Here is a 57,671-nt window from a genome sequence, read left to right on the forward strand (position 1 = left end):
TGTTACAATGCGTACTGTTGAAGAGTTGGATGAATTCGCAAAATCTGTTCCATCGATGGCGTATGATGTCCATTCATTCCAAACGCTTGGCGCATTACATGAGTTGATCCACGGTATTAACGCAGACGAACCATCTAAAGAACAAGTTCGAAAAGTTCTTCATTCAATTGTAATGGCAAAAGAAGATATAATTCAGTCTGGAGATAGAACGTTAGCAAATCGAATTCAATCAAAAGTAGCGGTTGAAAATGGTCGTAAAGCATCGATTGCTGTACGTGGAAAAATCACGCAACAATGGAACTAACTGTACATGATTTAGTGTATTTAAAGTCCAAGGATCAAATCGAGTACTTCGGTGATTATCCTGATTGGATGAATGAGGATGAAATGGCTAAAGGCGTTGCTGTTGTGAGACGGATGAAAGTAGAGGACGGGAAAGTTGCGATAGGCTTTCGTGGGAATAATCGGTCGAAACGATTTGCAGCGATTACAACGATATCGAACATTAAACGTGTAATTCGGCCGTTTGATGTTCTGGCGAATCCATATCCTGAGACGCATGTCCAATCACTAACTTATATTGAAAAGGTATTGGACGGTTTTAAATGGGGGATTGGCGGAAGTGTTGGTTTTTCAATGGCAACGGGAATTAACGTCTGCCATGAAAACAGTGATATTGATATTATTTTGTACTGTGAAAAGTTACAGGAGCTGGATCAGTTGAAACCTATTCTTTCACAGCTGAAAAAAAGTGCCCACCGTGTTGATGTCCAAGTGGAGATTTTAGGCATTGGGGCAGTTGTTTTAGCCGATTATTTAGAACACTCTTCATTTATAGTAAGAACGAGTACTGGTCCAATCCTGTTTGAAAAAGAATCATTACTTTATAAAGGGTAGCGACAGTCTCAAGCATTTTTCCCCATTGAATAACAAACGGTTATTCAATGGGGAATTTTGATTTCGGAAAATTTTTAATTAAAAAACACCTTCACTATTTAAATGAAAGTGTTTGTAAACATTGCTGCTATAGGCTGTTATGTAAGAAGCCACATTGCCGTAGTTATTATAGAAAGTTTTAAACCACCACTCCTCAAATGTGGGGGTGGTGGGTCACTAATATAATGCAATTAACAGCATAAATAATTAGCATACTTTTCATTAAATAGGAAAAATTAAAGGTTTTATCTTTTTGAATTTGCATCCGTCAAAGGATCAATATTAATATTGTATTTTATTTTAATGTCCATCTCCTCAAACATTTCGATCCATTTTTTTTCTTCCATTGGTTTTGAGAATGGTCTTTTTGTTTGTACGCCAAGCTGTAATGGATCCACTTTCAATTCTTGCATCTTTTTAAATAGTTCATGAGTTTGTTGTTCAAGATGAGTTTCGATATCTTTTTTCATATTTTCTAACTCCTTTGGGTCAAATAATTGCTTCTCTCCCCGGTATTCCTCAATCCTAGTGTCTATATTCACGGTATAGGTCATTGTAGAATAGCTGCTATCCATATCTACTATTATTTTAGATCTAACATGACCCAGTACAACTTCTAATTCTGAAATCGGTAAAACGCTTAAGTAGTGATCGTTGTTTATTAGCTGGAAGATGCGATCATCTAAAGATGAAATCGTTTCAACTAGCTTGTCATCTTGAAACAAGGCTGTACCTTCATAGTTGACCCCATCCTCTTGTATTTTGAATACAGGCAAGAAAGGATCTGAATAAGGAGTATAGAGTAAATGCTTAAATTGATGAAGATTAATGACAGTTAATTCTCCTTGGTTTTTTTCATCATAGTGCTTCAGCATTCGATAAAAAGAGTAATCAAAGTTTTCATCTTTGTCCAATTGACTTTCTAAGTATTTTTCGAAATTTCCTTTTACGATAACTAAATAGATTCTCAAAGGAATATCCGGATCAGTCAATATTACATTTATAATGGACATAATCCCCTCTTTTGCAAGTTCATCACTAATTAACAGCATCCGCATTTGTCCGGATTTAACTTCCTGGTAGAAGTTTAAGTTGTACTTCTGTACTCCCTCCTTTAGTAAGCTGACTTCTTGCGACATAACATTCTTATTTTTTTTACTTAGAGAAGGCAAAATTGTACTGACTTTTAATTTCCCATTATCCCCCTTACTAATTGACAAAAAAGTAATGGGAGAAATCTCTTCAATAAGGTTATTTTCGGTAAAAGGGGCACAGCCAGCTAACCAAAATGTCATAAAAAGGAGTATCAATCTTTTACATATCTTTTTATATAGACACATGTTTTTTAACACCCCTTTTTTTTCATTACTAAAACAATAACAAGTGGAACAAGAAAATAGCTTATGCTTCCAACAATAATTTGAAGATTAAGTAAAAAGTTCTGCTTCTCCCACGGTTTCCAAAATAATTCATTCAAAAGAACCATTCCGATAAAAATAAGGAATACACTGAAGAATAAACCTTTTCCACTGGACGGCTTGCTCATTTTACCAAAAGCTATTTTAGATGCTCCATAAAACAATAGTAGAAATAGGGAAACCGCAAAAACTAAGTTAAATAATTCAAAGGAAAGCATGATCATATCAATTCGTTCAAACACTGGGTTTTGAAAATAACGGGCCATATTAATAATTGGATATTGACTTTTACTTAAATAATTAGAACCGAAATAAAGTAGGGATGCTATAAATAGGAATACATACTCTACAACGGTGAGCGCGTTACCGTATGACAAATAGCGAAAGGTTTTATTGTTTGTTTTAAGCCATGGTCCCAAAAATACCAGAAATTCCGGACCAGAATAGGAAGACAAAATTAAAAAAAAAGCCTTCCAATTTTCTACTTTCCACTCCATTGGAATAAGTGGATACAAATCACTAAGTTGAGCTATTGGAGGAAAGAAGAAAAAAACGAAAAATATAATCATCCAAAATGTACTGAAAAAAGAAATTAACACAAAACGAATGGTATGTTCAATGCCCTTAGCTGCGACATAAAAACAGAACAACAATATAAAAAAGACAAGAAAATTTGTATCTGTTGATGGAAGCATAAATGTTTGAACAATTTCGCTGAATCCTAAGGTTATGACGGAAAGTTTAAGCAGAATAAAGAACAATCCGATGAAAGAGAGAAACCGTACCAGTTTTTTTCCAAACAATTGGACAAATCCATCATATCCATTGCTAGATAATCGGGATGAAAGCCACTTAGATAAAAGAAGAAGGTTTAGTTGGGATAATATCCCGACAGCTATAAGCACCCAAATCATATATGGATGGATCAAGATATTTGGCATAATAAGAAAAAAGTATAGCATTTGGAGGCGATTTACCAACAACATGGCATAGAGCCCATTATAGGTTACATTCTTTTTAAATAATTGGTGGGTTTCCATCAAGTCACCTCCTAGTTTTATATCTCTTCAGTTTTAGAGGTTTAAGATGCTCTGGACGTTCCAACATTTTGACTAAGGGTCCTCGAATGAATAAGTCAATCCAATCCTTTCTAAAGAAAGGGGAAACTGGTGAAAAATAGGGTTGCTTGATTGAAGACAAGCTATTAAGATGGGCTAAAATAGCAATAATTCCTAGTGCAATCCCCATTAACCCAAATAAAGAAGAAAAAACAAGAAGCATCAATTGCATTAATGAATTTGCTTTTGTCATAAGGTAATTGGGAATAAGAAAGGCAGCTATCGTCGAGATCCCAACCATGACAATTAATACGTTGCTAGCGAATCCAGCCTCAACAGCCGCTTGACCAACTACAATACCACCAATAACCCCAAGTGTTTGACCTGTTTTTGTAGGCATCCTTAAACTTGCTTCTCTTATGATTTCAATAAAAATTAACATGATAAATGCTTCCCAAAAAGGAGTGAAAGGAAGCTTGCTCCTTGAGTCGACCAAGACCAGAAGGGTTTGTAAAGGAATCATTTGATAGTGATGAGTTGTCAATGCCACATAGAAAGGAATCAATGTGATTGACAGAACAAAACTGACATATCGGATGATGCGCAAAAAACTGGCAACTACCCATCGATTAATATAGTCCTCGGGTGATTGGAACAAATGGAAAAAAGTAATGGGTGCAACAAGAGCAAATGGTGTATTATCTACCAGAAGGGTGATTTTTCCTAATCCTAGAGAATAAGCAACTACATCAGGCCGGTCAGTTTGCTGAAACTGAGGAAAAATACTGTGTTGATGTTCCTCCATGAATGCCGCAACTTGAGAAGAGTCAAAGAAGAGATCAAAATTAATTTCAGAAATCTTCTCTTTGACTGTTGAAACAAAATCTGGATTAGTCAGCCCCTCTATGTACATTAAAACAACACTTGTCTCACTCATAGAACCGACTGTAAACTTCTCTGCTTTCAGTTCATGTATGGGAAGTCGTCTTCGAATAAGCGTAATATTTTGTTCTACTTGTTCACTAAAGCTGTCCTTTGCTCCGAACAGGATGGTTTCTGTTTCGGAAGTTTCAATGGCACGTCCAAGAGGATTTTTTAATGGCACAGCTAACCAAAGGTTTTGCGAAGAATCAAATAACAAAATCGACCCTGAAAACAACTGTTTTTTTGCCTCTATAAAAATAGGAATGTGAATAATTGAGGAATTCACAATGCAATCTTGAATAGACGGTTTGGAACAATTAGTTAAAGGTTTTATAATGCTTTCATTTAATTTTTCTTGATCAATGAGAGTTCGTATGTAAACAAGATAAATTTTTCGAATATCGGAAATGTCAATTTCCACAAATTCTGCATCATCCATTTGAACGAGGCTTTTTTTCAGAGCTTCTATCGATAATTCTGATTCAGTTATTGATTGAGTAACAAGCTTACTTTCAATTTGTTTTTTTTTCCAAAACATGTACATCCCACCCCTCTAATCTCTAGTCGTACTTAAATATTCCTTATCTATACACATTATTAGCTTTTTAATTTTAAAATATACATAACTCGTAGAGGAGTAACAACCCAAGAGGAACAAAGACAATCCATAATAGATAGGCCATCTTTTTTAACACCAACGCATATTTCTGCACAAAAAAGCACCTCTGACTTAATTCGTCAGAAGTGCTATAAATGTTGCTATCATAGGCTGTTATGTAAGCAGCCACATTGCCGTAGTTATTATAGAAAGTTTTAAACCACCACTCCTCAAAGTGGGTGTTCGCAAATGCTATCCTGTCTATCCTGGAGTCAAAAGAGTCCAGGCACGCCATTCCAACATCGATGTAAAACTCCCTGTATAAGTATAAAGGTTAAAACTTAATATTCGTACGTACAACGTAGCCTTATTGATATCTTATAGTAAGTTAAATCGGAATGCAATAAAGTATGTTTTTTAAAAAAAGTCAAATGATTTGAATGGATTTATTAAAGATTTTCAGAAATAAAAAGATGGATTTATTTCCAAAATAAAAAAGCCTTCCTTATTAATCGGAAGCCTTCTGTTATTATTCAGTATGCTGTTGTAAAATGTTTTCCGTTAAAAGTGCTATATCGATGACCGTCTTTTCCGTCACAACATCAGATAAAATTTCGTTGCGGAAATAGTCTACAGATACTGGAAGATCAATCAACAGTAACTTGCTTAGTGCTGTTTCATACATATGAACAAACTCTTTGTCTGTATTCCCGCGCTTCAGTTCTGCAAATGACTCGTAAAACTGATCCAGCTTGTCTGCAAACTCAAGCAGTCGTCCTTCAATTGTCTCGTCTTTGCCTTCTTTCATACGCTCAAAAAATACATCCTGTAAATCATGTGGAATTTCTTCCCGGATAAATTTCTCCATCATTTTCTCTTCGACATGTGAAAGCATTTGCTTTAGTTCGACACTTGCATGTTTGACAGGCGTTTTAATATCTCCAATAAATACTTCTGCAAAGTCATGATTAATCGTTTTTTCGTATAGTGATTTCCAATCTATTTGACTGCCTGCACGTTCCTCCAATGTTGCAAAGAACATGGCGTATTGGGAAACTTTCCACGAGTGTGCTGCCACATTATGTTCTTCGAATTTAAAGCGACCCGGGCAACGGATGATGCGCTCCAAATCATTTAAACTTGTAAAAAATGTATGGATACCTATAATAATCACTCCTTTTCCTTTATAGCAACAGTGTACTATTAGTTATACCCCAAAAATGTTTTTTTAAAAGTGTTTAACCAAAATTTAACGCAGCGTTTACATAAGCATTATCATTTCTAATAAGATGAAAAAACTTCTAAAAAACTTGGTTCAATTGTCTAATAAAAGTTGGATTATCTAATATAGTATGTAGAATTCCTAAAATGTCTCCTAGCATTTCGAATATGTGATTCCGAAGTGCTAATAACAGGTTCCTAATTTCTAATAAGCAAAAAAATGTTCTAATATCCTCGTCTGACGCCAGGCCTAACTAAATTTTAAAAACAGAAAGGACGCTCACCATATGCGTGAGCGTCCTCTCTTTTTTAATACTAAACCTGGACGTCAATCGTTTGTCCTTTATAAGGGTGGGGTGCTGGAGTTGCTTGCGGTTGGGGCATTGCTTCGATCATTTGAACAGCAGTTGCCGCGCCGGTATTCATTGCCTTGTCTAAAATACTCATCTGCACAGTTTGCTGCAGTGATGCTAGCTGAGCTGACATAATGGCATTTAATTCCATAGTAATCCCTCCTTTTCAATTATATCGTCAAAATAGAAAGAATTATTAAAGGAACAAGGGGATTTGTAATAAGTCTGAAAATGGATTCCCAATTATTTTTCGCTCTTTTCCTGTCCCTCCGCAAAAAAATGGTAAATCTATGTATAAATCGCTTCAAATTTAGTAATAATTATCCAAAAGCTCTGCAATGTGCTTGTAATGCAGGGTTCATATCCGCGTCATCGTGTTGCAATGTAGTTGCTGTAAGGTTATAGGAGAGTAAAAAACAACTAAAATTTATTTGAAAAATATGGAGGGACAGAAATTTGACAAAGAAAAAATTAATGGCAGTTCTATTAGCAGGAGTATTCGCTACAGGGGGGCTATTTGCATCTCAAGCTTCTGCAGATACTTATACGATCCAACCTGAAGATACACTTTATAAAATTAGTAAACAATTTCAAACGTCAGTTGATGAGATAAAGGAATTGAATAATTTAACGAGTAATACAATTTTTGTAGGAGATACATTAAAAATTGGCGGTCATGATGAGAAAGTATATACGATTGCACCAGGGGATACATTATTCCATATTGCATTGGCCCATGATGCTACAGTTGACCAGCTGCAGAAATGGAACAATATCAATTCAGACTTAATTTACCCGGGTGACTCTATCACAGTATCCGGACCTCAACAGGAATACGCCAAGAGTGAAGTGAAAAGCGCTACAGGCGGTACAGAGGCAAAAACAACAACAAGTGCAGCTCCTGATACAGGAAGAACGTTGACTGTTGAAGCGACAGCATATACAGCCTATTGTGAAGGATGTTCAGGAACAACTGCAAATGGTACGGATTTACGTGCCAATCCAAATTTAAAAGTAATTGCAGTAGACCCGCGTGTCATTCCGTTAGGGACAAAAGTTTGGGTTGAAGGATATGGGGAAGCTGTTGCAGCTGACACAGGCGGAGCAATTAAAGGCAATAAAATTGATGTATTTATTCCAGACCTAGGTAACGCCTATGAATGGGGTCGCCGTACAGTACAAGTTAAAATTTTAGACTAATAAGAAAAGAAGCCACTCAATTTTGGGTGGCTTTTTGTATATTCAGCCCTCTTTATTGAAATACTAGCTGCAAGGAGGGGATAGTGTGCGAGTAATTTGCTTATTCGTATTTGTACTATTATTAAGCGGATGCAGTTTATTTCAAAAGGAAACAGTTCCGGTAAGTGCACCGGAAACATTATCTGCAAAGGCGCAGATGTATGATACAAAAAACAATCTAGTTGGTGAAGTTTTATTTAAAGAATCGTCTAAAGGAGTCGAACTGACTGCTGTATTAAATAGTTTACCGCCGGGTGATCATGGAATCCATCTGCATGAAGTAGGGAAGTGTGAACCACCTAGCTTTGAATCGGCAGGAGCTCATTTCAACCCTATGAAAAAGCAGCATGGCGTGAATAACCCAGAAGGTCCGCATTTAGGGGATTTACCGAATATTACTGCTGATGAAGCTGGTAAAGTTGAGTTGAATTTTGTGACAGCTGATTTTACACTTGAAAAAGGAAAAGAAAATTCGCTGTTTGATGCAGATGGCACCGCAGTTGTCATTCATGAAAAAGCGGATGATTACAAAACAGATCCGTCAGGAAATTCAGGTGCGCGTATTGTTTGTGGAGTAGTCGAATAATAACAAATGTAAAACACGAAAAATACCATTTTCTCCAAAAGAGAGAAAGGGTATTTTTTTTGCCTTAAGCGATAAATTGGAAAGAGAGGTGTAAATCAGGTGAAAAATATCATATATTAGAAAAATAATTTTATTCATTTTTTATGCATAACATTACATGAATTGATAGAGAAAATTAATTTTGGGATAGAGAATAGTTAGTGAAAAACATCATTCTATAGCACTTTTATGCTTATAATAGAATATTACTGAATACTGAATAATTAGATTTTTAAGATATTAATTGACTTTTGAATATTTGTGTATGTAAAATAAATTCTATAATAAGGTAAAAAGGGGGATAATTTCATGTTCAAATCTAAAAATATGCTTTTCTTATTAGTACTAAGTGCATTCATTTTAGTCCTGGCTGCATGTGGTGGGGATGATGATGCTGAAACATCAACTTCAACTGGTACTGAAACATCTACAGGTACTGACAAAACGGATTCTGGCTCTGAAAAGGCAGATTTCGGAGATGTTAGGTTTTTAAGTATCTTAACAGGTGGTACGCAAGGGACTTACTATCCATTAGGAGGAACTTTTGCGGATTTAATTACAACGGATACAGGGGTAAAAACAACTGCTGAGGTATCACAAGCTTCTGCAGCAAACATGACAGCTTTAGCTGCAGGTGACGGTGAAGTTGCGTTCGTTCAAACAGATATCGCTTACTATGCAACTCAAGGAACTTTAATGTTCGAAGGGCAAAAAATTGACTCTGTAGTTGCATTAGGCGCTTTATATCCGGAAACAGTTCAATTAGTAACATTAGCTGATTCAGGCATTAAAACATTTGCAGATTTAAAAGGTAAAAAAGTTTCTGTAGGTGCACCAGGTTCTGGTACTTATGCAAACGCTGAGCAATTATTGGAAATCCACGGATTATCAATTAAAGATGATATTCAAGCACAAAACTTAGACTTCGGTGAATCTACTGACGGTATTCAATCAGGTCAAATTGATGCAGCATTTATTACAGCTGGTTACCCAACTGGTGCTGTTGAAGCTTTAAATGCAACAAATGGGGTGCACATCATTCCAGTTGAAGCAGACAAAGCGGCAGAGTTAATCGAGAAGTACCCGTACTATGCTGTGGATAATATTCCTGCTGGCACATACGGTTTAGAAGCAGAAGTTCCTGCTGTTTCTGTAGGTGCAATGTTAGCAGTAAATAAAGACCTGCCAGAAGATTTAGTGTATGCAATGACAAAAGCAATCTATGATAATACAGATAAAATTGGTCACGCTAAAGGCGAATTTATTAAAGCTGAAACAGGCTTAGACGGAATCGGTATTGACGTACACCCAGGTGCACAAAGATACTTTGATGAAGTGAAGTAATTAGGAAAATCAAAGGGCCTCTGTCGCAAAAATAGCTTCAGAGGCCTTTGTTGTATTTTTTATTTAAGCGAGTGATCATTCAAATGAAAAAATGGATTTTTATCATCCTGGTTTTTCTTAGTGTTATTGTTTGGTTTATTCCTTTTGAACGGAGCATAACTTTTACAGAGACAAGAGTTCAGAAGCCTGTTCAACATTTTTTGCCGTTGAAGGATGAAAATGAGTTTCAGATGATTTTTACTCATTCCATACATTTAACGGATGTAACAGAGAGTTATAAAGTGCTGCCTACAAATGAACTTCAGCTGCTTGCAATGGAGTATACGGATGTGGCAATAGGGATGCCAGGGCATGCTGAAGAAGGGCAGACACTACAATATGAAGATGGGGTCTATACACTTCAGTACAATGATGCAAAATTAGAAAATTTTACGTTACATATCGGGAATGTCGACTATAAATTAAATCTTCAGCATAGAGGGAAAATCATTCCTTTAAAAAAGCATTTAGTACGAGGGAAATCCTATATGGTAACGATTCAAAAATTGTCTTTATATGACAAATTGAAAGGAGTCGAATTAGATGACTGAGAAGAAAGTGGCGGTAGATACAGAAGCTTTACACGAATCACTTACTTTGGAACAGCAGCAAGAATTACTTGAAAAATATGATTTGGAATCAAATCAGCGTAACCCGCAAAATTTCATGAAGCATTTCATCTATTTTGGTTTACTTGCATTTACACTTTTCCAAGTTTACACAGCAATTTTCGGACAGTTTCCTGCACAAATTCAGCGTACGGTTCACATTGGATTTGCTTTGACGTTTGTGTTTTTACTCTTCCCAGCAAGCCGTAAGCTATCAAAACGGACAATTCCGTTTTATGACTATATTTTAGCTGTTATTGCTATTATTGTAGGGAGTTATTGGGTAATCAATTATGACCGGCTCGTTCAAAGTTTAGGTCAACTACAAACAATGGATTTCTATATCGGAATACTGGCAGTAATTATCGTATTGGAAGGTGCCCGTAGAGCGGTCGGTTTACCAATCACTATTATTGCCGGGCTGTTTTTACTTTACGCATTTTATGGTCAGTATATGCCGGACTTTATGGCACACCGAGGTCAAAGTTTGGATAGTATTGTGAACTTAATGTTCTTCTCGACAGACGGGATTTTAGGGACACCATTAGCAGTATCTTCTACATTTATTTTTGCGTTCCTATTATTCGGCGCGTTCCTTGTAAAAACAGGGGTAGGGGAATACTTTAATGACTTAGCGATTGCGATTGCCGGAAAATTAACAGGTGGTCCTGCAAAAGTTGCAATTTTCTCATCTGCACTGCAAGGTACAATTTCAGGAAGTTCTGTAGCAAACGTAGTAACTTCAGGTTCATATACGATTCCGATGATGAAACGTCTCGGCTACAACAAAAACTTTGCTGGTGCTGTAGAGGCATCGGCATCTACAGGTGGACAGTTAATGCCGCCAATCATGGGTGCTGCTGCGTTCTTAATGGTTGAGTTTATCGGTCGTGGTGTCACATATTGGGATATTGCCAAGGCTGCGGCTATTCCGGCAGTTCTATACTTTACAGGTATTTGGATCATGACACACTTTGAAGCAAAGCGTTTAGGATTACGTGGCTTAAAAGATGAAGAAATGCCAGATCGTTCTAAAGTATTCAAGAAAATTTATCTACTTATTCCGATTGTACTGATTATCATTCTAATGATGTCAGGTGTACCGGTAATTCACGCGGCGCTTTACGGAATTATTTCTTGTATAGTTGTCGGGTTCATTAATCCTGACGTGAAATTCGGCTTTAAAGAAATTATCGATGGAATGGTTGAGGGTGCACGCTCGGCATTAGCAGTTGCTGCTGCAACAGCTTGTGCGGGTATTATTGTAGGTGTTGTTGTAAAGACAGGATTAGGGCTGTCTCTTGCAAACAGCTTAGTAAAATTAGCAGGAGGCAGTATTATCCTTACGTTATTCTTTGTAATGATTGCTTCGTTAATTTTAGGTATGGGTGCACCGACAACGGCAAACTATGTTATTACATCAACGATTGCTGCACCAGCAATCATTGCCTTACTAGCGCCGGACGTAGCGGCAAGTGCAGCTCCACTGATTGTAGTTTTATCAGCGCACTTCTTCGTGTTCTATTTCGGTATTATTGCGGATATTACACCGCCTGTTGCGCTCGCCGCCTTTGCAGCATCCGGTATTTCTGGAGGAGATCCGATTCGTACTGGTGTGAACTCCGCGAAGCTTGCCATCGCGGCATTCATTATTCCGTACATGATTGTCTTCTCACCGGCACTGCTTATGATTGATGTAACGATCTGGCAAATTTTATGGGTAGTGTTCACTGCGATTATGGGTATGATTGCAATAGGTGTCGGAATTATTGGCTACTGGTACCGCCCTGTAAGCTGGATTGAACGTATTATTTTATTGGGTGCAGGTTTAGCAATGATTTACCCTGAATCACTGTCGGATACAATTGGACTTATTGTATTTGGAGTTATGTTCGTGATTCAATATATTACTAGAAATAAAGGAAACGGTTCCAAAGTGGCCATTTCATAAAAGTGAGGCGTCTGAAATTTATTTCAGGCGCTTTTCTATTTATCTCGAAAATAGATAGATTTAATACTTTTTATGCATTAAGTGCATTTATTTGTTGATTTTCTTGAAAAACCATTATATTATTTAAATTAATTAAAAATTCAAATAATTTAAAGGGGAGAAAATGATATGTCAACACTTTTAAAGTCGACGTTTGAAACTTACTTATTTGACGAAGAGGTGGAGTTTGAGTTAGCCGAGCAGCAAGAGGTTTCGGAAAGTGAAGAACGCACTCAATATCCGCAAGGGTTTTTCTCAAGCCTATAAAGGAGTTTTTAAAATGAATTTAAAAATATTACGGCGTCTATTCAACGAAACTGATTGGATAGATGTCGTTTTTTTAGGCACTAATAATGTAGTATGCAAAAATTGTACTGTATAATAGAAGTACTAAATAATATTCGAGGTGCGTTTCATGTTAGCGGTTAATTCTACAGAACAAATGATTTTTGATTGGTTTCAATATTTCCATGCAAACCCTGAAGTAAGCTGGAAAGAGATAAATACAACAGCAAAATTAGCAGAAATCTTAGATGATATGGGCGTCAGCTATAAAATGTTTGATGATGTGACTGGTCTTGTCGCGGAAATCGGAAAAGGCGAAGAAACAATTGCGGTTCGTGCGGATATCGATGCACTATGGCAAGAAGTGGATGGGGTTATGCAGGCAAATCACTCTTGTGGACATGATGCAAACATATCAATTGTTTTAGGTGCGCTTTATGCATTAAAAAATGAACCTTTGAAAAAGAAAATCCGCTTTATTTTCCAGCCGGCTGAGGAAACAGGTGGCGGCGCATTGGCGATGATTGACCGAGGTGTAATGGAAAATGTTACCCATTTATTCGGTGTTCATTTACGTCCTATGGAAGAGCTGCCATTAGGGAAAGTATCACCTGCAATCTATCATGGTGCTGCAGCATTCTTAACTGGGACAATTACTGGTATTGATGCACATGGTGCTCGTCCGCACCAAGGGAAAAATGCAATTGATGTCGTTGTAGCGATTCAGCAAATGCTGAAAAATATCCATGTCGATCCATTTGAAGTATACTCAGCGAAGTTAACGAAAATTGTAGCAGATGGCGGAAGCGTCAATATTATTCCGGGAAATGCGACTTTCTCAATCGATGTACGTGCACAGAAAAATGAAGTATTGGCGCAAGTACAGCGTGATGTTGATAAAGGCTTGAAACAAATTGCAGCGATGTTCGATATTGGGGTTGGATGGGATTGGATGGACGTTACACCAGGCGCGGAAGTATCATCGGAAGCTGCCGCAATTGCAGAACGCTCGATTGTTGAAGCACTTGGAGAGAAAAGTCTAGCACCGGCAGTAGTAACACCAGGAAGCGATGATTTCCACTTCTATACGATTAAAAATACAGAGTTGAAGGCGACGATGATCGGCGTTGGCGCAGATCTTGGTCCGGGACTCCATCATCCGAAAATGACCTTTGATGCAAAGGCATTGCTCGATGGCGCCAAAGTGATCGCAACAACATTGAAAAACAGTGCAATGAAATAAGATGATAAGGCGATGCTATGAAGTTTGTAGCATCGTTTTTTTTCGTCGAGTGGTTGCAGCGATAATAGAAGGCCGGATATTAGAAACACGTGACCCCAAGCAAATCCTGCAAAATAAAAAAGTGCCGCGGTTAAACGGCATTTAAAACAAAACATTATTTCATCGGGCAAAATCCGCAAGCCATTAAGCCGGGGATGTCTTTTGAAAAACAGCAGCTTTTGCGAACAGGCTGATTGATGAGAGCAGAAGGGCTTTTTCCGCCTGTATAATTTAAAAACAGTGATTTGTCCGAGAAGTAACGCCAAACATTTTTATCTTCGAGCATGTCCAGGTCCTCGAAAGCACGGTCAGCCAATGCCGGATTTTCGAGTAATGTATGGAAGTGCCAAAGCATGTATCCGAAAATATTTTCCCATAAAGTCAGCGGCGAAATGGACGTTGTTTTCCGTAGCTGGCCAATAACAACAGATGTCTTGTATAAAATATCCGTCATCACTCGCTCACGCTCATCATCCTCCACATAACGGAAATCATTTGGGTTTATATACATCCCGAGTGTATGAATGCCGAACTCCTGAACAATAGCGAAACGCAAATCTTCTGGCTTGCCGTCCCAAACTTCATCATACGTCGTCAGCATATAAAACTGCATTGCGACAAACATGCCGTAGCGACGTCCGAAGTGGGAGATGGCCGCAGCTTCCGTTGCAGCATTCGTGATGCCCATCATCAAATTGCGGAAATCCGTCAAATAGAAGTCTTTATGTAGATTCGCCAATGTAAATAATGGACGGTCAGGTTCTTCGGTAAAAATACTATAGGAATTTAATTGTCTTACTTGATCATAAGAAAGTGCAGGCATACGTATCACCTTTTCTAAAAAAATATTTACATTTACTATACCATTTCTCTTCACAAACGCGGTAAAAAACGCTAAAATGAATAAAACATATAAGAAAGGTTGGTTTTTAATGACGAAACCGATTTCTGTACCAAGACCATTAGTTCGTGTAAATCAGTGGGTTATATTTTTATCAGTCGTTATCACATGGGTGACAGGACAGTACTGGATTTTAGCGATACCGTTAATTGCAAATTTACTTGGGATTTTCACCGGGTTTAATCCAATTATGCGTTTTGCGAAAATATTTTTAACGAAAGACATCAAAACGTATATTCCTGAAGATATCGGACAGCAAAAATTCAATTCAGCGATTGCAAGCATTTGTCTGGCAGGTGGAATAGTAGGTTTTGCATTTGATTGGCCGGTCGTTGCATACAGCTTTACGATTATGGTGGCGGTTGCATCATTTGTAGCAATTTTAGGCTTTTGTATCGGCTGCTTTATGGTCTTCCAATACAAACAGTACCAATATCGACGTTCATTAAAAAATACTTAAAAAGATTTTTGGAAACGGGTTGACAATGATACTGATAATCATTATCATTATAACTGTAGCAAGAGCTTATTTGTAATACAGTACAAATAAGTCTGAGCTAACAACTTTTCTCCAGGAGTTTGTTAGCTCAGCCATAGCGTTCTAAACCCCCTCATTTAGAATGTAAGTTTGACTGTGTGTCAGACACTGAGTTTTTCACCCTTTATATTTTTCTTCCTTTGTTGGGAGACCCATTGCCCGTGTCGCTTACAGATACGGGTATTTTTGTGTATAAAAAATTTCTAAAACTTTTTTGAAACTTATTTTGAATTTCTCCGTCTGTACGTTGCTTAAATAAAAAATGTAGGCGGAGGAAATGATGAAAAAGTTAATTGCTGTAGGGTTTATCGCTGTATGCGTATTATTCCTGACAATTGAATATAGAGGTTCAAGTGAAAAGATTGAACGTGCAGTTGCAAATGAAAAGGATATAACAGCTATAGATAAAGGAACCCAAATAGAACAAACTACGCATCTATTTGAAAAAGTCATAGTACTGAATGAAGAACAGCCGATTTATATAAAAGGAAGTGCCCTCACGGAAATTGGAATTGTACATTCGAATACTTCTTTTGCCATCGTAGGAGAAGATGAACTTTATTACGAACTGCGATTCGGGAAAATTTCGGCTTTTATTAAAAAGGGAAGTGCCACTGTAGAAAAACGTCCCCTTAAGACGTTAGTTAATACAGAAATAACGAACTCAATTAAAACGACAGAACAAATAAATGTATATGAAGAAAAAAATCTTAAGAGCAGTGTGTTGCTGCAGCTTTCACAGGGTTTTCGTTACCCGATCGTGGGGGAGCTTGACGGTTGGTTTGTCATAAAAGTAGGAGAACGTGCCGGTTATATACATAAAACATCAGTTGAAATAGATGAAGGAATTCCAGTTTTAGTGTATCATCATATTTTGCCGAAAGAAGAAATGGTGACAAATGCGAGTACGGTTTCTGTACAATCATTTGAACAGCAAATGGCCTTTTTAGCTGAAGAGCAATTTACAACAATTTCGACAACGCAGCTTTATGATTATTTGGAAGGTCGCCAAATTTTACCGGTTAATTCAATCCTCATTACATTTGACGATGGTTTATTATCGACAAAGGTCTATGCTTACCCAATTTTAAAGGAACATGGATTTTCTGCGGTACAGCATATTATATCTTCTCGTACAGAGCGCTTTGAAGGTGAACAAGTTTTTGACGCCAAAGGACCCCTTCAATTTTTCACGGCCGAAGAGATGCAGCAAATGACGGACGTGTTTCAATACGAAGCGCATACACATAACTTGCATCAGTTCAGCAAAGGGGCAGGAATCGCATTAGAGTTGTCATCCGCTGACATTGCGAAGGATTTGCAGCAAAATGTAAATATGCTGACGAATGCGACTTCTTTAGCGTATCCATTTGGTCATTACGATGAAGATATGATCGCAGCGATGAAGGAAGTAGGGCTGTTAATCGGTTTTACTACAAATGAAGGCTATGCTAATATGCAGCAGTCAAATTATGAGGTCAATCGTTTCGGCATAACGGAAAATAAAACATTTGAACAGTTCACGTCCTTTGTAAAGGGGGTGGACTGGTCTTAAGGATATAAGAAGGTGTTAATCGTTACATGAGAGAATTTGATGCAATTGTTGATGAGCACACGCGTTATCTAGTACGCATTGCTTATTTGTACGTTAAAAATTGGGCTACCGCCGAGGACATCGTACAGGAAGTGTTTGTAACATACTTTCAAAAGAGCGACCAGTTTCGCAATGAGTCGTCATTGAAAACGTATTTAACAAAAATGACAGCCAATCGTGCAAAAGATTATTTACGCTCATGGAAGCATAAAAAGGATGTCGTTTTTGAAACGATCTTTGCTCAAACAAAAGGTACGGACGAAGAAGTTATACAAAAAGAGCATCTTGCATCACTTGAACAGAAGTTATTCCAGCTACCACTGAAATATCGTGAACCGCTCATTTTATTTTATTATGACGAACAGTCCATTGCCGATATTGCACTGTATTTACAGCTGAATGAAAATACGGTGAAAACACGTTTGCGTCGAGCAAAGCAACAATTGAAAGAGTTTTTTAGCGAAGAGGGATTGGAGGAATGATGCATGGATCCATTTAAAAAACAACTGGATGAAATGATGGGTGATACACGCTTGCAGGAAAGTCGTATTAAGCAGCGTGTGAAATCCGAATTGACTCCGCCCCCCCGAAAACAGAAACGTTCATGGCATGTTCAATTAGTAACGGCAGCAGTTGCAGCAGTTGCGGTATTCCTATTTATGACAGCCGTTCCTTTTACGTATAATTCGGGAAATGAAGGGCGGGGTGCCCCTTATGATCCGCTTGATGATTTAGCGGAAATTGCTACTCTTCAAAAACAGAAGCAATTATCAACAATCGATTATGATTCCTTTGCACAGCTACCAGTGCTGGAACAATTATCGGATTTACAATATGTAGACAAAGAATCCTTTACACTTGCAGGGAAAAAGGGACTTTACCATACAGTGATAGAACGTCAGGAAAATTTATTTGATGAAGCCGTATATGAAGCGGGCGATGTAGTACGAACGATGACTAATACGAGCAGTCATTTACCAATATACGAAAACGCCTATTATGAAGTAGTTGCAGTACCAGGAGACCGTGTCGTTTTGCAGGACGGCAAGCTAACGGTAAATGGGAAGCCTGTAAGATCGGAATTAAAGGAATTGTATGAGGAAAACGGCAATACGATTGCAGGAGGCTACGATCAGTTATTGAATGCGCGTGAATACTTTTTGGTGAATCATTTCCCGGCAGAGGGTACAATGCAGGCAGGTACAATTACCGCTGTGCATAAAATTTACGGGGAAGTCGTAGCATTGGCAGAGGAAAGTACAACAACATCAATTTATTTTGAGTTAGAAAATGACTATACACCAGAACAATACTTTGATCTTTATTTGTATGATCAAATTTTTGGAGATGGGTCAATTAGTGAAAGATTATCGGCAAGTGATATTCCATTTACACATTCGAACCGTTTAGGCGAGCTGTTTTTGGAAGCATCCTACCGAAATGTTACGTATTTATCCGATACAGAAGTGGAAATACGCTACCAGTATAACCGCGAAGCTGTAGGGGAATATGTGTTTATAATGTATAAAGATCCGACTGGCATTTGGCAGTGGGGGATGTAGCAAAAAGGGTAGTGACGCAATGTCGCTACCCTTTTTCACTTGCTGCCTGTAATCTTTTGTTCATAAGTACTGTGTGATAGCTATGTAGCAGCATGCCGATAATGATAACCGCCAATCCGATTAAAGCAATCGGCTGCGGAAGCGGTACACTTAGTAAAATCATTTCACCGACCATCGCAAAAAGCACTTCTGTCGATTGTGTTGCTTCAACGGCCGCCAGCTTTCCTTGATCATGGCGCACACGGTCTGTTGCGATAAAGAAAAGTATTGTCGCAATAACACCTGAAGAAACAGCAACGAGCAGCGACTGATATACTTGGCTCGCAGAGGGCAGGCCGACAGTAAACAATGCATAGATTGCGAGTATGATCCATGCAGGCAAGGAAGCGATTGTCATGCCTAGAACACGTTGAAACGGATCGACTCTTCCCTTGCATAACTCCATCATTTTCCGATTGCCGAGCGGGTAGGCAAATGCCGCGATAATTACTGGCAGAATACCGAGAAGCAGGCTTTTCATAGAAACTGACTGTGCCTGCGGGATTTGAATAAGCAAAATCCCGAATAAAATAATGCCCGAGATGCCAAGTGAAATAAGCGGGATTTTTGCCCTGACGTCTTTTCCGGCGACAGTCGTAATAAATAGCGGAGCCAATAAAACACCTGCTACAATCGTAAACTGCCATGTACCCGATACGAGCCAGCCTGGACCGAATGCCGCGGCAAATGTAAGCGGCGCATAAAATAATACGAACCCGACAAAACTCCAAATGAGCCATGCACCGGGATGATCTTTCATTTCATTCGATAAAATACGAAAACCGCCTTTTCCCCGAATAGCGACAATGGAAATGAGAAAGGGAAGCATAAAGAAGTAGCGGAGTGAAGAACTCCATAGCCAGCTTCCGCCTTCCAATTCCATTGAGTGGTTCAATACAAATGTAACCGCAAAAAATAAGGCCGCTAAAATGCCAATCAGTATTTCCCTCATCACACACCTCACTTTATTGTATTGAATTTTCTGTCTATTAAGTATACAAAAAAATGGAGCGAAAGTAATCGCCCCATTTAAAGTTTCTATTAACGTTGTTCGAATAACTGAACAATTTCAATAATGACTTCCGTCGCTTTTTCCATCGTTTCAGCTGATACAAATTCATATTTACCGTGCATATTTTCGCCGCCCGCAAAAATATTCGGTGTCGGCAAGCCCATATATGAAAGTTGAGAACCGTCAGTCCCGCCGCGAATTGGCTCGACAATCGGGGTAATGTTAAACTTGGCAAACGCTTCTTTTACGATATCGACGATTTCCATAACAGGCTCGATTTTTTCACCCATATTGTAATATTGATCCTCGATCGCTATAGTTAATGCTTCTTCACCGTATTTTGCCTGTAACTCTTTGCCGACCTTTGCCATATACGCTTTTTTCTCTTCGAATTTAGCGCGGTCATGGTCACGGATAATGTATGACATTGTTGTTTCTTCAATGCCACCGTTGAAATGCATTAAGTGGATAAAGCCTTCATAGCCGTCCGTTTTTTCAGGAACCGCTTCTTTAGGCATTTCATTTTGGAATTCAATCGCCATTGTAATCGAGTTCACCATTTTATTTTTTGCTGAACCCGGGTGGATGTTCGTGCCGCGTGTCGTTACTTTTACGCCAGCTGCATTAAAGCTTTCAAATTGTAACTCACCAAGGGGACCGCCATCCATTGTGTAAGCATAATCCGCACCGAATTTCTCGACATCAAACTTGTGCGGACCGCGCCCGATTTCTTCGTCCGGTGTAAATGCTACACGGATTTTTCCGTGCTTGATTTCTGGATTGTTAACTAAGTATTCCATTGCCGTCATAATTTCAGCGATGCCGGCTTTATCATCCGCACCAAGCAATGTATTGCCGTCTGTCGTAATTAACGTTTGGCCAACATAGTTTTTTAAGTTCGGGAAGTAGTCCGGTGCCATGACTAAACCATTTTTTAATGTAATCGCTTCACCATCATAGTTATCGATGCGCTGAGGCTGTACATTTGTTCCTGTGTAGTCCGATGTCGTATCAACATGGGCCAAAAAGCCAAGTGTCGGTACGTCTTTGTCTGTATTTGATTCAAGTGTTGCAAATAGGTAGCCGTTTTCGTCCAGCGTAATATCTGTTAAACCGATTGCTGCCAATTCATCTTTTAATACATGTAATAAATCGAATTGCTTCATTGTTGAAGGGGTAGTGTCAGAATTGAAATCTGATTGTGTATCAATTTTTGCATAGCGTACTAAACGTTCAATTACTTTCTCTTTCATACGAAAAAGACCTCCTAATACTTATTGCTTTTATTCTACACTTTTTATTTCGGTTTTTGAACTAATTATCTTCATTCAGCGGCTACTTAAGTACCCGCTGAATGAAGATAAGCCTCTGGCAGATATCATAGATTTTTTAAATGATATTTTTTTAATCTGGACGCGATTGTAATCGATCATAATCAATTATGCTGAGCATGAGGAAAAACTGTGCGCCGTAATACGTGAACATGATCAAGATATGGGAAGCGGGAACATCAAACATAAACCGGTTAATAGCTAATACTGAGTCCGACATGATAAAGAGGATGGCGCCGATGACAGCAAACTTACTTCCTGTTCGGAATGATGTCCATCCCATTGTTAAAATAACTAAAATATAAGCGGTCACTGCAATGGCAAGTACAGTGTCTCCTTTTTGTAGCAGGCTTCCCGCAATCCAGAACATCATAACCGCACCGTATAAAGCTAAAGTAATTTTTACATACAGTGGTGTGTTCTGCTGATTTGTTGAACGGAATGCAAAAATATAGAAAATATGACCGATCAGGAAAAAGCTCAGTCCAACGATGAACCATTGCAATGTATAATCGCCAACCGCACAGAAAATTAAACCGATGGAGATAAGCCAATAATATGGAGATTTCACATGTACTTTTGTTAAAAGTGCAAGCGCTATAAGCAAAATCATTGGCAAAAGTTTAAAGACCATTTTTAGTGAACTATCAATCGTTTCAAAAAAGAATACATAGTACAAGCCAAGCCCGAAGAACAGTAAAATCAAAACTTTCCGTGCCATCCATTAACCCCCTGAGTAAAATATTTATATATAATTACTAAACAACCAAACTATGATTTCATAAAAATACAATATATGCTCTATTATGCCAGAAATTATGCGATTTTACTTGTTTATGAATCTTTTTGAAAGGTTATTCGTACATAGTAAGTAAGAGAGGGTGATTGTTATGGGACAATTATTGCTAATAACGGCTATTGGATCACTTTTGATCACATTATTATTAATGCCGTTATCAAAAAAAGTTCGCAATAAGGAGCTTTCATCAAAAACATTTACGAGCTTATTCATTACAACATTTATAGTAAGTTTTATTTCAGTATTTTTAACAGTATATATTTCTAAAATCGATCTAAGCTGGACGATTTTTTTATACGTAATACCTGTTGTAGCGATTATTGGCGCCATATTTGCAGTCGGTAAGGAGCAAAAAATTAAATCTGCGATCGTGCTTGTCAGCATTATTGGGATCGGCTATTTAGTAAGTGCACCATTTTTAAATGCAGATGAAAAATTCAAGTCTTCAGAAATGAAGGAAAAGACGGAAATTTCGGCGTTTGATGAGACGAAAACACCGGCAAGTGTACCGCCGAAATTTGTTAAAAACAAAATGAAAAAAGCGTTTGGACAGGTGCCAAACACGAGCTATTATGAATTAGGAAATCTGCAAATTCAAAAAGTAAATGATCAGTATGTTTACATTGCACCTGTAGAGTTTTCAGGATTCTTTAAGTGGTTTAACGGAAAAACAACTCCAGGATATTTCACGATGAGTGCTACTGACTCAAGCGATAATCCAAAGTTTGTGAAGGCAGAAATGAGCTATGTTCCATCTGCTTATTTAAATAAAAACCTGGAGCGTCATATTCGTCTTCAAAATCCATCATTAATTTTCTATGGAGATCCGCAGCTGGAAATTGATGAAGATGGAAAACCATATTACATCCGTTCTTACGGGGAATTCATTTCTGCTCGTAACGGCTTTGATGTAAAAGGGATTGTGCTTGTTGATGCGGAGACGGGTGCAACAGAGAAAATTGCGATTGCAGATGTACCGGCATTTATTGACGGTGCTGTCTCACCGGAAGCAGTAAGTTTGCAAAACAGTTATTTCGGTAACTATGTACACGGCTTCTGGAATAGTCTTGTCGGTAAAAAGGATGTTAAGTTACCGAGTGATGAAGGTACGGAAGCAAATGTAAGTCCGATCTTTATGGAAGACGGGGAAATGTATTATTTCACTGATTTTACAAGTCCAAAAGAGGGCGTTGACTCGATGCTTGGTTATGCATTAACACATGCACGTACTGGTGAAGCAACGTACTATACTGGAAATCTGGAAGAGTCTTATATGGATTCCCAAGGGGCTCTTGAAATTATCGAGAAAAAATTCATCGAAAAAGAATGGGAGGGCGAAATGCCGATCCTTTATAACTTCTACGGTGAAGCGAGCTGGCTGTCAGCTGTACTTGATGCGAACGGATTCCTGCAAAATTACTTTATCGTGTCAGCAGCAAATCCTGAAATTTCGGCATATGGTACAACACCAAATGAAGCGTTAAGACTTTATAAAACAGCGTTAAGCCGTGGCGGCAGTACGGTAGATGGTACTTCGAATGCCGAAGAGGCCAAAGCGACGGTAAAAGTCGTGCGTGTTTATAAAGAGCGTGTAGGTGATTTCACAATTGTATCCTTCCTGGCGAACACAGGTGAAAACTTCATCGTTTCTACGGAAGTTGCACCGTTTGCAATATACTTGCAAGAAGGTGACCAGGCGACGATAACGTACGCGAAAACAGGAGAAGATTTCCAGCCTGTAAAAGCATTGCAAATTGAAGGGTTGAAATAAAACAAAAGGAGTATGCCATTTTGCGGCATACTCCTTTTTATTAGCTTACTTCCAAGTAAAGCCTTGTGAAGCAAGGAAGTCTTTAATATGCGGACGGTTTTGTTCAACTAAGTAATCAGCCATTTGTTTCGTCCATGTTGCAGTCTTCTGATTCGAAGATCGGCTGCTGTAATAGTCTTCCATAATTCCATCGTACTCATCTAGCAGCGTCTCGTACTTATCAACGTCATAACCATTTTCATGCAATACCGCAGCTACCGGTAAACGCGGTTTTGTTTCATTGCGTTTTGTCGGTGTACCGATTGTCATCGCAAATAACGGGAAAACGTATTCCGGTAAATTGAACAGCGCGCTGATTTCCTTAGGATTTGTACGGGCACCACCGATATAGCAAATGCCGTAACCCATTGATTCAGCTGCAATAACGAAGTTTTGAGCAAATAATGCAACATCTGCTACTCCTACAAGCACGTTTTCAGCCGTGTCAGCAGAAATATCAACCCCATGTTTTTGACCGGCTACTTGCAAACGTTTGAAATCTACGCAAAACAAGAAAGAGGCGCCCGCTGTTTTGAACTGGAATTCATTTTTAGACAGTTCACCAAGCTTCGTTTTCTTTTCTTCATCCGTTACCCAAATGACACTGTAGGCCTGTACAAAATGCGAACTTGCCGCCATTTGTGCTGTTTCGATTAAATCGATGACAGTTTCTTTAGAAATTTCCTCACCTGTATATTTACGAACAGATGTATGACTGCGTAATAATTCTTTTGTATTCACGTGAACATCTCCTTTTTATGTAATAAAAAACTTAAATATATAACCTTCAAGCTTATTTTAGTCAATATTTTACTTGAAGTCGATTATTAACGTCTGTTCAATTCATAGAGAAGGAATTTTTGCATATCGTTAAATACAGATAAGAGTAATCTGAATAGAAATCTGAAAATTTTAATTTTTTGTGTTGACATATCGGATTAGTATGTTTTATACTGAGACTCAACGATGGAACACAAATCACATAACTCTTATCAAGAGCGGCGGAGGGAATAGGCCCTGAGATGCCCGGCAACCAGTAAGTGATGAACTGACTAAGGTGCTAATTCCTACAAAATGGACAATCATTTTGAAAGATAAGAGGAGGCAAACTTGCTCATGCGCAACCCTCTTCTTAACTGAAGAGGGTTTTTTTCATTTAAAAAATCCTCCTCAAAAAACACCGATTTCACCATCGATTAAATTTTTGGGGGTAATAAAATGACAAATTTAAGACCAGAAACTTTATTATTACACGGGGGACAAAAGCCAGACCCGGTAACAGGTGCAATTGCAGTTCCCGTTTACCGCACAACAGCCTATGCATTTAATGACACAGCTCATGCGCAACGTCTATTTGCATTACAGGAAACAGGCAATATTTATTCTCGTATTATGAACCCGACAGTCGGGGCATTTGAAGAACGGGTTGCTTTATTAGAAGGGGGTACAGCTGCAGTAGGGCTTTCATCTGGCGCAGCAGCAGTAGCATTTTCGATTTTAAACGTTGCCGGTGCAGGGGATGAAATTGTTGCGGCAGGTTCACTTTACGGCGGGACTTACAATTTATTCGCCACTACATTGCCTCGCTACGGCATTACAGTAAAATTTGTGGATGAATCAGATCCTGCAAACTTCCAGGCGGCAATTACGGATAAAACGAAAGCAATCTTCGCTGAAATTATCGGAAATCCAAGCTTGAAAGTACTGGATATTGAAGCGGTAGCAAACATCGCTCATGACAATGGTCTTCCTTTATTAATCGACAGCACATTTGCTTCCCCATACGGAAGTAATCCGATTGAATTCGGTGCGGATGTTGTTATCCATTCTGCAACAAAATGGATTGGTGGTCATGGAACGACAATCGGCGGGATTGTCGTTGATGCAGGGAAGTTCGACTGGACACAAGGAAGACATCCAGGATTTACAGAACCGGATACTTCTTACCATGGTCTACGCTACGGGATTGACACAGCAGGCGCTGCATTTGCGACAAAGCTTCGTGTTCAACTATTGCGTGATTTTGGTCCAACATTATCTGCTGACGCAGCATTTAACTTCCTGCAAGGACTTGAAACGCTTCATTTGCGTATTGTCCGTCACAATGAAAATACACAAAAAGTTGCCGAGTATTTAAGAGACCACCCATTTGTGGAATACGTAAATTACAACGGCTTTGAAGATTTTGAGACACATGATTTGGCGAAAAAGTACTTGAAAAACGGCTTTGGATCTATCATTACGTTCGGCATTAAAGGTGGACGCGAAGCCGGTCGCCAAGTAATCGATAACGTAGAATTGTTTTCACACGTAGCAAACGTTGGGGATGCCCGTTCATTGATTATCCACCCTGCGAGCACAACGCACCAACAGTTATCTGCTGAAGAACTAAAAACTGCCGGCGTATCGGAAGAGCTCATTCGCTTATCGATCGGGTTAGAAGCAGCAGAAGATATTATCGCAGATTTAGAACAGGCATTAGCGAAAGTTGCGGCTGAAGTAGGCGCAGAAACAAACGCATAAACCTTTAAAAAAGGCTTAGCTTTTCCCATTCGAGAAGCTAAGCAATTTTTAGAAAATTAATCCCTACTATTTTTATAAGTTTTATTGACAAATTTAATACCAAGTAATACAATTGGGATAATAATATTACCAACCGGAAAAATTTAAAGTGATGTTGCAGCATCATTGGAAGAAAAGGAGTTGTTCAACATGGGGAAAGTATACAGTGCACAAAACATTGCAGCCTATATTATTTATGAACTTAATGACGTAAAGGAATTTGTGAACGCTTGCGCTATCCAGCAAATTTTGGCGGATGTGAATACGATGTGGCAGCATGTTTTTGGACACAGTGCCTACTCTGAACAAGCTCACGATCTTGCCACAGCAGGTTATGTTGTAAAAGAAGTTGCCGAGGAATACAAAATTCATGGTACAGCCCATATTTTATCGCCAGCCAGAGAGTGGTTCTTAAAATATGGTGAATTTCAGTTAGTGGAGCGCCCATACGCGGTCCCTGACTACTCGGCAAAAGAGGAAATCGTCATGACCAAGATTTTAACTGCCTATCGTTTACGGGCCTATAATGATGTAAACGTGGCAGTATAAAATAATTCCGGAACACTAGCGAGCCCCCTTGCTAGTGTTTTTTTATTTGGTGATTTTTTACACGGTGTATATGGTTTATTAGAAGTATGGAAACGATTATTAGAAGAAACTTTGGGGATATTAGAAGAAATGTTGATGTTATTAGAATTTGGGTGAATTTGAGGGTTGGGTACGCTTATTTTCCAGGCAGGAAATGGTTGTTGAAACCGGTGTTTGCGATTTATTAGAACAATGATGAGCGATATTAGAAGAAGTGTGAGCGATATTCGCAAATTGAGTGAGGATATTAGCAGATTGCGACCTCATTTTAGAACATTAACCGGTTATATTAGAAGATCGCAATTTTATTAGAACATTTTAAAATATATTAGATGATTTCCGAATATATTAGAAAATAACAAAACGCTCTTACCACCTAGCCCCAAATACAAGAAATGGCTGGAAATATTCACGCCATCGTCCCTAAATTAGCTCTTAAAAAATAAAATTTGGATGAATATTGACCGTTTACAGTAAACAAATGTCCTTCTAGGCGAGATTTCCCTTGTTTTCATGTATTATATAGGATAGAATTTTCTTTAAGATAAATTTTTTGAATTATTCGTTAATATATGTGTGTTAAGAATTTGGAGGAGAAAGGCAATGGCAACAATCAAAGCAGCGATCTTAGGATTTGGCACAGTAGGTCAGGGAATTTACCATATTTTAAATGAAAAGAGGCAGGAGCTTCGCGAAAAGCTAGGGGTTGAACTAGAGGTCGCGAAGATTTTAGTAACCGATGCAAGCCGTGAGCGTGTACCGGGCACAAAACATTTAATGACGGAATCAATGGATGACGTACTGGCGGAAAATAATCTGCAAGTTGTATTTGAAGCGATTGTAAATGAAGAGCCTGCATTCACTTACTTAAAGCGCGCTGTTGAGGCGAAATGCCATGTCATTACAGCGAATAAGGTAATGCTTGCGAAACGGGGCGAGGAGCTTGAAGCATTGGCGAAAGTAAATGGTGTTTTCGTAGGCTTCGAGGCAACGGTAGCAGGCGGTGTACCTATTATTAAAACAATGAAAAACATTCTTCTTGTCAACGAAGTAAGCTGCGTTCAAGGAATCCTAAATGGAACGACAAACTATATTTTGACAAAGATGCGTGCGGAAGGCTGGAGCTTTGAACAAGCGTTAAAAGAAGCACAGCAATTAGGCTATGCAGAAGCAGATCCATTTAATGATGTGTCGGGTCAGGATGCATTTAAAAAGCTTATGATTTTATCGAGCCTTGCATTTGGAGAACAGCCAAATTGGGCAGATGTTGAAGTGATCGGCATCGATACAATATCATCAGAGCAGGTAGCGGAAGCAACAGCTCAAGGTCTGCGTTATCGTCATGTGGCAGAAGTTGAAAAACTCGAAGACGGTACGATTCAGGCAAAAGTAGCACCATTACTAGTGAACAATGAACATCCGCTTTATCCTGTAGACGATGTGTTCAATGCAGTGACGATGGAGACAAACTACATCGGAACATTATCTGTAATTGGGCCTGGTGCTGGGATGTATCCGACTGCAAGTGTAATGGTAGAGGATTACGCTGAAATTATCGGTAAACGTGCGGGGTTTACAGTAACTATATAATAAGAAGAAAATAAAAAAGAAGCGAACTCGATGAACGAATTCGCTTCTTTTCTTTTAGTCTTCATCTTTTATATCGATATCTTCAGGAATTGGTGTGTTCCTCCAGATTTCGATTTCTTCTTTAATTCGTTCGAGTTGCTGATGGTACGTATCAAATTGCGCACTATTAATTAAAAAGTGTTCACCATCATGCACTGCTTTAATGCGACCAGCATAAATGTACTGTAAAACCTGATGTTCAGGCATGCCTATATCTGCTGCAGTTTGTTCTACCGTTTTATACATCATGATGCCTCCTTTTTAGTTTTAGTTAACCTTATTATAAAACGATTTTAATAAAACTTCATCTCGAATAGACTTAAAACGTATGATAGCATAATTAATATAATTAAATGGGGTGTGGGATGTGAATATTTTACCGTATCTGTTTGTGCTGTTAGCCGCAATGCTTTGGGGGACGGTCGGAACAACACAAACTTTTTTATCGGAAGGGATTTCTTCCTTTGCGGTAGCGGGTGTAAGGTCTGGTATTGGCGGTGGGGTGTTGCTGCTGGCGGTTCTTTTAATGAGAAAAATTTCATTCCGTAACTGGTCATGGAAGTGGACCATTTTAGCAGCGATCGCAATAGCTTTATTCCAAAGTCTTTTTTTCACATCTGTTCGCTTTACAGGGGTTGCAGTAGGGACGGTTGTGACAATCGGAAGTGCACCAGTATTTGCGGGATTCATCGAGTGGGTCTTTTGGAAAGTCCGGCCAACACTCGTATGGGCAATTGCGACAGTGCTCGCCATTGTCGGCTGCTTGCTATTGTTTATGAATCAAGGTGAGACGGCGATCAACCCGCTTGGCATAGGGTTAGCATTGGCTGCAGGTTCCATGTTTGCGCTTTATACGAATGTGAGTAAGCAGTTGATGAAACGGGAAGAAACATTGCCTGCTGTAGCGATGACTTTTTCCATTTGCGCATTATTTTTGTTGCCGCTCGCAGCAAAAGACGGGTTTGGCTGGCTGACAGAAGGCGTAAATATTTGGCCGATTCTTTTTATGGCACTTGCTGCTACAAGTTTGGCATACATATTATTTTTGGGCGGCTTAAAGAAAATCAGTTCGTCAGCCGCAGTGACATTGAGCTTAGCCGAACCTTTAACAGCTGCATTACTGGGTGTGTTTTTAGTAGGGGAACATTTAACATTTGTTGCTTGGATCGGTGTTAGTTTATTATTAGGTGGAATAGTTGTGCTAACATTCGGCACAAAGAAAGCTGCTTCATAGGAGGCAGTTTTTTTATTGTCATAAGTACGCGGTGAAAGTGGAACAAACTGTCCATAAAGTGGAAAGCTCTGTGGGCGAAGTTGAACTTTTTATATGGAAAGTAGAACCTAACGCAGGGAAAGTAGAAAAAATCGCATATAAAGTGTAATCTTTTTAATTTAAATAAGAAATCTTAAGAATTTCTTCAGATTTTCAGTAGTTAGATGTTAAGAAATGGGCTTTATTATAAACTTATAAGAAAAAGTTGTGAGGTGAGCAAGATGAATCAGCTGACGGTGCTCGTAACAGATGACGATCAGGACATCCGGGACGGCATAGAAATTTATTTAAAAAATGAAGGTTACCGGGTGTTAAAAGCGGCAGACGGGCTTGAGGCAATCGAACTGCTTGAACAAAATGAAGTACACTGTATGATTTTAGACATCATGATGCCGAAGATGGATGGGATTACCGCGACATTCAAAATTCGTGCAGAACGCAATATCCCGATTATTATGCTCAGTGCAAAGGCGGAACAAAGCGATAAAATTCATGGGCTTTCCGTAGGGGCGGACGATTATATTACAAAGCCGTTCCACCCGCTTGAATTGATGGCACGCGTCAAGTCCCAGCTAAGACGCTATGTCAACTTCGGCACGGCAGGGGATACCGCTCCGCTTGTTGAAGGACTGGAGCTGGATGCAGCGGCGCGGGAAATCCGTGTGGACGGAGAACCTGTCAAACTGACACCGACTGAGTATAAAATAACTGAGCTTCTACTAAAAAATGCGGGACGCGTCTATTCAATCAGCGATATTTACGAACTTGTATGGAATGAACCCGCGTATAACGCCGAAAATATTGTTGCCGTGCATATCCGGAAAATCCGTGAAAAAATCGAAGCCGATCCGAAAAATCCCCGTTATTTAAAAGTGGTGTGGGGATTGGGTTATAAAATTGAAAAGTAAAATTTTCTCTTGGGTTGGAGCTTTCGGCGCGGTGATCGGTTTTTATTTTATCGGGACTTATTTTATCGACTATTTGACAGGGCGATTCGTGCCCTTAGTAAAGCAATTCCTATATTTTTTATCTTCATTCAGCGGAAAACAACCATTTTTATAAGTGGGTAAGGAATACTTGTTTTATTTGATGCAACGGGTACTTCGATAGCCTGCTGAATGAAGATAAGCCCCTGGCGGATGTCACAGATTTTTAAAGGGACAATGAAGTTAGCCTAAATACGTCACATCGTGTGACAACGGCTGACTGACCCACATCCTGTGGGCCTAAAAAATCTGGACGCAATTACGCCGAGGCGTAATTGATAATTAAGTGAGGAGGAAGGAAAAATGAAAAACAATAAATTATACCTCCAGCTTTTTCTTATGTTTGTAGTAGTAACTGCAGTAAGTTTAATTTTTACTAATGGCGGTCGTTATTTAGGAAAAACTTTTTATGAATCGCAAAATTATAACAATGAAGCAGAGAACTTAGTATACGAGTTCTCGCAGTATGTGTTTAACACGCCGACGGAAGAAGAATTTAAAGGGGCTTTAACAGTATCGGTTGAGGAAATTGAGGATTACCGTACATATTACGGTTCCCTTGCTGAGCAAATTCAAAATATTAAAGAGCAGTATGCAAGCGAAATAGATGCAACACAAGATCAGGAAGTAATTGAGGCAATTGAACAAGAACGTGACGCCAAGATTGCCGACATTAAGAAAAACTTTGAAGATGATGAATATGTAAAAGAAAAAATACTAGTAATTAAGAAAAAAGCAATTCAGCAGAAGCTTAAAGAAATTGAAAGAGAAAAGAAAGAAGTTTTGAGCAAATACGATTACTTTGCTTATGAATTTAAAGATGAAAAAACCGGAGAAGTTTACCGTAATGGCGATATTAGTGAAAAGAGTGTCTTTAAAAAAACAGTTAACAATGTAGGGAAAAACCTCTCAGGTCTCTATCCGCTTAATTATTATGATTATGATAGCTTAGGGGTTTTGCAAGATAGCTACACACTCGAGCAGGATTTATCGGATATTTCAGGTGTTGTAACAGTTCCGGCTAGTTGGATCGAAAATACTCATATAAGCAGTGAAAAAAGTGCGTTTATCATTACAAAATATGTGTATTACGGCATTATTCTTGCAGGGATTATCAGTTTTATTTTATTAATGACTTCTTTAAAACCAAAGCTTGAACAGTTCAATCGCCAGTTCCAGCTACGTGAACTATTTGAACGTTTCCCGATAGATATCCGCATTGTGTCAACCATTATTACTGCTTACTTTGCGATTTCAGCTAACGGAATGTTTACAAGATCTATTCGATCGCAAATATTCAATTATACGGTGAGTCAGTTCAGCCAGCTTATCGATGTTTTTGTAACAGGACTAATCAGCTTAGTGCTTATTGCAGCGGTCGTCTTTATGGTTGTCTCAATATGGGTAAGTTTAAAAGGGCAGCGTGACTTGGAGAAAATCTGGCCGGAGACATTTACGGCGAAGTTTGTAGATGGTGCCATCTCAATGTTTGAAAATCGTTCAATCGGGATGCAGTCACTAATATTGCTTCTTGTTGTTTTCCTTGGAGGCTTTGGATTTGCCGTTGTTATGACAGCAGGCAGTTTCGGTGTTTTCCTGTTCTATATGTTTTTATTTGTAGTGTTCTTTATTCCGGCACTCTATATGTTCATGCGTCGTATGGGCTACCTGAACCGTATTATGCAGCATACTGAAAACATGGCACATGGCCGTCTCACAAAAGATTTAAAGGTGAAAGGGAAATCTCCTTTAGCAAGACACGCCGAAAATTTAAATGGGCTTCGTGAAGGTGTCCGTAACAGTATGAATGAACAGGCAAAAAGTGAGCAGATGAAAACAGAGCTCATTACGAATGTCAGCCATGATTTACGTACACCGCTCACATCAATTATTACGTATACGGACTTACTGAAAAATCCAGCAATCACAGAGGAAGAGCGAAAAAAATATATCGACATTTTAGATGCGAAATCGAATCGTTTAAAAACATTAATTGAAGATTTATTTGAAGTATCGAAAATGGCAAGCGGCAATGTAGAAATTACGAAACAGCGCATCGACTTAGCACAACTGTTGCAGCAGGCGGTCGGTGAGCATGGAGAAGACTTTGCAGCAGCCAATTTGGATTTACGTATCAATATCGCAGAACAGCCAATTTATGTTCGTGTGGACGGGCAAAAATGGTGGCGTGTCATTGATAACTTAATTATTAACGCACGTAAATATTCGTTGGAAGGCACACGTGTTTACGTCAACTTGAAGTCGTATGAGGGGAATGCCGAATTGACTGTGAAAAATGTTGCGAAATACGAGCTGAACGAGGAAGCGTCCCAATTAATCGAGCGTTTCAAACGTGCCGATACATCACGTCATACAGAAGGTTCAGGGCTGGGGCTAGCCATTGCACAGTCAATTGTTGATTTGCATGACGGGCAATTGGACATCGCAGTTGATGGGGATCTGTTTAAAGTGACGGTTAGTATTCCAACAGATAAATAGTGAGTAAATCTACAGCGAGGGGTGTGTGCCTTGCTGTAGTTTTTTGTATTTGTTGGGTCGGATGTAGCGGGCGTGCAGGATTTATTAGAAGAAAGAAAGTTTTTATTAGAAGAAGTGGATCGGATATTTGAAAGTTCGGATCTGTTATTTGAAAAGTTCATGCACATATTAGAAAATTCGGCGATGATATTAGAAAACCCCGGTTTTATTAGAACAAGTGAATGCCATATTAGAAAAAATTCGAATTTATTAGAAAACCTCAACTGATCGTCTTTGAAATTAAAAGATGATAATATTATTGACTAACGCCATAAGTCCAAAATATAGTAAAATAGCACATTGTAGATAAAAAATAAGTTAGGAGCAACATTACGATGCGTATACTTTTAGGCATAGTAGCATTAGCGATATACAGTGGTCTCACTTTTTATCTTGGCTGGAATTTTAGGGCATGGCTGTTGTCTATTCAGCAATTTCGCTGGCCGATTATTTATTGGACAGTGCTGTTTCTCGTATCATACGGTTATTTTATAGGAAAGCTCCATCCACTGTTCACGCCATTCTCGGTGCTCGGCAGCTATTGGATGTTCTTTTTGCAGTACGGGCTCTTCCTTTGTATCATCGCCAACTTAATCATCAGACTTACACCGCTTACAACGAAAATGGTCGGTACAGGGGTTGTTGGTTTACTTGTTGTTTTATTGATTGCAGGTACATATTTTGCTTATTCACCGGTAGTTCGAAATGCGACAATCAACATCGATAAACCTGGAGATGATATGCGTATCGTTATGGCATCGGATTTCCACCTCGGTTTGTTGTCAGGGAAAGGACATTTGGAGAAATTTGTTGCGCTTTCCAATGAACAAAATCCTGATTTAGTGCTTCTTCCGGGTGATATTGTCGATGATAGTCCAAAGCGCTTTGTCGAAAAAGACATGGGCGAAGTGATGAAAAATTTAAAGGCAACATATGGTGTATACGGAGTACTGGGTAACCATGAATATTACGGTAACGAAATACCGGAATTTAAAAAGGAAATGGCTGAAGCAAACGTTAAAATCTTAATGGATGAAACAATTTTAGTGGCGAATCGTTTTTATTTAACAGGGCGGGAAGACGTGACGAACAAAAACCGTTTAGCCTTAAAAGAGATGCAGCCCGAAAAGGAAAACTTGCCTTGGTTTGTTATGAACCATACGCCGCTGGATATGGATGAGCCGGCTCGTTTAGGAGTGGATTTCCATGTTTCGGGACATACGCACCGCGGTCAAATGTGGCCAAACCACCTCATTACAGAAAGAACTTTTGAGTTGGATTACGGCCTTCTCAAAAAAGAGCAGTTACATGCGCTTGTTTCGAGCGGCTTTGGTTTTTGGGGGCCTCCGACACGTATTGGCAGTCGCTCCGAATTATGGGTAATAGAAGTGAAATTTAGCGAATAAGAAAGTAAAAAGGAGAAAAGAAAATGGAATGGATTGAGCTATTAAAAGCTTTAATTTTAGGGTTTGTCGAAGGGATGACCGAATTTGCGCCAGTTTCCTCAACAGGACATATGATTATTGTTGATGATATGTGGTTACAGACGAAGGAATTTCTAGGATCAGGTTCGGCAAATACATTTAAAATTGTCATTCAGCTAGGATCGATATTGGCAGTCGTTTTCGTTATGTGGAAACGATTACTAAGTTTAGTTGGATTATATAAAATAGAAGGACAGAAAAAGACTCGTTTTAATCTGGGACATGTGATCATCGGTATTATTCCAGCAGGTATTTTTGGCGTACTGTTTGAAGATTTTATCGATGAAAATCTATTCAGCATCAAAACCGTAATTGTAGGATTAATTATCGGAGCGATCTTTATGATTATTGCTGATAAATTGGGACCTAAAAAGCCGGCCATTACGTCACTGGATGATATTTCGTACAGTAAAGCACTGAAAATTGGATTTATCCAATGTTTATCGCTTTGGCCAGGGTTTTCACGCTCGGGTTCAACGATTTCAGGCGGGGTATTGCTAGGATTGGACCATAAAACTGCAGCGGACTTTACGTTTATTATGGCCGTGCCGATTATGGCAGGGGCAAGCGGTTTGTCGCTTGTTAAGAACTGGGATCAAATTAACGCCGATCACTTTTGGTTTTATGTAGTCGGTTTTGTGAGCGCATTTGTATTTGCACTTATTTCGATTAAATTCTTCCTGAAGCTGATTTCAAAAGTGAAATTAACGCCATTCGCGATTTATCGAATTGTACTGGCACTAATATTAATCATCGTTTTAGCTGTATAACAAGGAAAAGGAGCTGTCTAGCAATAATAATATGCGAGAAAGCTCCTTTTTGCCTTTATTTATTGAACAGATCAAATAATCCGCCGATGCCGCCTTCACCTGCATCTTTACCGCCACCACCCTGAGATACTGGTGCTGCAGCAAACACACGGCTTGCCAGACGGCTGAATGGTAATGATTGTACCCAAACTGTACCAGGACCAGAAAGCGTTGCAAAGAATAAACCTTCACCACCGAATAAAGCCGTTTTAATGCCGCTTACCATTTCGATATTGTAGTTTACATCTTGGGTCATCGCAACTAGACAGCCTGTATCAATGCGCAATGTTTCGCCTGGCTGAAGTTTACGTTCATAAATTGTACCGCCTGCATGCACAAAAGCCATACCGTCTCCTTCAAGCTTTTGCATAATGAATCCTTCACCACCGAAGAATCCTGTACCTAATTTTTTCTGGAATTCTACGCCAACCGATACACCTTTTGCCGCAGCTAGAAATGCATCTTTTTGACAGATGATTTTGCCATCCAATTCACTTAAATTCATTGGAATGATTTTACCTGGATATGGAGAAGCGAAATACACTTTACGTTTGCCCATGCCGCTGTTAGTGAATGTAGTCATGAATAAGCTTTCGCCTGTAATTAAACGTTTTCCTGCGCCAAGTAATTTCCCCATCAACCCGGAGCCCTGATTTGCCGAGCCATCACCGAATACGGTTTCCATCTGGATTTGATCTTCCATCATCATTAAACTTCCAGCTTCCGCCACAACCGTCTCCTGCGGGTCAAGCTCTACCTCTACAAACTGCATATCATCGCCGTGTAAGACGTAGTCGATTTCATGATTTTTCATTTTTATGTCCCCTTATAATTCAATTTAATATTTACAATAATAGATACGCTTGAAGATTCCAAAAGTTTCAAAATGGTGAAAATAATATTTGTCACTGAATAATATTATTCTGTTATTCTTTTTGAGAAAAAAAGGGAATAAAGTAGAGAATGTCGAATAATTGAAAGGTAAATGAGAATTTGTGAGGTGGAGAAATGAAGCTGTTAAATTTTATTGGTGGAGAATGGATAGAAGACGATTCATTGCAAACGATGCCTGTGATCAATCCTGCAAATGGTGAACAGTTAGGAACGATACCACTTTCGACAAAATTCCAAGTCGAACTCGCTGCTCAAAAGGCGAAAGCGGCTCAAAAAGAATGGGCGCTTGTCCCTGCGCCAAAACGAGCAGATTATTTATATGAAATTGCATTTAAACTGAAAGAAAAGAAAGAACATCTCGCGCAAATATTAACGAAGGAAATGGGCAAAGTCATCGAAGAAGCGCGCGGAGAAGTACAAGAAGGAATCGACATGGCGCTTTATATGGCAGCGGAAGGTAGACGTTTATTTGGAGAAACGGTCCCGTCGGAATTGCCGAATAAGTTTGCGATGAGTGTGCGCGCTCCGATTGGGGTGGCAGGACTCATTACGCCGTGGAATTTCCCTATTGCAATTGCGACATGGAAGTCATTCCCCGCACTCGTAGCCGGTAATACGGTTATATGGAAACCTTCTAACGAAACACCTTTTATGGCTTACGAACTTGCCAAAATATATGAAGAGGTCGGCTTGCCGCCTGGTGTCGTCAACGTTGTATTCGGATCAGGTCCTACAGTAGGAACAGCGATTGTCGAGCATCCGGACATCCGTGTAATTTCCTTTACAGGGTCAACAACGACAGGAAGCAAAGTAGCCGAGCTTGGCGGAAAACATCTGAAAAAAGTTTCGCTTGAAATGGGCGGGAAAAATGCAGTCATTGTAATGGATGATGCTAATTTGGATTTAGCGCTTGAAGGTATTTTATGGAGTGCTTTTGGTACGGCTGGGCAGCGCTGTACAGCATGCAGCCGTGTAATTGTGCATAAAAATGTAAAACAGGAATTGGAAAATCGTCTTGTGGAAGCAACGAAGCAGCTGACAATCGGGGACGGGTTGGATCCTTCAGTTAAAGTAGGGCCTGTCATTAATAAGGCTGCTCTGGAAAAAATCAATCATTATGTACAGATCGGTAAGCAGCAAGGTGCGAATTTGCTGATTGGCGGAGAAATTTTATCTGTAGGCGAATTGGCAAAAGGCTATTACTATGCCCCGACAATTTTTACCGATGTGGAAGCATCAAGCATTCTCGCACAAGAGGAAATTTTCGGTCCTGTCATAAGTATTATTGAAGTCAGCAGTTTGGAAGAGGCAATTGAAGTGAATAACGGTGTAAAGTTTGGCTTATCAAGCTCGATTTTCTCGCAAGATGTCAACACAATCTTCAAAGCACAGCAGTTGCTTGATACAGGTATTGTTTATGTAAATGCCGGAACAACAGGCGCGGAAATTCACTTGCCGTTTGGCGGGACGAAAGGTACAGGAAATGGTCACCGCGATTCAGGCCAGGCAGCTCTTGATGTGTATACGGAATGGAAGAGTATTTATATAGACTACAGCGGCAAGTTGCAACGTGCCCAAATCGATAATAACGCTTGATGATTCATTTTTAAGAATCATCACATCTCAAAATTCTGGACGCAATCACGCTAATGCGTAATTGACTTAATAAAAAAGGGGATGTTTACATGAAAGTAGTAGTGTTAGGTGCAGGGTTGATGGGGAAAGAAGTAGCGCGCGATTTAGTCCGTAGTGAAGATGTGAAAAAGATTTATTTAGCAGATGTTTCAACAGGTCCTGCAGAGGAATTTGTTAATACATTGATTACAGATAAGGTGGAAGTAATACAACTTGATGCTGAAGACGACAAAGCATTACGCGATGTCATCAGCCGTGGTGATGTAGTAGTGAATGCACTGTTCTATAAGTTCAATGAACGTGTTGCAAAAGCGGCAATCGATGCAGGGGTGCATTCGGTAGACTTAGGAGGCCACATTGGCGGAATTACAGAATCTATATTCGAGCTGCACGGTCAGGCAGTCGATAATGGCGTGACGATTATTCCGGATTTAGGTGTAGCGCCTGGAATGATCAATATTTTAACGGGTTACGGTGCGACAAAGTTTGATTCTGTAGATTCAATCAAATTGTATGTAGGTGGTATTCCGACAACGCCACAGCCTCCACTGCACTATATTCGTGTGTTCTCACTGGATGGGGTATTCGATCACTATACAGAGCCTTCGAAAATGATTCAAAAAGGTGTGCTAACAGAGGTCGAATCTTTAACAGGACTGGAGCCGATTTACTTTGACGAGTTTGGAGTATTAGAGGCGTTCTATACATCAGGCGGAATTTCAACGTTATATAAAACATTTCCTCATGTAAAAACACTCGAATACAAAACAATCCGCTATAAAGGTCATGCGGAGCAATTTAAACTGCTTGCTGATTTAGGTTTCCTTGATAAAAACAATAAAGTTGAAGCTGGCGGTCGTGAAGTAAATGTCCGAGAAGTAACGAGGGAAGTATTACAGAAAAAACTGGATATCGGCAATAATGTCGATGCAGTACTATTACGTGTAATTATTTCAGGTGAAAAATCGGAAGAGCAAATTACGTATGAATATGAAATGGTCGTAAGAAAAGATACAGAGCAAAACGTGACGGCGATGGCACGTGCAACAGCAAATACGATTTCAATCGTGGCCCAAATGATTGGTAAGGGACTGATTGTTGAGCGTGGTGTATTTGCACCGGAAACGGTTGTGCCAGGTCGTGAGTTTATTCAGGAAATGGCGAAACGAGGTGTGGATATTAAAGAAACATCACACCGTTCATCAATGATTGTAAAGTGGTAGGAGTGAGGGTATGAACTTCGAATTTACAGAAGAACAGATTCTTTTACGAAAAACAGTAAGGCAATTTGTTGATGCAGAAATTATCCCTTATATTGCCGAATGGGATGCAGGCGGCGGTTTTGACCCGAATTTATGGAAGCGACTTGCCGAACTGGGCTTAATGGGAGTTTGTGTACCGGAGAAATACGGCGGAGCAGGAATGGACTATAATTCACTTGCGATTGTCTGTGAAGAGCTGGAGCGCGGGGATACGGCATTTCGTACAGCCGTTTCCGTTCATACTGGCTTAAACAGTATGACGCTCATGCAATGGGGCACAGAAGAGCAGAAGGAAAAATATTTGCTCCCCCAGGCAAAGGGCGAGAAAATTGGCGCATTCGGACTGACAGAACCTGGTGCCGGATCGGATGTCGCTGCGATGAGTTCATTTGCGAAGCGTGATGGAGACTACTATATTTTGAACGGTCAAAAGACTTGGATTTCCTTATGTGATATCGCAGATCACTTTCTTGTATTTGCCTATACAGATAAGGAAAAAGCGCACCATGGGATTTCTGCATTTATCGTAGAGCGTGAATGGGCTGGGTTTAGCTCAAAGGCAATTAAAGGAAAGTACGGTATTCGTGCAGGCAATACAGGCGAACTGTTCTTTGAGGATGTCAAAATTCCGGCAGAAAACTTACTCGGTGAAGAAGGGGAAGGGTTTAAAATTGCAATGTCCGCACTGGATAACGGCCGTTTTACTGTTGCTGCAGGCGCAGTCGGCTTAATTCAGGCGTGTATCGAAGCGAGCGTCAAGTACTGTAAAGAACGCGAAACTTTCGGTAAACCGATTGGTGAGCATCAACTAGTCGGTCAAATGCTTGCAAAAATGGAAGCTGGCTACGAAATGAGTCGCCTGCTTGTGTATCGCGCAGGAGTGCTGAAAAATAAAGGCGTGCGCAACACGAGGGAAACATCGCTCGCCAAATGGCAGGCATGCGACTTTGCGAATAAAGCTGCGGATGATGCGGTTCAAATCCACGGGGCATACGGTTATTCCGATGAATATCCAGTAGCCCGTTATTTACGAAATTCCAAAGCACCGGTCATTTATGAGGGGACACGCGAAATTCATACAATGATGCAGGCAGATTATGTGCTTGGGAAACGTGCAGATAAGAAGTTACGCTGTATGCTCCCAAGCTGGCCATTTGAATAAATTGGTGAGGCGAAAGGTTGTTGTGACCTTTCGCTTTTTTGTATGCAAGCGGGGTACTGGTGATTCGTTTGTGTTGGATGGGGCTTGGAGGATAGCTTGCAGGAATTGGAGATTATGTTAAGTGAAATGGCGAATATAGACAGGAAGTTGACGAATAAGTCAGTCAAAGTGACGAATATCGTCTAGAAATTAGCTAATAAATTTTCACATATGCAGCAATAAACATCTGTAAAATTGAGGGATTAGGTTAATAAATTTAGGTGTCGTTACGTTTTGGTAATTCATGTTAATATTTACTTATAAAACTACAGAGTTACGGAGGAGAGAGTAAAATGGCGCTAATTCGTACAATGCATGCTGAAGATATTCCACAAGTTCAGGATGTGGCGGAAAAATCCTGGAATGCTACATATGAGGGGATCATTCCTTTGGAGATTCAAGAAAAGTTTCTAAAGATGGCCTACAATGATGAAAGAATGAAACAACGATTGGAACGTTCTTTTCTTTTTGTAGCTGAAATCGATAGCAATATTATAGGGTTCGCGAATTTCTCGCCTGTTAATGAAGAAGGGAAAGCTGAACTAGGGGCTATTTACCTTTATCCAGAATACCAAGGAAAAGGGGTTGGCTCGGCTTTATTACAAAAAGGAATTAATGAAATAGATGGTATTAAAGAAATTTATATAAATGTTGAAAAGGACAATAAAATTGGCAAGAGCTTTTATGACGCAAAAGGCTTTCAAGTGTTAAAAGAGTTCGATGATCAATTTGAGGGCTATACGTTAAAAACAGTGCGAATGGTATTAAATGTGCAGCTTTGTCAGTAAAATCCAAGAGGAGAAATTAATATGAATACTGAAGTTGAAGACCTTTATAATAAACTGATTGATGCCTGGAATAGACGTGACGCCAAAGGGATGTCTGATCAATTTGCAGAACAGGGAGTCCAAATTGGATTTGATGGTAGTAAGCTAATTGGCAAAGAAGAAATTTTAGCGCATCTTAACCCTATCTTTGAAGAGCATCCAACCGCTCCCTATATAACAAAAATTAAAGAGATACGGTCGCTAGGAACAGATGCGGCTATTCTCCATGCGATTGCGGGAATGATTCCTTCTGGAAAATCAGATATTGAGCCTACCGTAAACGTCCATCAAACACTAGTCGCTGTGAAAAAGAACAACGGCTGGCAGGTGGAGCTATTTCAAAATACTCCTGCACAGTTTCATGGAAGACCGGAACTGGTGGAGGAAATGACGGAGGAATTAAGGCAGTTGCTTTAGTTTTAGTGGAGAGTGATAGGAATGATTAATTGGAAGATTAGTAAGGGAGTGCTGGGCGCGGTCGTTTTATGTGGTGTAATTTGGTTTGCACATCCGGCACAAGACCGGGTAAACGAATTGGAAGATCAAATTAGCTCGCAATACACATATGCGAACTTTCTCTTAAGAGGTACTGTTGAAAAGTTTCTGGAATGGAACTTTAGTGAACCTTTAACTGATGAAAATGAAGAAGATTTTAGAGGTCTGGCTAAGGAATTTCTTGATGTAACAGATCTATTTTTCAGAGGATCTACCGTGCATACTGAATGGGTGGACAGAGTGGGTGATACTACAATTTATTTTATGAATTATGCGAATGGCTCACCTCTCGAGTGGTGCTTTTAAATATTTAATAATGACTCCAACAAGGAACGTTTATATGCATTTATAGGTTGAAAAGGGCGAGCTTAGTATACTGAGCATGCTCTTTTTTTATGAAGCAAATTTGCATTCTAAGTTATAAATAAGCTGAAAGAGCGAATGCTAAATGAAGTATAAATGACTAAAAGAAGTTTAGATTATGATTCTATATATGGATAAAGGAATAGGTTATATTAACCGAATTTTAATATTCCAGTATATTTATTTGGATAAAATAATTATATATGGAATAATTTTATTATTCTAGAGATAAGAGGGGCTACAGAAGATGAAGAAACTTGGATACTTATTTTTAGCGATGTTCTCAAGTTTGATGCTTGCTGCATGCGCGGAACAAAAAAGTGAAGAAAAAGAAGTAATTACAACAAGTACTAATCAGAGTGACTGGTCTTATGAGGAATCGACTGGACCTGAACGCTGGGGAGAACTCGATCCCAGCAATTTAACATGTGTGAATGGAAGCGAACAATCGCCGATTAATGTTGAGTTTCCCGAAGTGAAAGCAGATGGAAAATCAAAAGGTGAGAGTGAGATTCACTATGAGTCAACACCTTTTACACTCGAAAATAATGGTCATACGATACAGGCGAATGCCACAACAGAAAGCAATCACATTATCATTGAAAATAATGAGTACAAGCTTTCACAATTTCATTTCCATACACCGAGCGAGCACCAGTTTAACGGTCAAAACTATGATATGGAACTGCATCTAGTACATAGTGACGAGAATGGAAAACTGGCTGTTATTGGGTTGATGATTCAAGAAGGAAATGAAAACAAACTGCTTGCTTCAATGTGGAATGGATTGCCGACAGATAAAGCGGTAAAAGGTGATTCCGAAAAGCATGTAATTGATTTACAAGCTCTATTGCCAGAAAATGAAACGACGTTCCAATACTCTGGTTCATTAACGACACCTCCGTGTACAGAAGAAGTACAGTGGATTATTTTTGAGCAGCCGATTGAAATGTCAAAAGCACAAATAAAGGCATTCCAGCAAATTTTCCCGGACAACCACCGTCCTGTTCAGCCGATAAATGAACGGGAAATTAATAAAAATGAAGATTGAAGAAATGAAGAATTGGTAGAGAAAAATTTGCATAAAAATTATTTTGAGGAACAGAGCCGTAATAGAGGATTTCAATAAAAAAGAGTGGGGGAGTGTCAATATTGTTGTAATTGACTTTTCCGATTTTCCGGGAAGGCTCGTCAAATTTAATGACTTGTATGAAGCTTTGATTTGGATGTGCAGGAAAGGGTTTATTATTTCCTGTACACCCAAATTCCATACCGGTGTAACGGGTTCGTGCGTCAGTCCTTCATTAAATAAGGTATAGTTTCTTCTATTATAATTAATACTTAACGACACCGTTTTCTTGATTGTAAGCAATTTCTTTTTTCTCTCGCCACCGGAAAAATATTTTCATTAAAGGCATGATTAATAAAAATATGAAGAGTAGTCTAAAGGTTTGAAACATTGAAACAAGCGAGACTTCCGCATTAACAGCATCAGCTAATAACACCATTTGATCTAAACCACCAGGAGCTGTGCTTAAGAAACTTGTGGGAAATGTTGTATCCAATGCCAAGGACATCAAGAAACTTGATCCGAATGTTAGCGCAATTAGTGCAAATGCGCTGAAAATGCCACCTGCAAGTACACGTACTGGCAGCTTTATCATATGTGGCTTGAGCATTAAACCAATATGTGCACCAATGAGAAGTTGAGCAACATCCATAACAACACCTGGTATTTGTGGCATAACAAGTGGTGTAGTGAGTTGCAGTGTAATTAATAAAATAATTGGTGTAATGAAAAATGCAACGGGTAAATGAATACGTTTCGTTAAATGGGAACATGCCCATGCCAGGATAATTAACAATACTAAACTGATTGTTAGCTTAGCATCTGCGGAAGGTTTACTTATTACCTGACCAGCAACGATAAATGGAACAAATACAACGACCAATAATAGCCGGATTACTTGAAAATAAGAGATAATGCCGATTTCCTCAACCTTTTCTTCTTCAGCAAATATAACAATCTGACCTAAACCTCCCGGAATAGCTCCCAGAATCGCAGCTTTTATTGGAATTTTTGCCCATCTGCTTGTTAAATAAGCAATACAGATTGAGCCGCCTATTAAAATAACGTTTAATAGTAACATATAAAATATAATAGAACCTATCATGCCGAATAGATTAGTGTTAAATTGTATACCAATCACGGTACCTACAATGACGACACCTGCATCTCGCATCTGACCAGACCATTTGAGCGGTCCTTTATAAATGAATTGTGCTAACATGACGATAACTATTGGACCGAGCATCCATGGAATAGGGATGTGTAACAGTTTAAAAATATAACCCCCAATTAAAGATAAAATTAACACCTTTAGCATTGCCTTCAACAGTAACACCCCTTTCTATAGCAGTATACATAGCTATGATTATTATTAAGAAACCACCAGCTTTCATCATTATGAATACTGGTGGTACAGTTATTATGATTTCGCTAATTCTTTTACTTGTGCCTCACGATCAACATCGTCGCGACGGCGGTCTCCCCAATATGCGGAACCGTTTTTAAGGTATTCTTCATATGTCCATTTTACTGGTTCCCAGTCTGGTTCGAAGATTAAGTAGCCGTTTGTGAAGATTTCTAGGCGTAAACCACTTCCTGGATCTTTTACGTAAATATACATTGCTTGTGAAATCCCATGTTTCCCTGGACCTACGAATTGTACGTCAGCTTCGCATAAAATATCGGCAGCGCGCAGCAAGTCTTGAGCATTGTCTAACCAGTAAGCAATATGGTGCATTTCATTTGGCTCTTTTGAACGTGGGGTAGACATAACTGCAACGTCATGCACTAAGTTTGTTACCGATAACCAGCTTGCAACCTGCACATCATCTGGATTGACGAAATATTCGCGCAAATTAAAACCTAATGCTTCTTTTAAATATTGCACAATTTCAGCATTGTCGTGAGAAGTTTGCAAATTTACGTGATCGATTCGACGAGGGGAAACCCCTTTAGCCCAAGATTTATACGTTTGGTTTTTAAGTACGGATTTTCGTGATTCATCCGCAGGCGTCTTTTCCATATCATAGTAAAGTTCAAAACGGTGGCCGCTTGGTAGTTCAAAGCGGATGGCTTCACCTTGTGCAACCTCTTCACCGGCTTTTATCCAGCGTACTTCAGTACCTGCATCTTCTAATAACTGGGCAAATGTTGCTACATCCTCGCGTCGTTTTGTACGCCAGCCGATATGATCGATATAAGATGTCTCACCGGCTGTAATTGACAATGTATGATGTTCGAAATCACCCCAAGCCCGCAAATAGTGTACACCATCTACAACTTCTGTTTCTTCCAGACCAATTGTGTCACGGAAGAACCATAAAGATTTTTCAAGGTCTTCTGATACTAAAGCAACGTGCCCTAATTTTGCGATTTCCGGTGCGTAAAGAAATTTTTCCATTTATATTCACCTCATAGGATATTAGTTTTTTTAAAAGGTCATCTGAATCTTTTCTTTTTCAATCCTGCTATTAACCTTGAATATTTGTATTAACACCGAATAAGTGCCTGCCGTAACCTAAAATTCCATCTTCATAGAGAGAAGTAATGTGGGTCGCAATCGCCATCAAGTCACGAGTAAATAGTTCTACCGGATGACCTTTTAATAACGCATGACCGCCTAATGTAAGTAGTGACTTTACACCGATCTGTGTACATTTATCGATAACTTTTGCACGAATCGCTTTATATTTAGCCCCTTCGTAGGAACCACCTTTATCCGTTTGCATCATATTGATATATTCATTTAATAGTGTTTTGGCAGAAAGCAATTCAAGCTTTAGCTCTGAAAGCACACGTTGGCTGGTAGGGGACTCTTTTTCATTTACACCTGAAAAGCGTACGCGTCCCGCTGTATGTTTTTCAAATTCATCAAGCACACGCTCGGCACCACCGACAGCCATCGCTGCAAAACCTACATAGAATCCAGGGTAGAATGGTGTATTGTAGTATAAATAATTCTGGTCAAAATCTTCATATGGTGGCTGGCTATTTTCAATAATTTTGCTGAAACGTAAAATGGCATCAGGTTTCACAAAAATGTTATCGACGATTAATGTGTTGCTGCCTGATCCGCGAAGACCAAGTGAATCCCACGTTTTTACAACTTCCAAGTCAGAAACTTTCAGTAAAATCCCTACACGTTCTGGTTTTTCACTGTCATCAAATTTCATCATTGCGCCAACGCCAACCCAATCACAATAGTTGATACCGCTTACAAAATTATACTTGCCGGAAACGAGATAACCGTCTTCCGCTTTTTCTACTTTGCCTATTGGGGCAAATACGTCTGCTACAAAACCTCCCTGATTAATGACTTCATCACGAATGTGTTTTGGGTAATAGCACACCCAAGCGTTATGAGCTGAGAAAAAGTACGTTAACCATGCAGCTGAAAGATTGTGGTAACCAACTGTACTTACCATATCAACGAATGTGCGCCAATCAAGTTGTGGATAGCCAAATTCTTTAGGCAAAATTAAACGGTGAATTTCCTCCTCCCGGATAATATCAGCTATGCGGGGAGAAATTGTCGAGTTGTGATCGGCTTCAATTGCTTCTAGCTCTGCAACTTCACCAATACGCTTTGCTTTTTGAATTATTTCTTCATAAAGGTCTTTATTTTCAACTACGGTAACCATTTAATCATTCCTTTCAAAAATAGTTTATTGGGCTGTAACCTTTTGTCCTTTTTCAACTGCTAAAAAATCTATAACAAGTTTGTTAACGATTTCTGGTTGGTCAGTTTGTGCCTGGTGACCGCAGTTTTCAATATATTCAAATTTAATATTAGGTAACAATTTTTCGAGTTTATATCCTGTCTCAACTGGTGCAACAGCATCTTGGTTCCCCCAGATAAATAAGCCAGGGACTTTTAATTTTGGTAACGAATCTTTTATGCAGTAGCGATCCCAAAGTTTTGGTTCCTCATTCATTCTTGCCAAGTATGCGTCAAATGCTTGATTAGATTCTCGTACACCTGGGCGGGTTGCGGCTTGATGACGGAGCTGAATCAACTCTTCCGGAACGACTGTGTCTTCATTTGAATTACGATACATAAATTTTCGTAACGATTCTTCTGTATAATCGTATCCAATTACTTCCAAGAATGAACGGAGCTTTCTTTCAGGTACTTCTTGCATTGCCTGATAAATGGTATTACTGCCGATATAAACTACTTTATTTACCTTTTCAGGATGGTCGATTGCATATTTAGCTGCAATGTAAGCTCCTTGTGAGTTACCGACAAGTGATACTTCATCCAGACATAGGGCTTCAATAAAATCATGTACATGATCTACTAAACTTTGATGTCCGTTTACAGGCCATGCATGAGGGCGTACATCTGTGAACCCCATTGATAATTGATCGATTGCATATGCGCGGAACCCTGCTTTTGCCAGAGCTGGCAGCATAAAACGCCATCCGGCTGCGCCACAAGCCCCCGGTCCTGCTCCGTGTAGTAATATCACTGCTGGTCCTTCTGTTCCGGCCCAAGAATAGTGCGTACGTACACCATTTGCTAATACGTAACTATTATGAAATCCTTCAAAAATTGTCATTGTTTTACCCCCTTGTGATGATAAGTAGTATTTTCTGCTTTGAGTATACCTGTAAAAAAATTTAAAAGTTATAGTGATTTTTATTGAATGAATAGTGAGAATCTTTAAAATTTATTGAAAAACAAATTTTATTTTTGTAATATGGGGAATAGAAAATCAAAGGGGAAGTGAATTTAATGAGTGAAATTGCATTCGATTCTAGTAAAACAAAAGATATTTTAATGTCGGCAAATGCCTTCCACACATTAAAAAACAATTTAGTTAACAATATTGGTTCCCATAAAACGAAAGGCTTTTTATTCCGTTTTGGCAAAGAATTTGGGATGGAATCTGCAAAAAATACTCTTCAAAATAAAGGTTCCAAAGATCTTGTCGGTAAAAGACATTCGCGCTTAGGTCATGTTAAAGATGTTATTTTCATGGGGGAAATTATAGCTCACCCGGACGGCACGATTGAATGTAATAATACATGGGGACAATGGGTAGAATCATTTGAAGCAGCACTGCATCTTAAAAATTACGGTCTGGCAGATGAATGTGTTTGTCATATGCTATGCGGTTTTGCAAGTGGTGCATTGACATATGAATTTGGGGAGTCAATTATTGCTATTGAATATAAGTGCGTAGCAAAGGGGGATTCATGCTGTGAATTTAAAGTTCGTCTGGAACGTGACTGGATGGAAGAGGAAGAAGAACTGATCAACCTTTATCAAAATGATAATATTTTATCAGAGCTCGAAATGACATATGATTCACTTCTGCATCATAAACAAGTGCTTGAAAAAATATCAAAGTTTCACGGTCAACTCACGCAAAAAGTAACTGAAAAACATTCATTGAATGAAATTATAGAGACTGCTTATGACTTGTTGAACATTCCGATTTTAATTGAAGATATTCACGGTAATCCGTTATGCGAAATAGGTTTTAATGAAGAACAGAAACTTTCAATAAAAAAAGATAAGGTGAAATTATCGGAGTTCAATAGTAAACACAATATTTCACAGTATAAAGGGGATCAATACTGGAAGCTGACAGCGCCTGTTCTGATAAATAAAAGAAACTATGCTACTTGTTCACTTTTTTACTTTGGTGAAAATCATATAGAGGAGAATGACCATTTATTTTTAGAACGTATTTCCACAGTTGTAGCATTATGCATTTTATACGAAGAGGCACAGTTTGAAGAACAGCAACGTATGCGCAGTTCGTTATTGGAACGCTTAATCCACAATCGTAATATTAAGGATATTGAATCTTACTATAAATTCTTACCCTTTAAATTTCAGCCACCATTTTCAACAGGGATTATTAGTGTAAAAAAGAAAAAGAAAAACAATGAGATTATTGACATTCATGATCAGCTAACACAGCTGTCAATGCTGGCAAAAGAGTGGGATTTGCCTTGTATTTTTGCAGTGCTTGGAGAAGATATTGCAATCCTCAATTCGCTAAGTAGTGACAAGCAGGGCTGGGAAAAGAAAATAACAAAAATATTTAATAAAATGGAAAAACAAAATAGTGAGTATAAATACTCAATAGGTCTTAGTAGAACATTCAGTAACTTTAAAGATTTCGAAGGCTCTTTGCAAGAAGCACGTACAGCACAGCGCTTCCCAAACCAAAAGCTACTAACAACATACGAGCATTTAGGAATGCTTGGTGATATTGTAAAACATATGAGCGTTGAGCAGTTACATGAAATGGCGAAAAAGACGTTGAAAGAGTTATATAATTTTGAGGATTCCCGCAAAAAGGAATTATTGCATACTCTTTACGTTTATTTATTAAACAGTCAACGCTTAAAGGAAACAATGGATGAATTGGCATTATCGATTGGTGGTATTCAATATCGTATAAAACAAATCGAGGATCAACTACAAATTTCCCTGAAAAATGCTTCAACTGCAGCCTATACTTTATTAGTCATTCAGGCTTTAATACTGTCAGATTCCTTGAATTTTGAAGAATTTGAACGATAAAAACGAAATCAATTATTTAGTAACTGTTCAGTAAAAAAGACTGTAAATGAAACTCATTTTTGAGTTTATTTACAGTCTTTTTTTATCTGATATGTCTAGAATACTTTATTGATCTATAGCGACTTCCAATTTTGCCTGTTCTTCAGCAATTCGGCTTTCATTTTCTTTTTCGGTAGCTGTAATTTTTAATTTACGTGTAGCTAGCAGCACGATTGCAGTTGCAACATATAAACTAACGATAACAATTACCCCTGCATTAAAGCCAGAGCGGACATCATCCCCTGCAATTGTAATTAAGTAGCCAGTTATCCAAGGTCCTATGATTCCTGCCATACTAGAGATAGACAATGAAATACCAGTTATAGATCCTACTAAATTTTTCGGAATGATTAGTGTCTTAATCGCAGCATTCAATGGCAGTAAACTTGTATTCATAATTAAACCAATGCCTAAGAAAACGCATGCTAAAATGGGAGAAGATACAATAGTTGTCATCGCATATGCAGCTGCACCAACAATTAATACGGTAACTAATACACGGTCATATGATTTAATGAGACTTTTGTTTCTCTTAAATAAAAAGTCTGTAAATTTACCTGCGCAAATTGCAAATATTGTCCCTGCAATACCCATCCCAGCGAATATTAGACTCATATCTTGCGGCTTAAGGCCAACAATCTGAGTCAGGTAAGTAGGTGCCCAAGTAAGCACCCAAGTAGTGATCCACATTGATACGAAACCTACAACTAAAATTGATAATACATAAGGGTTAATGAATACTTTCAAAATATGTTTGAATGGTACTTCTTTGTTTGAAGCTAAAGATTTAACATCTTCTACTAATGGTTGCTTTGGCTCGTCTCTCATAAAGAAGAAGGAGATTGCCCATATCAAGCTTGCTACCCCCAACAATGCGAATGTATGTTGCCAGCCAAAGTTTGTAATCCCCATAACTAACAGGGGTGCAGCTAAATACGTACCAACTGTTGTACCAGAAGTCATAATAGCAGTAGCGAGCCCTCGTTGTGAACTATTAAACCATCGTGCAAGATGGACGAGACACATACTAAGCGTACTACCTTCAAAGAAACCTAAAACAACACGAAGAATAACTAATTGTGTTAATGTTTCTACAAAATAAGCACTTGCTAATGAAACCGTCCATCCAGCAGCAATCATCATTAGAAGGTATTTCGAGTTGAAGCGATACGTTAATGTACCTAAAACAATACTTCCGATAGCATATGCAGCAAAGAAGCTGCTTCCGACTAGTCCAAACTGATCGTATGTTAAATTTAGCTCGGACATTATTGGTTCCGCAGCTAATCCTAGAACAGATTTATCCGTATAGTTTAAAACAGAGAGTAAGAATAAAAATCCTAATACAACCCAACGCATGTTAAATCCCCCTTGTATTGTCTTATTTTCCATCACCTTGTTAACAGACAAAACACTAGTAAATCCGATAAACTGCTAGGATAATTTCCCACCTCCATTCGCCCTCATATTGAACTAAAAATGAGGTCATTTTCATCTTTCCGGTTAATACTAGACAAGTGATAGCGTTTACAAAACACTTCAAATGCTTGTACTTTCTTCAAAATTTTCGGGCACCTCTATATGTGTCCGAAAGAAAAATCCGGATCCGAACCTTTCATGAAAAGAATTTTATTTGAAAAAAAATAGTTTTACAAGATAAAAAATAACGCCGAAATGTATTTTCGAGAAAATAAGAAACAATTTTTAGAGAAAAATGAATAATATTTTCTCGATTAATGAACGCATCAAATACTGATAAAGCTGAAATTTAAACTAAAATTATCCATAAACCTTACAAATGGAGTAACATGTAATTTTTATTGTTTTTATCAGAATTTTCAATAAAAAACGTAATGATAATTTTAAATTGACTCCTTTATGATTGAATTAATCAGTTATGGATGGAGGAATGGAGATGGATGATCGTCTATTTAGAGATGCAATGGGGAAGTTTGCTACAGGTGTAACAGTTTTATTGACAGAAAATGATGGAGAAATTCATGGTATGACAGCGAACGGTTTCATGTCAGTTTCATTGAGCCCAAAGCTTGTTGTAATTTCAATTGGTGAGAAGGCGAAATTTTTAGAGAAAGTATCACAATCGAAAAAATATACAGTAAACATATTAGCTGAAGATCAAGAGCATTATTCACGCCATTTTGCCGGCAGACCGGGAGAAGCAGTTGAATTTGAAATATTAGCTGAGCAACCGGTATTGAAAGGAGCTATTGCTCAACTCACATGTGAAGTTGTATCGGAGCACGTTGAAGGGGACCATACATTATTCATCGGTAAAGTAGTAGATTTACGCCTTGAAGAAAAAGATCCTTTGTTATTCTTTGGTGGCAAGTATCGCAAACTAACTGAATTGGAAACGGTAGAGTCATAAAGGGGGAGTAATCTATGAATATACAAACAATGGCTAAAGCATTGGCAGAGGCTGAACATACAAAACAGCCGATTGCACCATTAACGGAAACTTATGGAAATATTACAGTGGCTGATGCGTATTCGGTACAATTAACGCAAATTCGCCAAAAAGTTAACGACGGCGCGAAGATAGAAGGACTGAAAATTGGTCTAACAAGTAAAGCAATGCAGGAAATGTTAAATGTCTATACGCCAGATTACGGTTTTATTCTAGATACGATGCTTTATGATGAGTTCGAAGGTTTATCTACTGACTCATTTATTCAGCCAAAAGTAGAGTTTGAGGTTGCTTTTATTTTAAATAAAGAATTAAAAGGACCGAATGTGACGGTGCAAGATGTAATTGATGCAACCTCTTATGTTGTACCAGCAATAGAAGTAATCGATAGCCGTATTGCAGACTGGAAAATAAAATTTGAAGATACAGTAGCAGATAATGGTTCATCGGCAGGAGCAATTTTAGGGAAAAAGCGTACTTTGCTTGAAGATATAGAGGATATTGCAAATATACGAATGGTTGTAAAGAAAAATGGAAAATTTCTAGATGAAGCTACAAGTTCGGCTGTATTAGGAAATCCGCTCAATGCAGTAGTATGGTTAGCAAATGAACTGAGTGAATATGATATTTCTGTTAAGCCAGGCATGTTTGTTTTATCAGGAGCTTTGTCGAAAGCTGTTCCCTTCGAAGCAGGCGATGAATTCGAGGCTGATTTTGGTGTACTTGGAAAAGTAAACGCTATCATTTCGAAGGAAGTGGTGAAAAAATGAAAAAACTCAAAGTAGGAATTCTGGGATCTGGAAATATCGGAACAGATTTGATGTATAAAATTGAGCGCAGTCCATTATTGGAAATGAGTGTTATGGTAGGAATCGATCCGGAATCTGATGGATTAAAACGTGCGGAAAATCGCGGTTACAATATTATTTCAAATGGAATTGAAGGCTTAATGGAACGCCTTGAATTAGTTGATATCGTATATGATGCAACAAGTGCATATGCCCATAAGCATAATAGCGATTTATTAACGGCTAAAGGTAAGAAAGTGATCGATTTAACACCAGCTGCAATTGGACCATTTACTGTTCCGCCAGTAAATTTAAAAGAACACATCGAAAAATCAAATGTGAATATGGTTACTTGCGGCGGTCAAGCTACTATTCCGATAATTCATGCTATCAGCCGTATTGTAACGGTAGACTATGCAGAAATTGTCGCAACGATTGCGAGCCTTTCTGCAGGTCCAGGTACAAGAGCAAATATTGATGAATTCACAAGTACAACATCAAAAGCAATTGAAGTAGTTGGAGGCGCTAAAAGAGGAAAAGCCATTATCATATTAAACCCTGCAGAACCGCCGATTATTATGCGTGATGCAATTCATGTTTTAGTAGAAAAAGAAGGCCATGAAGAAGCAATTCTAAAATCGATTCTGGAAATGGTAAAGGAAGTACAGTCTTATGTACCGGGATATACATTAAAAGCATTACCAATTTTTGAAGGCAAAAAAATATCTGTATTTGTTGAAGTAAATGGTGCAGCTGACTATTTGCCTGCATACGCTGGTAACTTGGACATTATGACGGCAGCCGCAGTACAAGTTGGCAATGAAATGGCACGTCACCATTTACAACGTGAAAAGGAGGTCATCTTATGACCTTAAATATATTAGATGTATCATTAAGAGATGGAAGTCATTCTGTGCGTCACTCATTTACAGAAGAACAGGTCCGGGCTGCAGCAAAAGGTTTAAATGCAGCGGGTGTTCGCTACTTTGAGGTTTCACATGGAGATGGTTTAGGAGGCTCTTCATTACAGTACGGTTTGTCTACAACAGATGAACTGAAGCTTATTGAAGTTGCTGTTTCAGAGTGTACGACTTCAGAAGTTGCCGTGTTATTGATTCCGGGAATCGGTACAAAAAAAGATTTGGAAAATGCATCAAAATTAGGAGCGAAAATGGTTCGTGTAGCAACTCATGTAACCGAAGCAGATGTAGCGGCACAACATATCGAACTAGCACGGAACCTAGGATTGAAAACTGCCGGATTTTTAATGATGAGCCATATGGCAAGTGTTGAAAAAGTTGTAGAGCAAGCAAAGTTATTTGAAAGCTATGGAGCAGAAATTGTGTATGTAACGGATTCTGCAGGAGCGATGTTGCCTAATGATGTAACGGAAAAAATTAAGGCGCTTAAGCAAAATTTACAGTGTGATATTGGTTTTCATGCCCATAATAATTTATCGATGGCAATGGCGAACACAGTTGCAGCGGTAGAAGCTGGAGCAACTTATGTTGATGGAAGTCTTCGTGCATTAGGTGCTGGTGCAGGTAATACGCAAACAGAAGTGATGGTAGCGGTTTTAGAACGACTAGGTTATGAGACGGGTATTGATTTGTATAAATTAATGGATTTAGCAAATGATGTAATTGCACCGCTCATGCAACAACCGCAAGAAATAACTAGTAGTAGTTTAACTTTAGGGTATGCAGGTGTTTATTCAAGCTTCCTGTTACATGCACAAAAGGCCGCAAAACAATTCGGTGTCGATGAGCGGGATCTTTTAATGAAAATTGGACAGATGAAAGCAGTCGGTGGTCAAGAAGATTTAATTTATGAAGTAGCACAAAATCTAACAAGATAAGAAAAAGGAGAGAATCGCATGAAGGTAGTCTATGTGAATGCTAATAACTTACAAGAGATTAAACAACAAGCTCCCAATGTTGCAATGGCACTTGGTTATTTTGATGGTGTGCACTTAGGGCATCAAAAAGTAATACAAACAGCTAAAGAAAAAGCAAATGCACAGAATCTATCATTGGCGGTTCTCTCTTTTTTTCCGCATCCTAAAAGTGTGATATTTTCTGACGTAGAAGTTTCCTATCTCGAACCACTAGATCAAAAGATTGAAAAACTTAAAAATCTTGGAGTAGACATTTTTTATATTGTAGAGTTTACAAAAAAATTAGCAAAAGTTGAAGCTAACGATTTCTTAAATGATTATATTATAGGTTTAAATGCAAAAGAGATAATTTGCGGTTTTGACTACACATATGGAACAAAAGCCAGTGGTACGGTTGAAACGTTAGCAGTGTATGCGGCCGAACAGCAAGTAGGACTGACTGTTGTAGAAGAACTGAAATGGAATAATCAAAAAATCAGTTCATCTTTAATACGAAAACATTTAAAAGAACGGAAACTGAATGAAATGCCAAGCCTTTTGGGCGACTTTTATCAAACTAAATATTGTAAAAACAATGGTTTATTACCGAATTATTCGCTGCCCGATATAGGCAATTATAAAGTATTGATAGAAGATAGCCACTCTTATATTGAATGTGTTGCGACTGTAAAGTGTAGAAAATATATTCAGATTCACCATGAAATATCCACATTGCCTAATTTATTAACGATACAGTGGATTGATCATTTCAGTTCTGTATCAAGCTGACTATTTCCCCTTATATAATAGAAGTAATACACATCTTCATATATTCGCCTAGATAAATAAAAAATTCTGCAGAACCTTTATAATAGTTCTGCTTTTTTATTTTCTATATTAAGCGTATAAATATGGCCTATAAAACCGCCAATATGTTATTGGAATTCCGAGATGAACTCAATATTTTTTATGTAGAAGAAGATAACCAGAATCAAAAAACATGGTTTTATTCATCAGAAGGGGATGTGCGTTTCTTAGAGGATGAAAGTAAATGTATCATCTTGGCTGATCATAAGACCGTTTATCCGGTGTAATCATATACGATAATAAAAACGAGGGTCCTGCCTACTATTTAGACAGGACCCTCGTTCATTTATTTCAGCATTGTCGTCTTTAGAAATTCTTTTGTTCGATCTTCTTTCGGGTGGTTGAAAAACTGTTCAGCGTCACCGCGCTCGATAATTTCTCCATCATGCATATACACAATCCAATCAGCGACTTCTCTAGCGAAGCCCATTTCATGGGTAACAACAACCATTGTCATTCCTTCTTGAGCCAATTCTTTCATCGTTGTTAAAACCTCTCCGACAAGTTCTGGATCAAGTGCTGATGTCGGTTCATCGAAAAGCATGATGTCCGGTTCCATTGCAAGTGCTCTGGCAATTGCTACCCGTTGCTTTTGCCCACCAGATAGTTTATTAGGGTAAACATCGGCCTTATCTTCCAAGCCGACTTTTTCAAGGAGATGTTTTGCTTTAGAAGTAGCTTCCTTTTTGTCAATGCCCTTAACCATTACCGGGGCTTCAATAATATTTTCCAAAACAGTTTTGTGGGGGAATAAGTTGAAATGTTGAAATACCATTCCCACCTTTTCCCTTATGTTGTTAAGGTTATCATTTTTAGGGTCGACTTCTTTGCCCCCTATAGTAATAGTGCCGCTATCTTTTCTTTCTAAAAAGTTCAGACAGCGGAGGAGAGTACTTTTTCCTGAGCCACTCGAGCCTATTAAACAAACAACATCGCTTTCAAAAACGGTCATATCGATATTTTTTAATACATGTAAGTCTCCAAATGACTTATTTAATTGATTAACTTTTATCATTTCTCTTGCTTCCATTACTTACGCCTCCTACCTGTCGCTAATTGCTAATCTCTTTTCGAAACGGTTTACTAAGAATGTTAATAATGCTACTAACACTAAGTAGTAGATCGCTACGATGAGTAAATAGGTCATTTCGTCAAAGTTATTAGATCCTAGCGTTGTCGCTACATTAAAGAGTTCATTCATCGAGATAAATGCGGCTAACGAAGAATCTTTCAAACCGATAATGAATTGGTTGCCCAATGGCGGGAGGGCACGTCGGAATGCCTGCGGAAGAATAATTCTTCTTAATGTCAGAACTTTGGTCATCCCTAAAGAGCGACCTGCCTCCATCTGGCCTTTATCGACTCCTTGGATAGTACCTCGAAGAATCTCAGAAATGTATGCACCATTATGAAGCGCCAAAGCAAGTGATGCAGCCCAAAAATCGGGAAGAAGGAAAATTCCGCTTAGTCCGAAGTAGAGGATAAAGATTTGAACTATTAGCGGTGTTCCGCGAACTAAAAAGACATAAATATCTGAAATGAGTTCTAATACTTTAAATTTAGAAATTTTCATTAACGCAAAGAAAAGCCCGATGACGATACCGATTAAAATGGATACAACCGTCAGCTCCAATGTTAAGAGCATGGCTTTAAGGAAAACATCTTTTGTATCTACTAGTACTTCTAGAAAATGTGAAAAACTTGGCACTGTACCTACGTCCTTTCTTATTTAGAGGATTGAATTATTCAGGTTTTTTTGTAATGTCCTCACCAAAATACTTCATGCTAATCCGAGTAAGTGTTCCATCTTCCCGGAGTTTTTCCAGCGCCTCGTTAACTCGCTTTAATAGGTTAGGGTTATCTTGAGGCAGTACAATCGCTTGTTCACTGCGTTCAATTAACTGCTGACCTTCAACTTTAAACCCTTCTTTTGCAGCATTTTTCCCGGTAACAAAATCGGTGATTACCGCATCATGACGACCGCTGTTTAACGCCTGCAAAGCAGTGA

55 protein-coding genes, 1 other RNA gene and 1 riboswitch (2 of these 57 cut by a window edge) are annotated in these 57,671 nt (G+C 38.8%); of the genes, 35 read left to right on the forward strand and 21 right to left on the reverse strand.

Going from position 1 to position 57,671, the window contains the following annotated elements; genetic code table 11:
• On the forward strand, positions 1 to 304 hold the 3' end of the coding sequence (locus tag M3166_RS14340) for a biotin-independent malonate decarboxylase subunit beta (protein ID WP_251690551.1). It extends 1,385 nt beyond the left edge of the window; only the last 304 of its 1,689 coding nucleotides appear in the window; its start codon lies beyond the left edge, outside the window; its stop codon occupies positions 302 to 304.
• A complete protein-coding gene (locus M3166_RS14345; protein WP_251690552.1) occupies positions 295 to 897 on the forward strand; it encodes a malonate decarboxylase holo-ACP synthase in 603 nt (200 codons plus the stop codon). The genes M3166_RS14340 and M3166_RS14345 overlap by 10 nt, the downstream gene beginning before the upstream one ends.
• A gap of 284 nt (positions 898 to 1,181) precedes the next feature.
• Here the strand turns inward: M3166_RS14345 and M3166_RS14350 are convergent, their stop codons facing one another.
• From M3166_RS14350 to M3166_RS14375, 6 genes are all read right to left on the reverse strand, one after another.
• On the reverse strand, positions 1,182 to 2,231 hold the full coding sequence (locus M3166_RS14350; protein ID WP_251690553.1) for a Ger(x)C family spore germination protein: 1,050 nt from the start codon (positions 2,229 to 2,231) through the stop codon (positions 1,182 to 1,184).
• Positions 2,232 to 2,281: 50 nt separating this feature from the next.
• The gene (locus M3166_RS14355) at positions 2,282 to 3,394 is read right to left on the reverse strand and encodes a GerAB/ArcD/ProY family transporter (RefSeq protein ID WP_251690554.1); all 1,113 of its coding nucleotides are present in this window, start codon (positions 3,392 to 3,394) and stop codon (positions 2,282 to 2,284) included.
• Between the two features lie 4 nt (positions 3,395 to 3,398).
• Positions 3,399 to 4,874 (reverse strand): spore germination protein, encoded by a 1,476-nt coding sequence (locus tag M3166_RS14360; protein WP_251690555.1) that lies wholly within the window; start codon positions 4,872 to 4,874, stop codon positions 3,399 to 3,401.
• Between the two features lie 239 nt (positions 4,875 to 5,113).
• Positions 5,114 to 5,305, reverse strand: a non-coding RNA gene (gene ssrS / locus M3166_RS14365) — 6S RNA.
• 158 nt (positions 5,306 to 5,463) lie between these two features.
• On the reverse strand, positions 5,464 to 6,108 hold the full coding sequence (locus M3166_RS14370) for a YfbR-like 5'-deoxynucleotidase (protein ID WP_251690556.1): 645 nt from the start codon (positions 6,106 to 6,108) through the stop codon (positions 5,464 to 5,466).
• Positions 6,109 to 6,470: 362 nt separating this feature from the next.
• Positions 6,471 to 6,659, reverse strand: coding sequence for a YjfB family protein (locus M3166_RS14375; RefSeq protein ID WP_079523864.1), 189 nt, complete (start codon positions 6,657 to 6,659; stop codon positions 6,471 to 6,473).
• 305 nt (positions 6,660 to 6,964) lie between these two features.
• On the opposite strand from M3166_RS14375, the gene M3166_RS14380 reads away from it, so the two are divergent.
• The 7 genes from M3166_RS14380 (at position 6,965) to M3166_RS14410 (ending at position 13,881) form a co-directional block, all read left to right on the forward strand.
• Positions 6,965 to 7,708, forward strand: coding sequence for a LysM peptidoglycan-binding and 3D domain-containing protein (locus tag M3166_RS14380; RefSeq protein WP_251690557.1), 744 nt, complete (start codon positions 6,965 to 6,967; stop codon positions 7,706 to 7,708).
• An 85-nt stretch (positions 7,709 to 7,793) separates the two neighbouring features.
• Complete coding sequence (locus M3166_RS14385) at positions 7,794 to 8,333, forward strand: superoxide dismutase family protein (protein ID WP_251690558.1); 540 nt, start codon at positions 7,794 to 7,796, stop codon at positions 8,331 to 8,333.
• A 348-nt stretch (positions 8,334 to 8,681) separates the two neighbouring features.
• A complete protein-coding gene (locus M3166_RS14390) occupies positions 8,682 to 9,716 on the forward strand; it encodes a TAXI family TRAP transporter solute-binding subunit (RefSeq protein WP_251690559.1) in 1,035 nt (344 codons plus the stop codon).
• A 230-nt stretch (positions 9,717 to 9,946) separates the two neighbouring features.
• Entirely contained in the window at positions 9,947 to 10,306 is a 360-nt protein-coding gene (locus tag M3166_RS14395; protein ID WP_251690560.1) for a DUF1850 domain-containing protein, read from the forward strand.
• Positions 10,299 to 12,314, forward strand: a complete 2,016-nt coding sequence (locus M3166_RS14400) for a TRAP transporter permease (protein WP_251690561.1) — start codon at positions 10,299 to 10,301, stop codon at positions 12,312 to 12,314. The genes M3166_RS14395 and M3166_RS14400 overlap by 8 nt, the downstream gene beginning before the upstream one ends.
• 168 nt (positions 12,315 to 12,482) lie before the next feature.
• Positions 12,483 to 12,620, forward strand: coding sequence for a hypothetical protein (locus M3166_RS14405; protein ID WP_251690562.1), 138 nt, complete (start codon positions 12,483 to 12,485; stop codon positions 12,618 to 12,620).
• A gap of 148 nt (positions 12,621 to 12,768) precedes the next feature.
• Complete coding sequence (locus tag M3166_RS14410; RefSeq protein WP_251690563.1) at positions 12,769 to 13,881, forward strand: amidohydrolase; 1,113 nt, start codon at positions 12,769 to 12,771, stop codon at positions 13,879 to 13,881.
• 154 nt (positions 13,882 to 14,035) lie between these two features.
• Here the strand turns inward: M3166_RS14410 and M3166_RS14415 are convergent, their stop codons facing one another.
• On the reverse strand, positions 14,036 to 14,743 hold the full coding sequence (locus M3166_RS14415; protein WP_014824888.1) for a Fe-S oxidoreductase: 708 nt from the start codon (positions 14,741 to 14,743) through the stop codon (positions 14,036 to 14,038).
• A 109-nt stretch (positions 14,744 to 14,852) separates the two neighbouring features.
• Between M3166_RS14415 and M3166_RS14420 the strand changes: the two genes are divergently transcribed.
• The 4 genes from M3166_RS14420 to M3166_RS14435 all read left to right on the forward strand — a co-directional run bounded on the left by M3166_RS14420 (position 14,853) and on the right by M3166_RS14435 (position 18,515).
• Positions 14,853 to 15,281, forward strand: coding sequence for a DUF4395 domain-containing protein (locus M3166_RS14420; protein ID WP_251690564.1), 429 nt, complete (start codon positions 14,853 to 14,855; stop codon positions 15,279 to 15,281).
• A 358-nt stretch (positions 15,282 to 15,639) separates the two neighbouring features.
• The gene (locus tag M3166_RS14425; RefSeq protein ID WP_251690565.1) at positions 15,640 to 16,914 is read left to right on the forward strand and encodes a polysaccharide deacetylase family protein; all 1,275 of its coding nucleotides are present in this window, start codon (positions 15,640 to 15,642) and stop codon (positions 16,912 to 16,914) included.
• Between the two features lie 26 nt (positions 16,915 to 16,940).
• Positions 16,941 to 17,435 (forward strand): sigma-70 family RNA polymerase sigma factor, encoded by a 495-nt coding sequence (locus tag M3166_RS14430; RefSeq protein WP_251690566.1) that lies wholly within the window; start codon positions 16,941 to 16,943, stop codon positions 17,433 to 17,435.
• A gap of 3 nt (positions 17,436 to 17,438) precedes the next feature.
• The gene (locus tag M3166_RS14435; protein ID WP_251690567.1) at positions 17,439 to 18,515 is read left to right on the forward strand and encodes a S26 family signal peptidase; all 1,077 of its coding nucleotides are present in this window, start codon (positions 17,439 to 17,441) and stop codon (positions 18,513 to 18,515) included.
• 25 nt (positions 18,516 to 18,540) lie between these two features.
• Here the strand turns inward: M3166_RS14435 and M3166_RS14440 are convergent, their stop codons facing one another.
• From M3166_RS14440 to M3166_RS14450, 3 genes are all read right to left on the reverse strand, one after another.
• Entirely contained in the window at positions 18,541 to 19,506 is a 966-nt protein-coding gene (locus tag M3166_RS14440) for a DMT family transporter (RefSeq protein ID WP_251690568.1), read from the reverse strand.
• Positions 19,507 to 19,595: 89 nt separating this feature from the next.
• The gene (gene pepT / locus M3166_RS14445) at positions 19,596 to 20,819 is read right to left on the reverse strand and encodes a peptidase T (protein WP_251690569.1); all 1,224 of its coding nucleotides are present in this window, start codon (positions 20,817 to 20,819) and stop codon (positions 19,596 to 19,598) included.
• A gap of 151 nt (positions 20,820 to 20,970) precedes the next feature.
• Positions 20,971 to 21,618, reverse strand: a complete 648-nt coding sequence (locus tag M3166_RS14450) for a lysoplasmalogenase (protein WP_251690570.1) — start codon at positions 21,616 to 21,618, stop codon at positions 20,971 to 20,973.
• A 169-nt stretch (positions 21,619 to 21,787) separates the two neighbouring features.
• Between M3166_RS14450 and M3166_RS14455 the strand changes: the two genes are divergently transcribed.
• Positions 21,788 to 23,467: a hypothetical protein gene (locus M3166_RS14455; protein WP_251690571.1), complete on the forward strand. Its 1,680-nt coding sequence runs from the start codon at positions 21,788 to 21,790 to the stop codon at positions 23,465 to 23,467.
• Between the two features lie 45 nt (positions 23,468 to 23,512).
• Here the strand turns inward: M3166_RS14455 and nfsA are convergent, their stop codons facing one another.
• Positions 23,513 to 24,247, reverse strand: a complete 735-nt coding sequence (gene nfsA / locus M3166_RS14460) for an oxygen-insensitive NADPH nitroreductase (RefSeq protein ID WP_251690572.1) — start codon at positions 24,245 to 24,247, stop codon at positions 23,513 to 23,515.
• Between the two features lie 245 nt (positions 24,248 to 24,492).
• Positions 24,493 to 24,607, forward strand: a riboswitch (SAM riboswitch).
• A gap of 117 nt (positions 24,608 to 24,724) precedes the next feature.
• On the opposite strand from nfsA, the gene M3166_RS14465 reads away from it, so the two are divergent.
• The 3 genes from M3166_RS14465 (at position 24,725) to M3166_RS14475 (ending at position 28,246) form a co-directional block, all read left to right on the forward strand.
• Positions 24,725 to 26,029, forward strand: a complete 1,305-nt coding sequence (locus M3166_RS14465; protein WP_251690573.1) for an O-acetylhomoserine aminocarboxypropyltransferase/cysteine synthase family protein — start codon at positions 24,725 to 24,727, stop codon at positions 26,027 to 26,029.
• Between the two features lie 189 nt (positions 26,030 to 26,218).
• Entirely contained in the window at positions 26,219 to 26,617 is a 399-nt protein-coding gene (locus tag M3166_RS14470) for a hypothetical protein (protein ID WP_251690574.1), read from the forward strand.
• Positions 26,618 to 27,259: 642 nt separating this feature from the next.
• A complete protein-coding gene (locus M3166_RS14475; RefSeq protein ID WP_251690575.1) occupies positions 27,260 to 28,246 on the forward strand; it encodes a homoserine dehydrogenase in 987 nt (328 codons plus the stop codon).
• Between the two features lie 54 nt (positions 28,247 to 28,300).
• Here the strand turns inward: M3166_RS14475 and M3166_RS14480 are convergent, their stop codons facing one another.
• A complete protein-coding gene (locus M3166_RS14480) occupies positions 28,301 to 28,531 on the reverse strand; it encodes a DNA-binding protein (protein WP_079523843.1) in 231 nt (76 codons plus the stop codon).
• 121 nt (positions 28,532 to 28,652) lie between these two features.
• On the opposite strand from M3166_RS14480, the gene M3166_RS14485 reads away from it, so the two are divergent.
• The 5 genes from M3166_RS14485 (at position 28,653) to M3166_RS14505 (ending at position 35,336) form a co-directional block, all read left to right on the forward strand.
• On the forward strand, positions 28,653 to 29,519 hold the full coding sequence (locus M3166_RS14485) for a DMT family transporter (protein ID WP_251690576.1): 867 nt from the start codon (positions 28,653 to 28,655) through the stop codon (positions 29,517 to 29,519).
• A gap of 260 nt (positions 29,520 to 29,779) precedes the next feature.
• Entirely contained in the window at positions 29,780 to 30,466 is a 687-nt protein-coding gene (locus tag M3166_RS14490) for a response regulator transcription factor (protein WP_251690577.1), read from the forward strand.
• 381 nt (positions 30,467 to 30,847) lie between these two features.
• Entirely contained in the window at positions 30,848 to 33,043 is a 2,196-nt protein-coding gene (locus M3166_RS14495; RefSeq protein WP_251690578.1) for a histidine kinase dimerization/phospho-acceptor domain-containing protein, read from the forward strand.
• Between the two features lie 374 nt (positions 33,044 to 33,417).
• Positions 33,418 to 34,488: a metallophosphoesterase gene (locus tag M3166_RS14500; RefSeq protein WP_251690579.1), complete on the forward strand. Its 1,071-nt coding sequence runs from the start codon at positions 33,418 to 33,420 to the stop codon at positions 34,486 to 34,488.
• Positions 34,489 to 34,511: 23 nt separating this feature from the next.
• Positions 34,512 to 35,336 carry an undecaprenyl-diphosphate phosphatase gene (locus M3166_RS14505; protein ID WP_251690580.1) on the forward strand — a complete coding sequence of 275 codons (825 nt, stop codon included), beginning with the start codon at positions 34,512 to 34,514 and terminating at the stop codon, positions 35,334 to 35,336.
• Positions 35,337 to 35,391: 55 nt separating this feature from the next.
• Here M3166_RS14505 and M3166_RS14510 read toward each other — a convergent pair whose 3' ends face one another.
• Positions 35,392 to 36,189, reverse strand: a complete 798-nt coding sequence (locus M3166_RS14510; RefSeq protein ID WP_251690581.1) for a TIGR00266 family protein — start codon at positions 36,187 to 36,189, stop codon at positions 35,392 to 35,394.
• Positions 36,190 to 36,383: 194 nt separating this feature from the next.
• Here M3166_RS14510 and M3166_RS14515 point away from each other — a divergent pair, with 194 nt between their 5' ends.
• The 7 genes from M3166_RS14515 to M3166_RS14545 all read left to right on the forward strand — a co-directional run bounded on the left by M3166_RS14515 (position 36,384) and on the right by M3166_RS14545 (position 43,103).
• Complete coding sequence (locus tag M3166_RS14515) at positions 36,384 to 37,865, forward strand: aldehyde dehydrogenase family protein (protein ID WP_251690582.1); 1,482 nt, start codon at positions 36,384 to 36,386, stop codon at positions 37,863 to 37,865.
• An 89-nt stretch (positions 37,866 to 37,954) separates the two neighbouring features.
• Positions 37,955 to 39,127 (forward strand): saccharopine dehydrogenase family protein, encoded by a 1,173-nt coding sequence (locus tag M3166_RS14520; protein ID WP_251690583.1) that lies wholly within the window; start codon positions 37,955 to 37,957, stop codon positions 39,125 to 39,127.
• A 10-nt stretch (positions 39,128 to 39,137) separates the two neighbouring features.
• Positions 39,138 to 40,328, forward strand: a complete 1,191-nt coding sequence (locus M3166_RS14525; RefSeq protein WP_251690584.1) for an acyl-CoA dehydrogenase family protein — start codon at positions 39,138 to 39,140, stop codon at positions 40,326 to 40,328.
• A 332-nt stretch (positions 40,329 to 40,660) separates the two neighbouring features.
• The gene (locus tag M3166_RS14530; RefSeq protein WP_251690585.1) at positions 40,661 to 41,155 is read left to right on the forward strand and encodes a GNAT family N-acetyltransferase; all 495 of its coding nucleotides are present in this window, start codon (positions 40,661 to 40,663) and stop codon (positions 41,153 to 41,155) included.
• A 21-nt stretch (positions 41,156 to 41,176) separates the two neighbouring features.
• Positions 41,177 to 41,611 carry an SgcJ/EcaC family oxidoreductase gene (locus tag M3166_RS14535; RefSeq protein ID WP_251690586.1) on the forward strand — a complete coding sequence of 145 codons (435 nt, stop codon included), beginning with the start codon at positions 41,177 to 41,179 and terminating at the stop codon, positions 41,609 to 41,611.
• A gap of 21 nt (positions 41,612 to 41,632) precedes the next feature.
• Entirely contained in the window at positions 41,633 to 41,995 is a 363-nt protein-coding gene (locus tag M3166_RS14540) for a hypothetical protein (protein WP_251690587.1), read from the forward strand.
• Positions 41,996 to 42,299: 304 nt separating this feature from the next.
• On the forward strand, positions 42,300 to 43,103 hold the full coding sequence (locus M3166_RS14545; protein WP_251690588.1) for a carbonic anhydrase: 804 nt from the start codon (positions 42,300 to 42,302) through the stop codon (positions 43,101 to 43,103).
• A 283-nt stretch (positions 43,104 to 43,386) separates the two neighbouring features.
• Here M3166_RS14545 and M3166_RS14550 read toward each other — a convergent pair whose 3' ends face one another.
• The 4 genes from M3166_RS14550 to M3166_RS14565 all read right to left on the reverse strand — a co-directional run bounded on the left by M3166_RS14550 (position 43,387) and on the right by M3166_RS14565 (position 47,683).
• Positions 43,387 to 44,439, reverse strand: coding sequence for an AbrB family transcriptional regulator (locus M3166_RS14550; protein ID WP_251690663.1), 1,053 nt, complete (start codon positions 44,437 to 44,439; stop codon positions 43,387 to 43,389).
• Positions 44,440 to 44,541: 102 nt separating this feature from the next.
• A complete protein-coding gene (locus tag M3166_RS14555) occupies positions 44,542 to 45,522 on the reverse strand; it encodes a VOC family protein (protein ID WP_251690589.1) in 981 nt (326 codons plus the stop codon).
• Positions 45,523 to 45,592: 70 nt separating this feature from the next.
• Complete coding sequence (locus M3166_RS14560) at positions 45,593 to 46,762, reverse strand: acyl-CoA dehydrogenase family protein (protein WP_251690590.1); 1,170 nt, start codon at positions 46,760 to 46,762, stop codon at positions 45,593 to 45,595.
• A gap of 24 nt (positions 46,763 to 46,786) precedes the next feature.
• Positions 46,787 to 47,683 (reverse strand): alpha/beta fold hydrolase, encoded by an 897-nt coding sequence (locus tag M3166_RS14565; RefSeq protein WP_251690591.1) that lies wholly within the window; start codon positions 47,681 to 47,683, stop codon positions 46,787 to 46,789.
• A 176-nt stretch (positions 47,684 to 47,859) separates the two neighbouring features.
• Here M3166_RS14565 and M3166_RS14570 point away from each other — a divergent pair, with 176 nt between their 5' ends.
• Positions 47,860 to 49,665 (forward strand): V4R domain-containing protein, encoded by a 1,806-nt coding sequence (locus M3166_RS14570; protein ID WP_251690592.1) that lies wholly within the window; start codon positions 47,860 to 47,862, stop codon positions 49,663 to 49,665.
• A gap of 105 nt (positions 49,666 to 49,770) precedes the next feature.
• On the opposite strand, the gene M3166_RS14575 is transcribed toward M3166_RS14570, so the two are convergent.
• Positions 49,771 to 51,063: an MFS transporter gene (locus M3166_RS14575; protein ID WP_251690593.1), complete on the reverse strand. Its 1,293-nt coding sequence runs from the start codon at positions 51,061 to 51,063 to the stop codon at positions 49,771 to 49,773.
• A gap of 556 nt (positions 51,064 to 51,619) precedes the next feature.
• On the opposite strand from M3166_RS14575, the gene M3166_RS14580 reads away from it, so the two are divergent.
• The 5 genes from M3166_RS14580 to M3166_RS14600 are packed head-to-tail and all read left to right on the forward strand — an operon-like array spanning position 51,620 to position 55,585.
• Positions 51,620 to 52,093, forward strand: a complete 474-nt coding sequence (locus M3166_RS14580; RefSeq protein ID WP_251690594.1) for a flavin reductase family protein — start codon at positions 51,620 to 51,622, stop codon at positions 52,091 to 52,093.
• Positions 52,094 to 52,107: 14 nt separating this feature from the next.
• Positions 52,108 to 52,902, forward strand: coding sequence for a 2-keto-4-pentenoate hydratase (locus tag M3166_RS14585; RefSeq protein WP_251690595.1), 795 nt, complete (start codon positions 52,108 to 52,110; stop codon positions 52,900 to 52,902).
• Entirely contained in the window at positions 52,899 to 53,789 is an 891-nt protein-coding gene (locus M3166_RS14590) for an acetaldehyde dehydrogenase (acetylating) (protein WP_251690596.1), read from the forward strand. The genes M3166_RS14585 and M3166_RS14590 overlap by 4 nt, the downstream gene beginning before the upstream one ends.
• Positions 53,786 to 54,778, forward strand: a complete 993-nt coding sequence (gene dmpG, locus M3166_RS14595) for a 4-hydroxy-2-oxovalerate aldolase (protein ID WP_251690597.1) — start codon at positions 53,786 to 53,788, stop codon at positions 54,776 to 54,778. Before M3166_RS14590 ends, dmpG begins: the two co-directional genes overlap by 4 nt.
• An 18-nt stretch (positions 54,779 to 54,796) precedes the next feature.
• Positions 54,797 to 55,585 carry an FAD synthetase family protein gene (locus tag M3166_RS14600; protein ID WP_251690598.1) on the forward strand — a complete coding sequence of 263 codons (789 nt, stop codon included), beginning with the start codon at positions 54,797 to 54,799 and terminating at the stop codon, positions 55,583 to 55,585.
• Positions 55,586 to 55,949: 364 nt separating this feature from the next.
• Here M3166_RS14600 and M3166_RS14605 read toward each other — a convergent pair whose 3' ends face one another.
• The 3 genes in view from M3166_RS14605 to M3166_RS14615 are tightly spaced (at most 34 nt apart) and all read right to left on the reverse strand, a layout consistent with a single transcriptional unit that may run on beyond the window.
• A complete protein-coding gene (locus M3166_RS14605; protein ID WP_285848925.1) occupies positions 55,950 to 56,693 on the reverse strand; it encodes an amino acid ABC transporter ATP-binding protein in 744 nt (247 codons plus the stop codon).
• A gap of 12 nt (positions 56,694 to 56,705) precedes the next feature.
• Entirely contained in the window at positions 56,706 to 57,371 is a 666-nt protein-coding gene (locus M3166_RS14610) for an amino acid ABC transporter permease (RefSeq protein WP_079523821.1), read from the reverse strand.
• Positions 57,372 to 57,405: 34 nt separating this feature from the next.
• Positions 57,406 to 57,671 carry the final stretch of a transporter substrate-binding domain-containing protein gene (locus M3166_RS14615; protein ID WP_251690599.1) on the reverse strand. 520 nt of this gene lie beyond the right edge of the window, so 266 of the gene's 786 nt are visible here — the last part of the coding sequence; the start codon falls outside the window, past its right edge — the gene reads right to left on this strand; it ends in the stop codon at positions 57,406 to 57,408.

The sequence above is a fragment of the Solibacillus isronensis genome, assembly GCF_023715405.1.
In the GTDB taxonomy this organism is placed as follows: domain Bacteria; phylum Bacillota; class Bacilli; order Bacillales_A; family Planococcaceae; genus Solibacillus; species Solibacillus isronensis_B.

What these genes read in the sequence shown, in the direction of transcription:
- M3166_RS14455 (WP_251690571.1), top strand. Translation starts at nt 21,788, where the DNA reads ATGGGACAATTATTGCTAATAACGGCTATTGGATCACTTTTGATCACA.
- M3166_RS14375 (WP_079523864.1), bottom strand. Translation starts at nt 6,659, where the DNA reads ATGGAATTAAATGCCATTATGTCAGCTCAGCTAGCATCACTGCAGCAA.
- M3166_RS14565 (WP_251690591.1), bottom strand. Translation starts at nt 47,683, where the DNA reads ATGACAATTTTTGAAGGATTTCATAATAGTTACGTATTAGCAAATGGT.
- M3166_RS14580 (WP_251690594.1), top strand. Translation starts at nt 51,620, where the DNA reads ATGGATGATCGTCTATTTAGAGATGCAATGGGGAAGTTTGCTACAGGT.
- M3166_RS14585 (WP_251690595.1), top strand. Translation starts at nt 52,108, where the DNA reads ATGAATATACAAACAATGGCTAAAGCATTGGCAGAGGCTGAACATACA.
- M3166_RS14500 (WP_251690579.1), top strand. Translation starts at nt 33,418, where the DNA reads ATGCGTATACTTTTAGGCATAGTAGCATTAGCGATATACAGTGGTCTC.
- M3166_RS14450 (WP_251690570.1), bottom strand. Translation starts at nt 21,618, where the DNA reads ATGGCACGGAAAGTTTTGATTTTACTGTTCTTCGGGCTTGGCTTGTAC.
- M3166_RS14440 (WP_251690568.1), bottom strand. Translation starts at nt 19,506, where the DNA reads ATGAGGGAAATACTGATTGGCATTTTAGCGGCCTTATTTTTTGCGGTT.
- M3166_RS14590 (WP_251690596.1), top strand. Translation starts at nt 52,899, where the DNA reads ATGAAAAAACTCAAAGTAGGAATTCTGGGATCTGGAAATATCGGAACA.
- M3166_RS14360 (WP_251690555.1), bottom strand. Translation starts at nt 4,874, where the DNA reads ATGTTTTGGAAAAAAAAACAAATTGAAAGTAAGCTTGTTACTCAATCA.
- pepT (WP_251690569.1), bottom strand. Translation starts at nt 20,819, where the DNA reads ATGAAAGAGAAAGTAATTGAACGTTTAGTACGCTATGCAAAAATTGAT.
- M3166_RS14395 (WP_251690560.1), top strand. Translation starts at nt 9,947, where the DNA reads ATGATTTTTACTCATTCCATACATTTAACGGATGTAACAGAGAGTTAT.
- M3166_RS14470 (WP_251690574.1), top strand. Translation starts at nt 26,219, where the DNA reads ATGGGGAAAGTATACAGTGCACAAAACATTGCAGCCTATATTATTTAT.
- M3166_RS14465 (WP_251690573.1), top strand. Translation starts at nt 24,725, where the DNA reads ATGACAAATTTAAGACCAGAAACTTTATTATTACACGGGGGACAAAAG.
- M3166_RS14505 (WP_251690580.1), top strand. Translation starts at nt 34,512, where the DNA reads ATGGAATGGATTGAGCTATTAAAAGCTTTAATTTTAGGGTTTGTCGAA.
- M3166_RS14540 (WP_251690587.1), top strand. Translation starts at nt 41,633, where the DNA reads ATGATTAATTGGAAGATTAGTAAGGGAGTGCTGGGCGCGGTCGTTTTA.
- M3166_RS14430 (WP_251690566.1), top strand. Translation starts at nt 16,941, where the DNA reads ATGAGAGAATTTGATGCAATTGTTGATGAGCACACGCGTTATCTAGTA.
- M3166_RS14525 (WP_251690584.1), top strand. Translation starts at nt 39,138, where the DNA reads ATGAACTTCGAATTTACAGAAGAACAGATTCTTTTACGAAAAACAGTA.
- M3166_RS14535 (WP_251690586.1), top strand. Translation starts at nt 41,177, where the DNA reads ATGAATACTGAAGTTGAAGACCTTTATAATAAACTGATTGATGCCTGG.
- M3166_RS14550 (WP_251690663.1), bottom strand. Translation starts at nt 44,439, where the DNA reads ATGCTAAAGGTGTTAATTTTATCTTTAATTGGGGGTTATATTTTTAAA.
- M3166_RS14420 (WP_251690564.1), top strand. Translation starts at nt 14,853, where the DNA reads ATGACGAAACCGATTTCTGTACCAAGACCATTAGTTCGTGTAAATCAG.
- M3166_RS14410 (WP_251690563.1), top strand. Translation starts at nt 12,769, where the DNA reads ATGTTAGCGGTTAATTCTACAGAACAAATGATTTTTGATTGGTTTCAA.
- M3166_RS14495 (WP_251690578.1), top strand. Translation starts at nt 30,848, where the DNA reads ATGAAAAACAATAAATTATACCTCCAGCTTTTTCTTATGTTTGTAGTA.
- M3166_RS14530 (WP_251690585.1), top strand. Translation starts at nt 40,661, where the DNA reads ATGGCGCTAATTCGTACAATGCATGCTGAAGATATTCCACAAGTTCAG.
- M3166_RS14560 (WP_251690590.1), bottom strand. Translation starts at nt 46,762, where the DNA reads ATGGTTACCGTAGTTGAAAATAAAGACCTTTATGAAGAAATAATTCAA.
- M3166_RS14510 (WP_251690581.1), bottom strand. Translation starts at nt 36,189, where the DNA reads ATGAAAAATCATGAAATCGACTACGTCTTACACGGCGATGATATGCAG.
- M3166_RS14520 (WP_251690583.1), top strand. Translation starts at nt 37,955, where the DNA reads ATGAAAGTAGTAGTGTTAGGTGCAGGGTTGATGGGGAAAGAAGTAGCG.
- M3166_RS14600 (WP_251690598.1), top strand. Translation starts at nt 54,797, where the DNA reads ATGAAGGTAGTCTATGTGAATGCTAATAACTTACAAGAGATTAAACAA.
- M3166_RS14435 (WP_251690567.1), top strand. Translation starts at nt 17,439, where the DNA reads ATGGATCCATTTAAAAAACAACTGGATGAAATGATGGGTGATACACGC.
- M3166_RS14515 (WP_251690582.1), top strand. Translation starts at nt 36,384, where the DNA reads ATGAAGCTGTTAAATTTTATTGGTGGAGAATGGATAGAAGACGATTCA.
- M3166_RS14405 (WP_251690562.1), top strand. Translation starts at nt 12,483, where the DNA reads ATGTCAACACTTTTAAAGTCGACGTTTGAAACTTACTTATTTGACGAA.
- M3166_RS14545 (WP_251690588.1), top strand. Translation starts at nt 42,300, where the DNA reads ATGAAGAAACTTGGATACTTATTTTTAGCGATGTTCTCAAGTTTGATG.
- M3166_RS14475 (WP_251690575.1), top strand. Translation starts at nt 27,260, where the DNA reads ATGGCAACAATCAAAGCAGCGATCTTAGGATTTGGCACAGTAGGTCAG.
- M3166_RS14490 (WP_251690577.1), top strand. Translation starts at nt 29,780, where the DNA reads ATGAATCAGCTGACGGTGCTCGTAACAGATGACGATCAGGACATCCGG.
- M3166_RS14400 (WP_251690561.1), top strand. Translation starts at nt 10,299, where the DNA reads ATGACTGAGAAGAAAGTGGCGGTAGATACAGAAGCTTTACACGAATCA.
- M3166_RS14355 (WP_251690554.1), bottom strand. Translation starts at nt 3,394, where the DNA reads ATGGAAACCCACCAATTATTTAAAAAGAATGTAACCTATAATGGGCTC.
- M3166_RS14575 (WP_251690593.1), bottom strand. Translation starts at nt 51,063, where the DNA reads ATGCGTTGGGTTGTATTAGGATTTTTATTCTTACTCTCTGTTTTAAAC.
- M3166_RS14390 (WP_251690559.1), top strand. Translation starts at nt 8,682, where the DNA reads ATGTTCAAATCTAAAAATATGCTTTTCTTATTAGTACTAAGTGCATTC.
- M3166_RS14570 (WP_251690592.1), top strand. Translation starts at nt 47,860, where the DNA reads ATGAGTGAAATTGCATTCGATTCTAGTAAAACAAAAGATATTTTAATG.
- M3166_RS14345 (WP_251690552.1), top strand. Translation starts at nt 295, where the DNA reads ATGGAACTAACTGTACATGATTTAGTGTATTTAAAGTCCAAGGATCAA.
- M3166_RS14425 (WP_251690565.1), top strand. Translation starts at nt 15,640, where the DNA reads ATGAAAAAGTTAATTGCTGTAGGGTTTATCGCTGTATGCGTATTATTC.
- M3166_RS14350 (WP_251690553.1), bottom strand. Translation starts at nt 2,231, where the DNA reads ATGACATTTTGGTTAGCTGGCTGTGCCCCTTTTACCGAAAATAACCTT.
- dmpG (WP_251690597.1), top strand. Translation starts at nt 53,786, where the DNA reads ATGACCTTAAATATATTAGATGTATCATTAAGAGATGGAAGTCATTCT.
- M3166_RS14415 (WP_014824888.1), bottom strand. Translation starts at nt 14,743, where the DNA reads ATGCCTGCACTTTCTTATGATCAAGTAAGACAATTAAATTCCTATAGT.
- M3166_RS14555 (WP_251690589.1), bottom strand. Translation starts at nt 45,522, where the DNA reads ATGGAAAAATTTCTTTACGCACCGGAAATCGCAAAATTAGGGCACGTT.
- M3166_RS14605 (WP_285848925.1), bottom strand. Translation starts at nt 56,693, where the DNA reads ATGGAAGCAAGAGAAATGATAAAAGTTAATCAATTAAATAAGTCATTT.
- M3166_RS14480 (WP_079523843.1), bottom strand. Translation starts at nt 28,531, where the DNA reads ATGTATAAAACGGTAGAACAAACTGCAGCAGATATAGGCATGCCTGAA.